This is a genomic window from Stenotrophomonas sp. YJH_SMC_29 (genome assembly GCF_059371235.1).
The window spans coordinates 56,281-111,862 of the sequence record NZ_JCAFUK010000007.1; the positions used below are offsets into that span (position 1 = coordinate 56,281).

A 55,582-nucleotide genomic window follows, 5' to 3' on the forward strand; every position below is an offset into this window, starting at 1 on the left:
CACTTCTTCACCATGGGCTCGGGTGCCAACGTCAATGCCTTCTTCGGCATCACGACGATGATCATCTCGATCCCGACCGGCGTGAAGATTTTCAACTGGCTGTTCACCATGTTCCGCGGTCGCGTGCACTTCACCACCCCGGTGCTGTGGACGATCGGCTTCATGGTCACCTTCGTCATCGGCGGCATGACCGGCGTGATGCTGGCGATCCCGGCCATCGACTTCGTGCTGCACAACAGCCTGTTCCTGATCGCCCACTTCCACAACGTCATCATCGGCGGCGTGGTGTTCGGCATGTTCGCCGGCATCACCTACTGGTGGCCGAAGATGTTCGGCTTCCGCCTTAACGAGTTCTGGGGCAAGTGCGCGTTCTGGTGCTGGTTCATCGGCTTCTACGTGACCTTCATGCCGATGTACGTGCTGGGCTTCATGGGCATGACCCGTCGCCTGCAGAGCACCGTCAACCCGGCCTACGAGCCGCTGCTGCTGGTTGCCGCCTGCGGTGCGTTCATCGTCGGCGCCGGCATCCTGTGCCAGATCATCCAGGTGGCCGTGTCGATCCGCGACCGCAAGAAGACCGTCGACCTGACCGGCGACCCGTGGGATGCCCGTACGCTGGAGTGGGAAACCTCTTCGCCGCCGGCCTTCTACAACTTCGCGACCCTGCCGGACGTCACCGAGCTGGACGATTTCTGGGAGCGCAAGCAGCGTGGTGAAGCCTGGCCGAAGCCGGCCAAGTACACCGACATCCACATGCCGCGCAACACCGGCACGGGCGTTGTCATCGGTGCCTTCAGCCTGGTGTTCGGCTTCGCGATGATCTGGCACATCTGGTGGCTGGCCATCGTCGGCTTCGTCGGCATGATCGCCACGTTCATCTACCGCACCTTCGACCAGGACGTGGACTACTGGGTCCCGGCCGCCGAGGTGGAACGCATCGAGAACGCACACCGCAAGCACCTGGAAGCCCAGGGCCTGGTGAAGTCGGAGCTGAAGGCATGAGCACCAATACCTCGACCCTGAGCCACGGGCACGCCGCGCAAGCGGCGGCCCATGGCCATGACGACCACGAGCACCACGACACCGGCGGCAACACCGTCTTCGGTTTCTGGGTGTACCTGATGAGCGACTGCCTCATCTTCGCCTCGCTGTTCGCCACCTACGTGGTGCTGTCCGGCGGTACCGACGGTGGCCCCGGCGCGAAGGACCTGTTCGAGCTGCCGTTCGTGGCGTGGGAAACCGCGCTGCTGCTGACCTCGTCGCTGACCTTCGGCCTGGGCATGATCGCCATGCACCGCAAGCAGGTCGGCCAGATGTTCCTGTGGCTGGCGGTTACCTGGCTGCTGGGCTTCGGCTTCATGTGCATGGAAGTCTATGAGTTCCAGCACCTGATCCATCAGGGCTACGGTCCGGACCGAAGTGCCTTCCTGTCGGCGTTCTTCGCCCTGGTCGGTACCCACGGCCTGCACGTCAGCGCCGGCCTGCTGTGGCTGCTGGTGATGTTCGTGCAGCTGAAGAAGTACGGCCTGACCCCGACCAACAAGACCCGCATGGCGTGCCTGAGCCTGTTCTGGCACTTCCTGGACCTGATCTGGATCGGCGTGTTCTCCGTCGTCTACCTCAATGGAGCGCTGTAATGGCACATGACAACCACGCACACGACCACGGCACCGGCGGCGAAAGCCACGGCAGCGTGAAGTCGTACCTGATCGGCTTCGTGCTGGCGGTGGTGCTGACCGTCATCCCGTTCTGGATGGTGATGTCGGGCGACTTCTCCCGCACCGTCAACGGTGTGGTGATCGCGGTTACCGCGGTGCTGCAGATGCTGGTCCACCTGGTGTTCTTCCTGCACCTGGACCGCTCGTCGGAAAGCCGCTGGAACGTCAACGCTGCGGCCTTCACCATCGTGGTGATCGGCATCATCGTGGTCGGCACCCTGTGGGTCATGCACAACATGAACGTGCACATGATGCACTGACGTCCTGGCGACGTTGCCACGCAGAAAGGCCGCCCTCGGGCGGCCTTTTTGTTGGCGGGTGGAGGGCAGCACGTGCAACGCATGCCAGGGGGTAATGCCGGCCAGGAGATCCACACCACACGTGCATGGGGTCAGAGCCCTTGCCCGCGGCAAGGGATTCGACCCGGCAGTGCCGGCACACGGGGGTAGTGCCGGCCGCTGGCCGGCAATTGCAGGACGCCGGCCAGCGGCCGGCGCTACCAGAAGATCCACAGCACACGTGCATGGGGTCTCACCCCACCCGGCGCAGGAACTCGTCGGCGTCCATCGGCCGGCCCAGGTGGTAGCCCTGCAGCTGGTCGCAACCCAGCTCGCTCAGGTACTCGCGCTGCGCCTGCGTCTCCACGCCCTCGGCCACCACCTGCAGCTGCAGGGTGCGACCGAGCGCGATGATCGACGAGACGATGGCGGCATCTTCGGCGTTGCATTCCAGGTCGTGCACAAAGGCGCGGTCGATCTTCAGTTCGGTGGCGGGCATGCGCTTGAGGTACAGCAGGCTGGAATAGCCGGTGCCGAAGTCGTCGATGGCGATATGCACGCCCATCGCGGTCAGGTCGTTGAGGATCGCCAGGCTGGCATCAACGTCCTTCATCGCCGTGGTCTCGGTGATCTCCAGGGTCAGCCGCGCCGGTTCGATCCGGTGCCGCTGCAGCACCTCGCGCACGCTGTCCAGCAGTGCCGGCGAGGCGAACTGCAACGGCGAGAGATTCACTGCCATGGTCCATTCCGCATGCCCCGACTCGTGCCATGCCCGCAGCTGCGCGCAGGCGCGGTCCAGCACCCAGTCACCGATCGGCAGGATCAGGCCGCTGCGCTCGGCAATGGGAATGAACACATCCGGTGCCAGCAGGCCCAGCTCCGGATGCTGCCAGCGCAGCAGCGCCTCGGCGCCGGTGGCCGGTGCGCCGGCGGCAGGGAACTTGGGCTGGTAATGCAGGATCAGTTCGTCGCGTGCGATGGCTTTGCGCAGGTCCTGCAGCAGGCGCAGCTGGCGGTTGGCGCTGAGCTGCATCGACGGGGTGAAGAAGGTGTAGCCGTTCCGCCCGGTTTCCTTGGTGTGGTACATCGCCGCATCGGCGTGGGCCATCAGCTCGCGTTCGTTGCTGGCGTCATCCGGATACAGGGCGATGCCCAGGCTGGCACTGACCTGCAGTTCAGCCGCATCCAGCGTGAACGGTTCGCCGGCGGCGGCGATGATGCGCTCGGCCACCACCACCGCATCGTCGGGAGTATCGATGGCCAGCACGATCACGAACTCGTCGCCGCCGAGGCGGGCGAAGGTATCCTGCGGCCGCAGCTGTCCCCCGATGCGCTGTGCCACCGCCACCAGCAGGCGGTCGCCGAGCTGGTGGCCGTAGGCATCGTTGACCGCCTTGAAGCCGTCCAGGTCGCAGAACATCACCGCCACTGCATGGTTGCGCCGCCGCGCCTTCTCGATGGCCTGCTCGATGCGGTCCTGCAGCAGCATGCGGTTGGGCAGCTGGGTCAAGGGATCGTGCAGCGCGGCCTGGATCAGCTTGTCGTTGGCGTGCGCGAGCGAATCGGCCAGCAGCCCGGTGCGCACGCGCATCTGCCGGTCGAACAGCGAGGCGACCAGGGCGATGCCCAGCGTTGCCACCGTGGTGACGATCACCAGCACGGCCAGCCAGCGTGTATCGATGCCACCGCTGCCGACCGCGCCACAGACGCTGCCTTCGGGGAAGCGCGCCGCCGCCATGCCGGTGTAATGCATGCCGACGATGGCCAGCCCCATCACCAGCGAAGCGAGCGCGCGCAGCAACAGGGTGTTGCGCTGCTCGGCGCGCAGGCGGAAGGCGATCCACAGTGCGGCGCCGGCGGCACCGATGGCCACCGCGATGGAGGCAGCGAACCAGCCCGGGTGGTAGTCGATGCCGGGCTGCATGCGCATCGCCGCCATGCCCAGGTAGTGCATGGCCGCGATGCCCAGGCCCATCAGCACGGCACCCGCCAGCAGGCGGCGCCACGGCAGGCTGGGGCGCGACACCAGCCACAGGGCATAGGCCGAAGCGCCGATCGAGACGGCCAGCGAGTACAGGGTGATGCCGAGGTCATAGCCCACCGGGATCGGCAGGTCGAAGGCCAGCATGCCGATGAAGTGCATCGACCAGATGCCCAGCCCCATGGCCGCCGCGCCGCCGGCCAGCCACCAGCGCGCCACGCGCCCCTCGGCCGTGGCCAGGCGCCCGGCCATGTCCAGCGCCGTGTACGAAGCAAGAATGGCCACCAGCAGGGAGATGGTGACCAGGCTCTGACTGTAACTGCCAGTCATGTTGAATCCAGTGGGGGAGGGAGGGGGCGCCCGCAAGGCGCACGCCCGCGACCCCTATCGGCGCGGGTGGGCAGGACTTGAGCGGTCGCAGCAGCTGCGACCCGGCTCGGCTATCCTGCCACGCCCGTTCCCGTTGCAGGAAATCACCCCGATGGCAAAAGCCCGTACCGCCTACGTCTGCAATGAGTGCGGCGCCGAATTCAGCAAGTGGCAGGGCCAGTGCACCGAGTGCAATGCCTGGAACTCGCTGTCGGAAATCGTGCTGGAAAGTGCGGCGGCGACCAAGGCGCCGGCGTCGCGCCGGGCGGGCTGGGCCGGCAAGGTCGATCCACCGAAGATCACCGCCCTGAAGGACGTGGAGCAGACCGAGCATCGCCGGGTCACGACCGGCATCGGCGAGTTCGACCGCGTGCTGGGCGGCGGCCTGGTCGAAGGCGCGGTGGTGCTGGTGGGCGGTGACCCGGGCATCGGCAAGTCGACTTTGCTGCTGCAGGCGGTGGCGAAGATGGCGGCCGAACTGCCGGTGCTGTACGTGACCGGCGAGGAATCGCTGGCCCAGGTGGCCGGCCGTGCGCATCGGCTGGAGCTGCCGCTGGATGGGGTCAACGCGCTGGCCGAGACCGGGGTCGAATCGATCCTGCAGCATGCCTCCCGGGCCGGCCCGCGACTGATCGTGGCCGACTCCGTGCAGACCCTGTGGACCGAGAGCCTGACCGCCGCGCCCGGTTCGGTCAGCCAGGTGCGCGAGAGCGCGGCGCGGCTGGTCCGGTTTGCCAAGGAAACCGGCACGGCCGTGTTCCTGGTCGGCCATGTGACCAAGGAAGGCGGCATCGCCGGCCCGCGCGTGCTCGAGCACATGGTCGATGCAGTGCTGTATTTCGAGGGCGAGAGCGGCAGCCGCTTCCGCCTGTTGCGCGCGTTCAAGAACCGCTTCGGTGCAGTCAACGAACTGGGCGTGTTCGCGATGGGCGACAAGGGCCTGAAGGAGGTCTCCAACCCATCGGCGATCTTCCTGTCCGGCGGCAGCACCCATCAGCCGGGCAGCTGCGTGATGGTCACCCGCGAGGGCACCCGGCCACTGCTGGTGGAGGTGCAGGCGCTGGTCGATGCGTCGCCGCTGTCGAATCCGCGCCGTGTCGCGGTCGGCCTGGAGCAGAACCGCCTGGCCATGCTGCTGGCGGTACTGCATCGCCACGGCGGCGTGCTGGTCGGCGACCAGGACGTGTTCGTCAACGTGGTCGGTGGCATCCGCGTGCAGGAGACCGCCGCCGACCTGCCGGTGCTGCTGGCCGTGCTGTCCTCGCTGCAGGACCGGCCGCTGGCGGAAAAGACGATTGCGTTCGGCGAGGTGGGGCTGTCCGGCGAGATCCGCCCGGTGCCCAATGGTGAAGACCGGCTGCGCGAGGCCGCCACCCATGGCTTCAAGCGCGCCATCGTGCCCAAGGCCAATGCGCCCAAGGGCGGTTCGGTGAAGGGGATGGAAGTGATCGCGGTGGAGCGCCTGTCCGAGGCCATCGACGCGGCGTGATGCACGCGGGCCTGCCTGCGGGGCCTGCCTCTACAAACGTCATATACGGCAACGGTCAGGCTGGCTGTGCTAGTTTTTCCCGCTCGACGAAGGCGCCCTCTGGCGCCTTTCCGTGCCCAGGAGTAAACGATTACATGCAGGACACCGCGCTCACCGCCCCCAACGCCGAGATCCGTCGTGCCGGGGTCGATCTCAATGGACTGATGACGGTGCTGGGCAAGCACCTGTATTCCACCCCGGTGGTGGCGCTGCGCGAACTGGTGCAGAACGCGCACGACTCGATCATCCGCCGCCGCATCGAACAGCCTGGCATCGAAGTGCCGTCGCGCATCTCGGTGCAGGTCGATGCCGGTGCCGGCGTGCTGCGCATCATCGATACCGGTGCCGGCCTGACCCGCCAGGAGATCCACGATTACCTGGCCACCGTCGGCGTCGGCTATACCCGTGGCCTGCGCCAGGGCGGCGCGGATGACGAAGGCCTGATCGGCATGTTCGGCCTGGGTTTCCTGTCGGCCTTCGTGCTGGCGCGCCGGGTCAGCGTGCGTACCACCTCGTACCAGACGCCGGATCTGGGGCACCTGTACGTGTCCAGCAATGCCGAGCAGTACACCGTCAGCGAAGTGCCGGCACGCGCGGTCGGCACCGAAGTGGAACTGGAACTGCATCCGGATTTCCTGCCGCTGGCCAACGAGGCGCGCCTGCACGAGGTGCTGGGCCGCTACTGCGCGCTGCTGTCCGAACCGATCTTCATCGGTGCTGCGACCGAAGCGCTCAACCCCGAGCCGCCGCCGTGGCGGGGGCAGGGCGACGTGGCCGTGCACCCGGTGCAGGCACGCCGCCAGGCACTGCAGTTCGCTGCGCGCTTCGAGCACGATTTCGAGCCGATCGTCACCGTGCCGCTGCGTGCCGACGGCAGCAGCGATGCCACCGGCCTGCTGTGGGTGCAGGACGGCGCGACCTATGGCACCAGTGACAACCGCAACCTGTCGGTGTTCGTGCGCGGCATGCTGCTGGATGACGATGCCCGCGACCTGCTGCCGCCGTGGGCCGGCTTCATCGGCGGGGTGATCGAATCCTCGCGGCTGACGCCGACTGCCAGCCGCGAAGACCTGCAGCGCGATGACCACTACCGTGCCGTGCAGCATGCCTTGCTGGAGGCGCTGGTCGACGGCCTGGCCGACGTCGCGCGGCAGCAACCGGAAGCCTGGCGGCGGGTCCTGGCCCGCCACAACGAGGCGCTGCTGGGCGCAGCGCTGTGCGATGACCGCCTGTTCGAACTGCTGATGGAGCATGTGCGCGTGCCGACCTCGCAGGGCGACCTGCCGGCCAGTGCCCTGCCGGCGCGCGGTGCCGTGCATGTCATCCTCGACAACGGCGGTGGCTTCGAAGAGATGCTGTTCCGCGCGATGGGGGTGCCGGTCGCGCATGGCCACCGCTACGCAGTGGTGCCGTTCCTGCGGCGCTGGGCCCAGGCCAAGGGCCTGCGCCTGGTTGAACTCGGCACCGAGCAGGGCAACCGCGCACTGTTCCGCAGCGATGACAGCCTCGACGAGGCGCAGCTGGCCTGGCTGCGCGAACAGCTGGGCGATGGCGAGCAGCTGCTGCCGGCGCGCTTCAGCCCGGAGGCACTGCCGGTGGTGGTGGTGCCCGACCGCGAGGCCGAACTGAAGCAGCGCCTGGAGGACGACGAGAACGATAAGCGCGTCTCGATGGCCGCGCTGCGCCTGGCGCGCCAGTTCACCGCGCGCATCGAATCACGCGCGCCGTCGCGGTTGTACCTCAATCTCGACAACCCGGCCGTGCAGGCGCTGTTGCGTGCCCAGCGCGAGGGCCATCCCCAGGCCGACGCCGCCGCACGCCTGCTGCGCTCGCTGAAGATCATCGTCGCCGCGCAGGGGCGCCCACTGGCGCGCGCGGCGACCACCGCAGGCCCTGACCTCAATGGCGCCTTTACCGATATCGCCGGTGCCCTGCAGCAGATGCTGCGCTGAGCACCGTACCTTCTCATCCAGCCTTCGCTAGACAGGAGCATTCATCCCCATGGACATCTGGAACTGGGTCGAAAAACTGCAGGGTGACCTGCGCCAGGCCGGCCAGGCGCAGAACGCGCACCTGCTGAACCGTCTCGCCGACGAGGTCAGTGAACTGCAGATCGACCGCGTCGATGCGCTGCTGCCCGAGGCGCGTGCGCTGGGCAAGGCGCTGGACAACCCGTGGGTCGACGTCTATGTCGGCCACTGGGCCCTGCGCAACCGCGTCGGCAACCGCGTGGAAGGCGAGAGCGCACTCGGCGAAGCCGTAGCGCTGTTTGAACGGGCACATCGCGAGGACACGCTGGAGTGCCCGCAGTCGATCTGCGTGACCCAGGACCTGGCGGCCTGCTACGGCAACATCGATGGCCCGGGCTGGGTGCCTGAGCGCATCGAGGTGTGCGACGAAACGCTGGGCCGCATCGATCCGAGCTGGGCCTGTTTCCAGTGCCTGAGCTGCGAGAAGGCCGATGCACTGCTCGATGATGGCCGTGGCCAGGAGGCGCTGGATTACCTGCAGGTGCAGGCCGATGCCGTGGAAGCCTGTGGCAAGGAAGTGTTCGACAGCTTCCCGGAGATGCAGATCAAGATCCTGCTCGCTGTTGGCCGCGCCGACGAGGCACTGGCGCTGATCGAGAAGCGCGAGGCCGAAGTGGCAGCCTCCGGGGAGTACGAGCCGGCCAACTGCACGGTGCCGCGTCGCCTGTCCAAGGCCTGGGCGCTGGCCCAGCTGGGCCGCGACGAAGAGGCGCTGCAGCAGCTGGTGCCGTGGAGCGAGCTGACCCCGAACTACTGGCGGTTGTGGGCGAACACCGCCGCCGCGCTGTGCCAGCGTGACCCGGCACGCAATACCTGGGATCTGGGTACGCGCTTCAATACGATCATCGAACACTTCGCGCGCGTCGGATCGCATCGCCTGCTGATCGAAGTGGCAGCGTTGAGCCTGGAGCTGGCGCTGCAGCGCGGTGCGCGCTGGGTCGCGCTGCGCCAGCTGGAACTGGCCCGCACCCATCTGGCGCAGCTGCGCCAGGACCGTGGTGCCGCGGCCCTGGTGGCCGGCCTGGCCGCGCGCATCGAGGCATTGCCGGACGTCGCGCCGCTGCCGGTGCCGGCCGGCGAGCTGCTGGCATGGCTGGACGCGCAGGGCGAACAGAACCAGGCGCGCGACCCCGAGCGCGAGGCGCAGTGGTTGCTGCAGGCGCATGCCGAGCTGCCCGATGACGAGGCGCTGGCCGAGATGGCGGCCTCGGCGCTGAACGCCTGCGGCGCGCAGGCCGAGGCGCGAGCGCTGCTGTGGCGGTTCGTACGCAGCCATGCGCAGAACGATGGCCCCGCGGCCTACACGCTGATGCGCTGGCTGGCCGAGCAGGGGGACGACGACGGCCTGCGCCAGCTGGCCGAGGTCTACCGCAGCAGCGTGCCGGTGTTCGCGCACTGGTGCGAGGTGCAGCGCGCACGCCGCGTGTCCGACTGGCCGGCGCTGGAGCAGGCGGCCCGATCGCTGCTGGAACTGTCTCCGGGCTCGCACGGCGCGCGCGGCACGCTGGCGCGCATGTACATGGAAACCGGTCGCTTCAGCGAAGCGCAGGCGTGCTATGCACAGCTGGTCGAGCTGCTGGACGAGCCCAATGCCGCGCACTGGGACCACATGAGTGCGGCAAGCGCGGCACGCGACTGGGATGCGGTGCGCCGCTCGGCTGCGGCGCTTGGCATGGAGCTGTCCAGCCACGAGGGCGTGGTCGAGGAACCGTGGGGCTGGGTGATCATCCGCAGCGAAGAGAACGACGAACCGATGGAGTACTACGCCCGCCGCAGCGGACCGGTGACCGCGCGCATCGTCGAGAATGCGCCGTCCAATCGCGCCCAGCAGGTGGGCGACTGGGTGGTGTTCGATGCCGCGCTGGTGCATCCGGCACCCGAGGAGGAGGAAGCGCGCGAGCAGTTCATCCCGACCTATGCGCAGGTGCATGTGCTGGAGCGCGGCGGCTTCGCCCGCAGCTGGATGATCGATGGCGCGCACCCGGGCGAAGAGGCCTGGAATGCCTTCGTCGAGGCGACCGAAGCACAGGGTTGGAAGGTGTGGTCGCACAGCCGCCCGGACTACACCGTCACCGACCCCGATGTGGAAGAGGGCACGTTGCCCGGCCTGCTGTTCACCGTCGCCCAGCCGCAGGACCATGCGCCGCTGGCGCTGCACCGCTTCCTGCAGCAGCACACCGCGACGTGGCCGCATCCGCATTGCTGGCTGCGCCTGGCTGAAGCCTGTGACCAGGATCGCCAGCCGCATCTGGACGTGATCGAGCGTTACGGCCTGTAAGCCGGGTATCGGGTAGTGCCGGCCGCTGGCCGGCAGCACCGGGATATCCTGTGTGCCGGTCAGCGGCCGGCACTACCTCAAGGAGGAATACATGCGGAAGACAGGGATGTTCGTGCTTGCCGGGCTGTTGCTGGCCCCCACCGCGCAGGCCGCACCGGCCTGCCAGGAACCCGTGGCCGTTGCCCGTGCCTTCTTCGAGGCGACGACCGGCGATGGCGACCTGCTGGAACCGCCACCGGCGCTGGTCAGCCCGGCGTTCGGCAAGGCACTGCGCGGCGAGCGCGCCTGCCAGCAGCGCGAAGAAGGCATCTGCACGATCGATTCCGATCCGTGGCTGGATGCGCAGGACGGCGACATTGAAACCCCGGTGCGTTACCGCTGGAAAGAGGCGTCGGCCACCGCGGGCCAGGTCGAGATGCGCTATGCGGTATGGAAGAAGGCCTACCTGACCCGCCTGCCGATGGTGCGCCAGGGCCAGGGCTGCTGGCAGGTCGATGACATTCTCACCAACAGTGGACGCTCGGTACGGAAGATCCTGGCGCAGCCGCTGCCTTGATCGTCTGCGGCATCCACGCAGGGCGTGGTTCAGTTGCCGGCCCGGCCCGCGGCCGGTATTACCGGGCCATTACGCCTTAACGCGTATGCCCGAACACCAGTTCGATCACGAACTGGCTGCCGAAGAACGCCAGCAGCAGCAACAGCATCGCCGCCAGCGTCCAGTGCACGGCCTTCATGCCGCGCCAGCCGTAACGACGGCGTCCGACCAGCAGCACGCCGAACACGATCCACGACAGCACGCTCAGCACGGTCTTGTGCACCAGCTTCTGCGCCAGCAGGTCATCGACGAACAGCACGCCGGTGACCAGGGTCAGGGTCAGCAGCGCGAAGCCGACCGTGATCACCCGGAACAGCAGCGATTCCAGGTCGGCCAGCGGTGGCAGCGCGCGCAGCCACGGCCGGAACTCACGGCGGCGCAGCGCGCGTTCCTGCAGCCACAGCATGATCGCCAGCAGCGCGGCGATGCTCAGCGTGGCGTAGGCCAGCAGCGCCAGCCATGCGTGGCTGGCCAGGCGCCAGCCCAGCACCTTGCTCGGCTCGTGGCCGTAGCCGTGATAGGCCAGCAGCAGTACCGCGGCCAGTGGGAACACCACCACGCCCAGCGCCGACATGCGGCCGCGCGCGCCCACCAGCGAGGTCAGCCAGGCCATGCCCAGGCCGACCAGAGACAGCGCGGCGAAGAAGTGCATGTCCGGCCCGCCCGTGGTACGCATCGCCACCATCACGTGGTAACCGCCATGCAGCAGCATCGCCGGCAGGGCCGGCCACAGCCAGGTGGGCGAGCCGGAGGTTTCATCGCGGCAGAGCGCGCGCACCAGCAGGGCACTGGCAGCCAGGTAGAGCAGGACGGCGATGAGAACGATTGTCATCGTTGCAGTTTCGCATACCCCTGCGGTGGTGGCGACGGCCCCGTCGTCGCAGCCCGGGCAGACAGCCGGACCCGTTATACTGTCGGCCTTATTGTCCCCCGCTTTCAGACAGGTTGCGCCGCATGTTCGAGTCCCTGACCCAGCGCCTTTCCGGCACCATCGAGCGCCTGCGTGGCCGCGGCCGCCTGACCGAGGAGAACATCCGCGAGGCGACCCGCGAAGTGCGCATCGCGCTGCTCGAGGCCGACGTTGCGTTGCCGGTGGTGCAGGCCCTGATCGAGCGCATCAAGGTGCGTGCGGTCGGCCAGGAAGTGCTGAAGTCGCTGACCCCGGGCCAGGCCCTGATCAAGGTGGTGCGCGACGAACTGACCGCGGTCATGGGCGCCGAAGCCAGCGACCTGAACCTCAACGTGCCCGCCCCGGCCATCATCCTGATGGCGGGCCTGCAGGGCGCCGGCAAGACCACCACGGTCGGCAAGCTGGCCAAGCACCTGAAGGAAAAGCGCAAGAAGAAGGTGATGGTGGTCTCGGCCGACGTCTACCGTCCGGCCGCGATCGAGCAGCTGAAGACCCTGGCCGAGCAGGTGGGCGTGCTGTTCTTCCCGTCCAGCGCCGACCAGAAGCCGGAAGCCATCGTCCGCGCCGCCATCGACGATGCCCGCAAGTCGTTCGTCGACGTACTGCTGGTCGATACCGCCGGCCGCCTGGCCATCGACGAAGCGATGATGGCCGAGATCAAGGCCCTGCACGCGGCGGTGAATCCGGCCGAAACCCTGTTCGTGGTCGACGCCATGACCGGCCAGGACGCGGCCAACACCGCCAAGGCCTTCGGCGACGCGCTGCCGCTGACCGGCGTGGTGCTGACCAAGACCGACGGTGACGCCCGTGGCGGCGCCGCACTGAGCGTCCGCTACATCACCGGCAAGCCGATCAAGTTCGTCGGTGTCAGCGAAAAGCCGGAAGGCCTGGACGTGTTCCATCCGGACCGTATCGCCAGCCGCATCCTCGACATGGGCGACGTGCTGTCGCTGGTCGAGCAGGTGGAGCAGCAGGTCGACAAGGACAAGGCGGCCAAGCTGGCCGAGAAGGTCGCCAAGGGCAAGAAGTTCGACCTGAACGACATGCGCGACCAGCTTGAGCAGATGCAGAACATGGGCGGCATCGGCGGCCTGATGGACAAGCTGCCAGGCCTGGGCAACATCCCCGACCATCTGAAGCAGCAGGTCAGCCAGGGCAAGGAAGTGCCGCGCATGATCGCCATCATCAGCTCGATGACCAAGAAGGAACGGCGCAACCCGAACCTGCTCAATGGCTCGCGCCGCGCGCGCATCGCCAAGGGCTCGGGCGTGACCCCGGCCGACGTCAACAAGCTGATGAAGCAGTACATGCAGATGGAAAAGATGATGAGCAAGATGGCCGGCGGCGGCATGAAGGGCATGCTGCGCAGCATGAAGGGCATGATGGGTGCCATGGGCGGCCGTGGCATGCCGTTCCGTTGATGACGGCCCCGGTCGCAGTGTGATGTAGCGCCCGAGCCCTCGCTCGGGCGGCGGCGCAAGCGCCGCAGCAGGCGGTCGGGCAACGGGCTCGACGCCACCCCTGTCCCGCGCGCACCATGGTGGCCTGTCCGAAACGATGGGCCGTCATGCAGAGTTCCGCTGTAACTTCCCGCGTCGAGGCGTTCTGCCGGCGCTTTGGCGTATCCGTTCCGATCCTGCTGGCACCGATGGCCGGTGCCTGTCCGGTGCCGTTGTCGGCCGCGCTGGCCAACGCCGGCAGCATGGGCGCGATGGGCGCGGTGTTGTCCTCTTCGGCCGATATCGGTCGCTGGATGGACGAATTCCGCGCCGCTTCGACCGGCCCGGCCCAGGTGAACCTGTGGGTGCCCGATCCCGCACCGACCCGTGATGTGGCCGCCGAGGCCGCCAGCCGCGCTTTCCTCGCGCAGTGGGGCCCGGACGTGCCAGCCAGCGCCGCCGACGCCACGCCTGCCGATTTCGAAGAACAGTTCGCCGCGCTGCTGGCGGCGCGTCCAGCGGTGGCCTCGACCATCATGGGCGTGCTGCTGCCGCGCCACGTGCAGCAGCTGAAGGATGCCGGCATTGCCTGGATCGCCTGCGCGACCACGTTGTCCGAAGCGCGTGCGGCACAGGACGCCGGTGCCGATGCGGTGGTGGCACAGGGCGCCGAGGCCGGTGGCCACCGCGGCGCGTTCGATCCGGCGCTGGCCGAGCGCCAGCTGGTCGGGTTGTTCGCACTGCTGCCGCGCCTGGCCGATCACCTGCAGATCCCGGTCATTGCCGCGGGCGGTATTGCCGACGGCCGTGGCATCGCTGCCGCACTCACTCTGGGCGCCAGCGCCGTGCAGATCGGCACCGCCTTCCTGCGCACGCCGGAAGCAGCGATTGCGTCGGCGTGGGCCGATGGGCTGGCCGCCAGCGAACCGGAAGATACCTGGCCGACGCGTGCGTTCAGTGGCCGCCTCGGCCGCGGCCTGGCGACCCCGTATGTGCGCGCCGCTGCTGCCGAAGGCGCCCCCGCGCCGCGCCCGTACCCGGTGCAGCGTGGCCTGACCGCGCCGATGCGCAGGCAGGCCGTGCAGGAAAATCGCCTGGCGGCGATGCAGGCCTGGGCCGGGCAGTCAGCATGGATGGCGCCGGCACAGCCGGCCGCCGGCGTGCTGCGCGGCATGTGGGAACAGGCGCAGGCACTGCTGCGATGAGGGTCACCTGCAATGGCCAGCCGGCGCAGGTGGAGGACCTGCTGCCGGCGCTGGTGAACTACGGCCACTTCACCTCGCTGCAGGTGCGCGGCCATGCGGTGCAGGGACTGGACCTGCATCTGGCGCGGCTGTCACAGGCCACGCGTGCACTGTTCGGCAGCGAGCTGGATACGGGGCAGGTACGGGGCTGGATGGCACAGGCGCTGCAGCAGGCCGGCCTGGCCGATGCCTCGCTGCGGGTGACGGTGTACTCGCGCCGGTTCGATTTCCGCAGCCCGCTGGCGGCGGTGCCGGTGGACGTGCTGGTGGCGGTGTCCGCACCGGTGGCCCTGGCCGCGCCCAAGCGCCTGCGCAGCGTGGCCTGGCAGCGCGAAATGCCGCAGATCAAGCATGTGGGCACGTTTGGCCTGTTCGCTGAGCGGCGCGCGGCGATGGCGGACGGATTCGACGACGTGCTGTTCGTGACCGCCGATGGCGAAGTGAGTGAAGGCAGTACCTGGAACCTGGCCGTGCACGATGGTGAACGGCTGCTCTGGCCGCAGGCGCCGGCCCTGCGCGGGACCGCCGAGGCGCTGTTGAAGCAGCATTGGCCGGGGACACAGGCGACGCAGCCGTTGCGGCTGGCGGACCTGGGCAGTGTGAAGGCCGCTTTCGCCTGCAACGCCAGCGGCCTGTGGGCGCTGGACGCCATCGACGGGCACGTGTTTTCTGGCTCGCAGGCCTTGGCTGAACGGGGCAGGGCGGTGCTGGCGGCGGTGCCTTGGGACAGATTGGGGTCAGCTCCCTTTTGCGGCGCAAAAAGGATCTGACCCCGGGCGAGCTCCCCGGGGTTGGCTCGGCCGGGCTCTGCCGCTATAATCGCCCGCTTACCTCGCCATCCTGGCGACTGGGCAATAGGAAAAACACCATGGTCAAGATTCGACTGACCCGCGGCGGCGCCAAGAAGCGTCCGTTCTACCACATCATCGTCACCGACGTGCGCAGCGCGCGCGACGGCCGCAACATCGAGCGCGTTGGCTTCTACAACCCGGTCGCCCAGGGCGCCGAGAAGCGCATCGAGCTGGACCTGGCCCGCGTTGACCATTGGGTCAAGAACGGCGCCCAGCCGACCGACAAGGTCCGCAACCTGATCAAGGAAGCGACCAAGTCCCAGGCCGCTGCGGCCTGATCCTGACGGGCCACGCTTCGGCGTGGCCCTCTTGGTTGAAGCAGATGAAAGATATCGAGCGCCGCATCCTGCTGGGCAGGGTAGTCGGCGCTTTTGGTGTGCGCGGCGAGATCAAGCTCGAGTCCTGGACCGAGCCACGTTCCGCCATTTTCCGTTACCAGCCGTGGATCGTGCGCAGCCCGTCCGGCGTGGAAACCACGCTGGAAGGCGTGCGTGGCCGTGACAGCGGCAAGCACCTGGTCGCCCGTTTCCCCGGCGTCGAGGACCGCGATACCGTCGAAGCGATGCGCGGCACCGAGATCTGCGTGGCCCGCAGCGCGTTGCCGCCGCCGAAGCCCGATGAGTACTACTGGGTCGACCTGGAAGGCCTGGACGTGAAGACCACCGAGGGCGTTGCCCTGGGCCAGGTCTCGCACTTGTTCAGCACCGGTGCCAACGACGTGGTGGTGGTCCGTGGCGACCGCGAGCGGATGATTCCGTTCGTGCAGCCGGATTTCGTCAAATCGGTCGATTTCGAGGCCAACCTGGTCGTGGTCGACTGGGATCCCGAGTTCTGAGCCTGAGCATGCGTTTCGACGTCATCACCCTGTTCCCCGAATTCCTCGCCCAGTCCGCTGGGTTGGGCGTGGTCGGGCGTGCGCAGGAGAAGGGGCTGTTCAGCCTGCATGGCTGGAATCCCCGTGATTACGCCGAAGGCAATTACCGCCGCGTGGACGACCGTCCGTTCGGCGGCGGTCCGGGCATGGTGATGCTGATCGAGCCGTTGCAGGCCTGCCTGCAGGCGATCCGTGAGGCTGATCCGACCCCGGCTCCGGTGATCTACCTCAGCCCGCAGGGTGCGCCGTTGACCCAGGCCAAGGTGCGGGAACTGGCGGCGCTGCCGCGCATGGTCCTGCTCTGCGGCCGTTACGAGGGCATCGACGAGCGTTTCCTGGAGGCCAATGTCGACCAGGAGATCTCCCTCGGCGACTACGTGCTGTCCGGCGGCGAGCTGGGCGCGGCGGTGATCATCGACGCCGTGGCCCGCCTGCAGGACGGTGCCCTGAACGATGCGGAATCGGCGGCGCAGGACAGCTTCGAGGGCGACCTCGGCCTGCTCGACTGCCCGCATTACAGCCAGCCGGCCCAGCACCCGCTGGGGGACGTGCCGGAGGTGCTGCGCTCGGGCAACCACGCGGCCATCGCCGCCTGGCGCCGCCAGCAGTCGCTGCTCCGGACCGCCCAGCGGCGCCCGGACCTGCTGGATGAACAGGCACTGGGCAAGGCCGACCGCAAACTGCTGGAGCAGGGCCGCCAGGCCCGGAACCAGAAGGCCAGCCCCTAGCGCAGGGCTGGCTTTATCGGCTATCATGACCAATTCCCGCCAGCCCCGGTTGGCGCGCGCAGTACCCAAAACAAACGTGCAGCACAGTCCGGTGACTGCATGAGCCTACGTTGTCGATACGACACGCCCACCCGAACAAGAATCGGTGTAACCCATGAGCAAGCTGAACAAGTCCATCGTCGCGGAATTCGAATCCGCCCAGATCACCCGTGAACTGCCGAAGTTCAGCCAGGGCGACACCGTTGTCGTCAACGTGAAGGTGAAGGAAGGCAGCCGCGAGCGCGTGCAGGCCTACGAAGGCGTTGTCATCGCCACCAAGAACGCCGGCCTGAACTCCTCGTTCACCGTCCGCAAGATCTCGCACGGCTACGGCGTCGAGCGCGTTTTCCAGACCCACAGCGCCATCATCGACTCGGTCGAAGTGAAGCGTCGTGGTAAGGTCCGCGCCGGCAAGCTGTACTACCTGCGTGGCCTGGAAGGCAAGGCTGCCCGCATCAAGGAAGACCTGGCTGCCGCTGCTGCCGCCAAGGCTGCCCGTCTGGCCGACAAGGCCTGATAAACAACTTCGGTTGTTGCCGCGACGGCCACCTTCGGGTGGCCGTTTGCGTTTCCGGCATCGCATCGGCCACGATGAATTGATGAATGACATCAACCGGCATTACCCCGCCGTGATCCAGTCGGCGCTGCGCTTCCTGGACGGCAAGGGGCTGGCACGCGGGCAATCGGCGCCGCTGTTGCATCGGCTGCTGTGGCGCGCCGGCATCGCACTGCCGCCGCCGATCCTGGCTGGCTTCGGTACCAACGCGCTGGTGCAGGGCCTGCTGTTCGGGCTGTTCTGGACCGCGCTGATGTGGCTGATGCTGTGGCAGGGCAGCGAACGTCCGCTGGTGCTGTTGCTGGTGGCCGGCCTGTTGGGCGGAGCGCTGTTCGGCATGGTGATGGCGGCGCTGATGCGCTCGCTGCGCCGCCACCGCAAGCTGCCGGACTGGCGCCAGTTCCGGGCGCGGCAGGCCGATTGAGTCGATGGCGCACTGCGCCGTGACCGACGGCTACGGGCCGCGTTAGGCTGCCGCATCATCCCGATGCCCGTACGTGCGATGCCTGCCAAGCGAACCGCACCCGCCGCTGCGCCCACCCTGCTGTCCGGTGGCAACCCGCAGATCGCCAAGGGCGAGGGCGATGCCCCGGTGCAGGCGTACATCGCCGCCATGCCGGACTGGAAACGCCCGATTGGCGCGCGACTGGATGCCCTGATCGAACGGGCCGTACCCGGCGTGCACAAGGCGGTGAAGTGGAACTCGCCGATGTATGCGGTGGCCGCCGGCGCGGGCTGGTTTCTCAGCTTCCATTGCTTCACCCGCTACATCAAGGTGGCCTTTTTCCGCGGCGCTGCACTGACGCCGCCGCCACCGGAGCCGTCCAGGAGCGCCGACACGCGCTACCTGCACATCCACGAATCCGGCCTGTTGGATGAAGCGCAGTTCCTGGACTGGGTGCGCCAGGCCGCCGCGTTGCCCGGCGAGCGCATGTAAGCCCGGCATTCCGATTCCCTTCCCGACGAGAGCCCCTGATGGCCACGCATGCTCCGAACCCTGCCGATGCTGGAACCCCGGCGACCGAACTGATCGATGCACGCATCGCCGAGCTGGGTGACTGGCGCGGCGAAACGCTGGCACGCGTGCGTGCATTGATCCATGAAGCACTGCCGGACGTGCAGGAAACCTGGAAATGGCGCGGTACGCCGGTGTGGGAGCACAACGGCATCCTGTGCACCGGTGAGACCTACAAGCAGGCGGTAAAACTGACCTTCGCCCACGGGGCGGCGCTGGCGGACCCGAAAGGTCTATTCAACGCCAGCCTGGAAGGCAACACGCGGCGTGCGATCGACATCCATGAAGGCGTGATGCCCGATGCCGCGGCGTTCAAGGCGCTGCTGCGCGCGGCGGCGGCGTTCAACGCGGCGAAGAAGAAGCGGTAGAGCCGGCCGCTGGCCGGCTGTTACGCGATGCTTCCGGAGAGGTTTGAAGTTGCCGGCCAGCGGCCGGCACTACCGTGTCATGGGTTGGTCCGTGAGGTTGCCGGCCAGCGGCCGGCACTACCGTGGCGGCGCGGCATCCGGGTCGGCCACCGGCGATGGCGGGCAGGCCGGAATTTCCGACGGCGTGGCCAGCGCTTCGGCGTGTGACGGCTTGCCCAGCATCCTTGCCTTGCGCCAGCCGCCCCAGCGGTAATACGCCAGCGACAGCAGCATCGAGACCAGCGAGCTGACCGGGAAGCTCCACCAGATCGCATCGGCGCCCCAGTACGGCTGCAGCAGCTCGGCGAACGGCACGCGCACGCCCCACAGCGAGCCGGCCAGGATCAGCAGCGGCGGAATCACCGCGCCGGTGGAGCGCACCACGCCGGAGATCACGAAGCTGACGCCGAAGAACAGGAACGAGCCGATCACCACATGGTTGAGGTGACGGGCGATGTCCAGCGCCTGGCTGGCCGGCGGCAGGAACAGGGCCAGCAGCTGGCGATCGAACAGCACCAGCGGCAGGATCAGCGCACCGGTCAACAGGAAATTGAACAGCACGCCCTGGCGTGCAGTGCCGCGCACGCGGTCCCAGCGCTGTGCACCGACGTTCTGTGCGGCCATCGAAGAGCACGCCGCACCGATCGCCATCGCCGGCATCTGCAGGTAGTTCCACAGTTGCAGGGAAGCGCCGTAGCCGGCGGCGGTGTCGGTGCCGTACTGGTTGACCATGGTCATCAGCAGGATCACCGACAGCGAGATCAGCACCATCTGCAGGCCCATCGGCACGCCCTTGACCACCAGCGCCTTGAGGATGGCCATGTCGAGCTTGAACAGGCGCATGTCGGCGCGGCCGAGCCACAGGGTGTGGCGCTTGTGCCGCATGTACAGCAGCAGGCCGGCCAGCGACAGCGTCTGCGCGACCAGCGTGGCCCAGGCCGAGCCGGCGATGCCCAGCGCGGGGAGCGGCCCCATGCCGAAGATCAGCACCGGGTTCAGCACGATGTCCAGCGCCACCGACACCAGCAGGAAACGGAAAGGCGTGCGCGAATCACCGGCGCCGCGCAGCGCAGCGGTGAGGAAGGCGAACGCGTACAGCGTCGGCATCGCCAGGAAGATGATCTGCAGGTAGGCCTCGGCCAGCGGCAGCGAGGCGGCCGGCGTGCCCATCGCCGCCAGCAGCGGGTGGGCCATGAACCAGCCAGCGATGGCGATGATCACCGACAGGCCGATGAAGAACGTGGCGCTGGTGCCGACCACGCGGCGTGCCTGCGCGATGTCGCGCGCGCCGATCGCCTGGCCGATCAGGATGGTCGAGGCCATGCCGAAGCCGAACACCGAGCCGATCAGGAAGAACATGATGTTGTTGGCGTTCGCGGTGGCGGTCAGTGCCGCCTCACCGAGGAAGCGCCCGACCCAGACCGCGTTCACCGAACCGTTCAGCGACTGCGCGATGTTGCCCGCCAGGATCGGCAGGGAAAACAACAGGAGATTGCGGCCGATCGGGCCGGAGGTCAGGTCAAGCGGCGCTTTGGCCATGGAGTGGTGATCGAATCCCGGGAGGCGCACACTAGCACCAAGCCGGTTTGCGGGATGTGGCAATGCATCAACGACTGCAGGTGAAGCGGAGGCTGGCGCTGGCCTTGATCGGCGCCACGCTGGCCGCATGTTCGACAGGTGACCGGCTGGGCGATGCCCAGGTGCGGCCGACCGACCGTCCCGAGTGCCTGGTCGGCAGCCAGCGCCAGGATCTGTCTGCTGGCGTACCCACGTTGATCGGGGGCAGCGGCTGCCGCACCGACCCCGACAACCCGCGTCCCCTGAACAAGCGAACGGAGTAGTCCCTGCCGATGACCGAGCTTTCCCCGTTTTCGCCCAGCGTCCGCCTGGACATCTGGCTGTGGGCGGCCCGTTTCTTCAAGACCCGCAGCCTGGCCAAGCGGGCGATCGAGACCGGCAAGGTCAGCGTCGCCGGGCAGCGCCCGAAATCCTCACGCGCGGTGCGCGTGGGCGAGCAGCTGCAGGTCGACCGCGGTGAGGAGCATTTCGAGATCCAGGTGCTCGGCCTGAGCGACCAGCGCGGTCCCGCACCCGCGGCGCAGCAGCTGTATGCCGAGAGTGAGGCCTCCAAGGCACGCCGTGCCGAACAGCGCGCGCTGCGCATCGCGGCGCGCGATGGTTTCCAGCCGCCGGAGCACAAGCCGGACAAGCGCGCGCGGCGGTTGATCCGCGCACTCGGCGATATCGACGCTTTGTAAGCTGCAGGGCGCCAGACCGCGTCCGGCGCCCCCTTGGCTCAGCGCTTGCCGCCCAGCAGGCTGCCGCCGATCTTCAGCAGATCGCCCACCCCGAACTGGCCGTCACCGTCCTGGTCCAGCACGCTGCCAAGCAGGCCGCCGGCGATGCCGCCCTGCTGCTGCACCTGCTGCTTTTCCTGGCCGAGCGCCTGGCTGAGCGAGCCGGCATCGGCCTGGCCGCCACCGAGGCGCTGGGCAAGGAAGGCCATCACGATCGGGGCGAGGATCTGCAGCAGCTGGCTGGTGCGGCCGCTGTCGAGCTGGGTGGCCTGGGCCAGGCCGGTTTCCACCTTCTGCTGGCTGCCACCGAAGATGTGGCCGAGGATGCCGGCGCCGTCGCTGGCGGCACCACCGCCACCGCCGCCCAGCACCGAACCGAGCACGCTGCCCAGGTCCAGCCCACTGTGGTTGTTCTGCAGGGCGCCGAGCAGCGCCTGCGCGCCCTGCGGCTGCGAGGCGTTGTTGCCCAGCGCGCCCATCAGCACCGGCAGTGCGGCACTGATCGCGCCGGAGGCCTGGGTATCGCTGATGCCAAGCTGCTGCGACACCTGCTGCAGCGGGGCGCCCTGCAGTTTGGCGAGAAGTTCATCGGTCAGGCTCATCTGCGGAATCCTTGGTTGGGGTGGGGCGTGCCGAAGGTACGATGCGGACCGTTAAAACGGCGACGCCGCCCCACGGGGAGGCGGCGTGCCGTACGCGGGGTGGGCGATCAGAGCTCGATGTCTTCCGCGCCCGGGGTGGCGGCGGGGAACTCCGCTTCCGGCTGCGCCGGCTTGAACGGATCCGACGGCTGGCTGGCCAGTGCCTTCAGGGCCGCAGCGACGCCGGCACCGTAGGCCGGGTCGGCCTTGCTGCAGTTGTCGATGTGGCGCTGCTTGATGAAGTCCGGCGCATCGCCCAGAGCGCGGGCGGTGTTGGCGAACAGGCGGTCCTTCTGTGCCTGGTTGTAGCTGCGGAACAGGGCGCCGGGCTGGCTGAAGTAGTCGGCGTCGTCCTCACGGAAGTTCCAGAAGTCGGCGTCGCCGCGGATCTTCATCGGCGGTTCGCGGTACTGCGGCTGTTCCTGCCACTGGCCGTAGCTGTTCGGTTCGTAATGCGGCAGGCCGCCGTAGTTGCCATCCACGCGCATCGCACCGTCGCGGTGGTTGCTGTGCACCGGGCAGCGCGCGGCGTTCACCGGAATCTGGTGGTGGTTGACGCCCAGCCGGTAGCGCTGCGCATCGGAATAGGCGAACAGGCGTGCCTGCAGCATCTTGTCCGGCGACGGGCCGATGCCCGGCACCAGGTTGCTCGGGGCGAACGCCGACTGCTCCACGTCCTGGTACCAGTTGACCGGGTTGCGGTTCAGTTCGAACTGGCCGACTTCGATCAGCGGGTAGTCGCTCTTCGGCCACACCTTGGTCAGGTCGAACGGATGGATGCGGTAGGTTTCCGCCTCCAGTTCCGGCATGACCTGGATGAACAGCTTCCACTTCGGGAAGTCGCCCTTCTCGATCGCGGCGAACAGGTCGCGGCCATGGCTTTCGCGGTCATGGCCGACCAGGATCTGCGCCTGCGCGTCGGTCAGCGATTCGATGCCCTGCTGGCTGACGAAGTGGAACTTCACCCAGAAGCGTTCGCTGTCGGCGTTGGTGAAGCTGTAGGTGTGCGAGCCGAAACCGTGCATGTGGCGGAAGCTGCGCGGAATGCCGCGGTCGCTCATCACCACGGTCACCTGCAGCAGGGCTTCGGGCAGCAGCGTCCAGAAATCCCAGTTGTTGCGCGCGCTGCGCAGGTTGGTGTGCGGGTCGCGCTTGACCGCCTTGTTGAGGTCGGCGAACTTGCGCGGGTCGCGCAGGAAGAACACCGGCGTGTTGTTGCCGACCAGGTCCCAGTTGCCTTCTTCGGTGTAGAACTTCAGTGCGAAGCCACGGATGTCACGCTCGGCGTCGGCGGCGCCACGCTCGCCGGCCACCGTGGTGAAGCGGGCGAACATCTCGGTCTGCTTGCCGACCTTCTCGAACAGCTTGGCGCGCGTGTACCGGGTGATGTCGTGGGTGACGGTGAAGGTGCCGAACGCGCCCGAGCCCTTGGCGTGCATGCGGCGCTCGGGAATGATCTCGCGGTTGAGGTTGGCCAGCTTTTCCAGCAGCCAGACGTCTTCCATCAGCAGCGGCCCGCGCGGGCCGGCGGTCCTGCTGTTCTGGTTGTCCACCACCGGCGCGCCGAAGGCCGTGGTCATCGGCGTGACCGGATCGTCGCCCTGCTTCTGTTTCGGCGTGGTGCTGAGCTCACGCTGCTGCTGGGCGGCGTCTGCAGGCGACGGCGCGGTGTGATACGGGCACTTGGGACTGTTGTTATCGGACTGGCTCATGGCTGGCTCCTGCGGGTGAAGACGTAGGGAAAACATCTTCACTCGACTTTAGCTAGCGCCAGATGAAATGAATAATCGAATGATCCGTTCAGTCTGATAGTTTCTGTCAATTGAAACGAAGAATCAGATTTGTAGAGCCTTTCGGACGGCCGCCCGCGCCGTGGCGGGAGGCCGAGGCCATGCGCGGCAGGGCTAGAGCAGTGCCTTCAGCCGGTACAGCGCTTCCAGTGCCTGCTTCGGGGTCAGCTCGTCCGGGTCGATGGCGGCCAGCGCTTCCTGGGCCTTGTTCGACGGCGCGGCGAACAGGCCGAACTGCTGCGGCGCATCCAGTGCCTGTGGCGCCAGTTCGGCGGCATGGCTTTCACCACCGCGCTGCTCCAGCTCGGCCAGGCGACGCCGTGCCTGTGCCACGGTGGCGCGCGGCAGGCCGGCCAGTGCCGCCACCTGCAGGCCGAAGCTGCGGTTGGCCGGGCCATCTTTCACCGCGTGCATGAACACCAGCGCCTCGCCGTGCTCGACGGCATCCAGGTGCACGTTGGCGATGCCGCTGCGGCCGCCTTCGTGCTGCTCGTCGGCCAGCGCGGTCAGTTCGAAGTAGTGGGTGGCGAACAGCGTGTAGCAGCGGTTCTGGTAGGCGAGGTGGCGAGCCACCGCGTCGGCCAGCGCCAGGCCATCGTAGGTGGAGGTGCCGCGGCCGATCTCGTCCATCAGCACCAGCGAATGGGCGGTGGCGTGGTGCAGGATGTAGCTGGTCTCGGCCATCTCGACCATGAAGGTCGACTGCCCGCGGGCCAGGTCATCACCCGCGCCGATGCGGGTCAGGATGCGGTCGATCGGACCAATCACCGCACGGCTGGCCGGCACGAAGCTGCCGATGTGGGCCAGCAGCACGATCAGCGCGTTCTGCCGCATGTAGGTCGATTTACCGCCCATGTTCGGGCCGGTGATGACCAGCATGCGACGGTCGGGATGCAGGTCCAGGTCGTTCGGTTCGAACGGCTGCTCACGCACCGCTTCGACCACCGGATGGCGGCCACGCTCGATCTTCAGGCACGGTGCGGTTTCCAGTTCCGGCCGCGACCAGTCCAGTGCCTGCGCGCGCTCGGCGAAGGCGGCCAGCACGTCCAGTTCGCTCAGCGCAGCGGCGCACTGCTTCAACGGTTCCAGCTGTTCGCCGAGGGTATCCAGCAGCTGCTCGTACAGGTACTTCTCGCGCGACAGCGAACGGTCGCGCGCCGACAGCACCTTGTCTTCGAACGCCTTCAGTTCTTCGGTGATGTAGCGCTCGGCATTGGTCAGCGTCTGTCGGCGGGTGTAGTGCACCGGCGCACGATCGGACTGGCCCTTGCTGATTTCGATGTAGTAGCCATGCACGCGGTTGTAGCCCACCTTCAGGGTGGGAATGCCGCTGCTCTCGCGCTCACGCAGTTCCAGATCGACCAGGAACTGGTCGGCATGGGTGGACAGGCGGCGCAGCTCGTCCAGCTCTTCATCGAAGCCGTCGGCCAGCACGCCGCCGTCGCTCAGCTTCAGCGGTGGCATCTCGGCGATGGCACTGGCCAGCAGCTGCGCGCATCCGTCATGTTCACCCAGCGCGGCATGCAGGGCCTGCAGGCGCGGTGAATCCAGCGGCGCCAGCACGTCGCGCACCGCCGGCAACAGGCCCAGGCCGTCGCGCAGGGTGGAGAAATCGCGCGGGCGCGCCGAGCGCAGTGCGACGCGGGTGAGGATGCGTTCCAGGTCGCCGAGGCGACGGAACTGTTCGCGGATGTCGGCGTCGCTGCCGCGATCGATCAGGGTCTCCACCGCATGGTGGCGCTGCACCAGCACCTCGCGCAGGCGCAGCGGGCGGTGCAGCCACCGGCGCAGCAGGCGCCCGCCCATCGGTGTCACCGTGCTGTCGAGCACGCCCAGCAGGGTATTGCGGGTATCGCCGTCGACGCGCGTATCCAGTTCCAGGTGGCGGCGGGTGGCGGCGTTCATCGCAATCGCCTCGCCGGCGGTTTCCATCGCGATCGAGGTCAGGTGCGGCAGGCGCTGCTTCTGGGTTTCCTCGACATAGCCGAGCAGGGCGCCTGCGGCGGCGGTCGCGCGCGGCTTGTCGTCGATGCCGAAGCCGCTCAGGTCATGCAGCTTGAAGAAGGCCAGCAGCTGGCGGCGGCCACTGTCGGCGTCGAACAGCCAGGGCGCACGGCGACGCACGCCGGTGCGCTGGCGCAGGAACTCCGGCCAGTTCTCCTCGTCCGGCACCAGCAGCTCGGCCGGCTCCAGACGGGCCAGTTCGGCTTCCAGGGCGTCGTCGGTCTCCACCTCGTTGACCAGGAAGCGGCCACCAGCGAGGTCGGCCCAGGCCAGGCCGTAGCCCTGCTTCGTGCGCGACAGCGCCATCAGCAGGGTGTCACGGCGCTCGTCCAGCAGCGCCTCGTCGGTCACGGTGCCGGGGGTGACGATGCGCACCACCTTGCGTTCGACCAGGCCCTTGGCCAGCGCCGGATCGCCGATCTGCTCGCAGATCGCCACCGACTCGCCCAGCGCCACCAGCCGTGCCAGGTAGCCTTCGTAGGCATGCACCGGCACGCCGGCCATCGGGATCGGCGCGCCGCCGGAGCTGCCACGCTGGGTCAGGGTGATATCAAGCAGCCGCGCGGCCTTGCGCGCGTCGTCGTAGAACAGCTCGTAGAAGTCGCCCATGCGGAAGAACAGCAGCAGGTCCGGATACTCGGACTTGGCTGCGAAGAACTGCTTCATTAAAGGCGTGTGTTCTGCGCCACCCTTGCTGGGCTTGCTTGTTTGATTGGAATCAGTGGCTTGCAAAATAATCTGCCTCGGTTTGTAGCGGTCGTTACCGGTCAGAAACGGCAAGTAACGGGGTTTTCTGTTGCGATCATGTTGCGACAGGTTCCGGTTGAGGCCAGAATCCTGTTGCGACGACAAGGATCGGGGTTTCGGCGATGGCCAACGGTGTTGCGACGAAGGCAGGTGCCCGCCGAGCGGGCTTCAAGTTTAGTCTGACCCACGCGCAGGTGATGCAGCTTTCCACCAGCGTCGTGCCGGAGGTCGTTGGGGGCGGGCGGATCAAGTTGGTTCCCCGTCCCAAGGCCGACCAGGGCAAGCCCTACCGGATCGTGGACGCCAGCCAGGGTGCCCCCGTGGGTTTCGGCTTCTACGTGGGCAAGACGAAGGTGACCTACGAGATGGTCCGGCGCGGCCCCAACGGGGTGCGCCGCTTCGCCTTGGGCAACGTGACGGACATGGGCCTGGCTGAGGCCCACGAGAAAGCGCGGCAGCACGTGGCGATCCTGCTGAGCACCGGGGAAAACCCAAAGGTCCACCAGGCCAAGGCCAAGGAAGCAGCCCAGAGCATCAAACGGCTGGCGAACATCACCGTTCGCGAGTGCATGGCTGCCTACCTGGCGGACATGGAAGAGCGCCTGGCCTTGGGGCAGGTCAAGGCGAACAGCGTGGAGGCTTATCGGGACAGCATGGCGCGGTTGGAGCGTCCGGAAGTGAACATGGCCGACCGGGTCGTCAAGGATCTGCGCGAGAATGACATCACGGCCGCCTACAGTAAGATGCGGAAGAGCGCCATGGAGCGCTCCAACCGCGTCCCCACTCACATGAAAGCCGTCCTCAAGGGCTATGAGGACTGGGCGGAGCTCGACACCGCCAAGCTCGAATCACTGGGCATCACGGGCAAATACATCCAGCGGGTGAAAGCCGCCGGAGTGGCCGCGGCCGAGCACACCTTCACCGATGCATACCGCGGCGTGAAGCACATACTGCGCAAGGAGCTGGAGTTGGCCAGCATAGAGGGGCGTCCCCTCGTGCTGTCCTTCAACCCGTTCTCAGTCGTCTTCAGCAAGAAGCTGGTGCGAGGCGCAAGGGCACTGCGGAAACATTACGAACGGGCCGAGGTTCGAAACCCTCTCAACGACGACACTCTCCCCAAGGTGCTCAAGGCGATCGTGGCCCGCCGAGACGAGCAGGGTGGTCACAATGCCGCCGCTTCGGACTATCTGCTGCTGACGCTGCTCTGGGGCTCGCGCCGCAGTGAAGCGGTGCAGCTGCGTTGGTTTGATCGCTGTTCCAAGGGCGAGCTGTCCCAGCGGGAAGTGTCCTGGGTTTGGCTGGGTGCAGCGGATGCGGTGAATCCCTACACCGGCCGCACCGGCCCGCAGGTGTTCATGAGCGACACCAAATCGGGCGAGAGCCGATTCTTGCCCGTGACCTACTTTGCGGAACGGATCCTGCGCCGTCGTTTCGAAGGCCGTTTGGACAACGCCACAGCAAAGAAGGAATTAGCCGCCGCTCGTCAACTGCTGGAGTCAGCGCGCGAGAGTGGTGCGAGCAAGGCCGTGATCGTGGGCCTCCAGGAGGCCGTGGAAAAGGCGGAGCACGAGGTTCAGCGAACGAAATATGTGTTTCCCGCCCGCTCCAGCCGAAGCAAGTCCGGGCACTACTCCGATAGCAAGTCGATCCTGGCCAATGTGCGCCGGGATGCCGGGCTCATTGACCTTCGGGACGAGGTCGACCAAGGCCTGACCACCCACGATCTGCGCCGGACCTTGGGACGCTACGCCGGCCTGCTCCTTGGAGACAGCCGGGTGGTCTCCCAGATGCTCCACCACCACGTGTCGCAGCCGGACGACAAGGGCATGTCGGAGGTGAGCTTGCGCTACACCGACCAGGAGTGGAAGCGATTGCGTGAGGCGTTCTCCGAGGTGGAGGAAATGATGATCGCCACCAGCCCCAGGGTATGGAACCGGCTCAAAGGCGTGGACAAGCCCCGGCTGGACGAATCCAAGGACGAACCGGTTACCATCTTTGCTCCCCGCAACCAGATCACCGCGCTGGATGACGATTGAGCTTCAACGCGCCGAAGAGCAATACCTGGCATTGCAGGCCACGGCGGTAGACCGGGAGTTGGAACGGGCCGCGGCTGGCCTGCCGCCTCCTACCGTGAGCACCAAGGCCGCGGCCAAGTTCCTGGGCGTCCACTTCGACACCCTGGGTGAATGGCGGCGGCGCTCGCCCCCACTGGGTCCTCCCTTCCAGAAAGGGGCGGGGCAGGTTGGGGGTGGGCTGAACCAGCACGTGCGCTACCTCTACAGCGACCTGGTGGAGTGGCAGAACGCCCGGTTGGGCAAGTCACCGAAAGAACGCCGCCTGCAGAATGAGCTGGATATGGCGCAACAGCGCGTGCGCGAGCTGGAACTGGAGCTTTCCCTCCGCCAGGCAAAGGAAGAACTTGCCAAGCTCCAGAAGAAGCTGGGCCGCATCTCGAACCTGGCCACCCTTTCGGACGTGGCGGTGGTGTCGCACGACTGGGCGCTGGATGGGGATCGCATTGCGGGCCATGTCTTGGCTGTGGACGACGCCACGCTTGCTCAGGCCTTGGCCGATGGCAACATTTGGGAAGGCACCGTGGAAGTTGCCTTGGCCCAACCCTGGATCAACACCGAGAGCCGACAACCCTACCAGGACGCATTCCTAGGCGTCCTCGCCGCAACCCAGCATGCCATCGATGCGTCACGGTCGCGCCAGCGTGCCAGTGATCTGGAAGAGCGGTTGAGCGTCGATGTGGTGGAGAGCACTGGGGTTCGGCCCTTTGGGAAGGGGAGCAGTCGGCTTTGAGCGCTGACGAATCCGGCTGGATGGGTGGGCGGCGTCCAGGACGCCCTCCGAAAGATCCTGGTCCTTTCGTCTTGACCTACTCAGAGGACGTTGAGCTTACCCAAGCGATCGATGGAAAGCGGGAGTGGGTCGGTCCTGGTGTGGCGGCCTACATGCTGGGTATTTCCAAGGACGCGCTGAAAAAGCGACGCCAGAGAAACGAAGGGTTGATCCCCGTGCACCGACCGGCGAGAAGCAACCGTCAAGGAGTGCAATACCGTTGGTCTTCGGTGTGTGAATGCCGCGATGCCGAAGGGTATCAACGGTCCATGATGGATGAGCGGCTACGGAGAACAGAAGACCGCTTGGAATCGGCTGAGAAGCTTCTGGCAGAAGCTCTTGCAGCTCTTCGACAAGCGGGCATCCCCGGCTTGGAACAGAAATTGCCCATGGCGTTGAACGAGTCCGATCGACTGATGGGGCTCGCCGTATTTCATCCCCATCGACCCGCGCGTGCGCTCACGGTGCTTGAAGCCCTCGAAATCCCTTGGGTGAGCAGCGAGGCGCGTCAGCCGTTCCACAACTGGGCCATGGACGTGCTCCAGTCCGCCGCCGAGAGCGTTGCGAAAGCCACCGATTGCTCCTTGTTCCCGTCTTTTTATCGGGAAACGCTCGGATGAGGCATATCAATGCATGCTGGCCGTTATCGGGACAAATGTCCCGATAAAGCGGCCTTTTCGCGCGGAAATCCTACAGCGCCGCGCCCGCAAGCTCGCGTCCGTTCCGATCGGGAACGACAGGCGAGATCGACATGCAGTCCAACGTTCTTCAGTTCAAACCGGCTACCCGCACCAAGCGCCTCTTGGCGCCGAAGGCCACCCGGCTCACCACCGCTTGCTACAAGGCGTGCGACAAAGACTACTCGGCCGTCGATTGGTATACCCCGCCGGCAATCGTCAAAGCGCTGGGTGGCCAGGAGGGGTTTGACCTCGATCCTTGCACGCCGGAAGACCATTCCGATCTGCCGGCGCCGACGGCCTGCCGGATGATCCCGCCCAGCCAGGATGGCCTGGCGACGGTGTGGTGGCCGCAGGCCTTCGTGTGGATGAACCCGCCCTACGGGAAGGGCATGGACAAGTGGTTGGCCATGCTGGCCAACCACCCCGGAGGTGGTATCGCGCTGGTGCCGGCCCACATGGACCCGGCTTGGATGCACGACTTCGTGCTCAACCATCCCAACACCACCGCCATCCTCCTCACCCGCGGACGACTGAAGTTCGTGCGTCCGGACGGAACCACTGGAACTGCCGCGCCGACCGGGTCGGTGTTCGTGGCTTACGGCCAGCGGGCTGCCCGCAACCTCAAGAGGGCGCAGGAAGACGGTGTGCTGCGTGGGAAGTTCTTTGCGATCCAGCGGGTGACGAAGGTGGCCAACGCCAACCAGGGGAGTGCCAACGATGAGTAATCAGACCGAAGGCGCTCTGCGCGTCTTGCAGTGGCTTGGAAGCATGGAGGCTCGCGTCAACAACTCGCATACCAAGGGCTGGCGTCAGGTGCCCGGAAATCTTCCGATGCACACGTGTCCGAGGGATTACGCCAAGGAGTGGGAACAGAAGGTCGCCCACCGCAAGGGAGCTGCGAACAAGCGCTTGGTGAAGGCCATCCGAGCCATTCCCGCCAGCAACAACCGCGAGCGAATGACTTTGTTTGTGAATTACGCGCTGAAAGTGGCTGTCCATCGGCAGCTTGAGAAGTTCCAGGCCAACTTGGGATTGCCCGTGATGCCGTGGGTGGACATGGATCTGTTGGGGCCCGTGAAGGAAGGGCAGGCCGATTGGCACGGACAGGTGACCGATGCCTACGTGACTGCCATGCAGCATGCAGCGCCCTTTGAGTGCCTGCTGGGAGAGGTGTTCAACGTCGTAGTGGGGGCGGGCCAAAAATCGGATTGTCAGCACTTCACGCCCTGGGACATGGCCAGTGCAATTCCGCGACTTCTCCCCGAGGGCAGGACGTTGACGGGCGACGCCATGGTGGCGCCGGTCACGGTGATGGATCCCGCGTGTGGTTCTGGAACGCTGCTGTTGGCTCAGATCCAAGGCCATCTTCGGAATGGCCATAACCGTCCTGACGCACTGAAGAACCTTGTGGTCATGGCCAATGATCGGGACCCGCTTTGCGCCGCAACGACGGCCCTCCAGTTGCTGATGAATCAGCTGGTGTGGGAACAGCCGATTGGCCTGGTCAACGTGGAGTGCAAGGACACGATCACGGAATACCTGAAACCGAAACCGGTGTTTGGCACGGTGATCGCCCATTGGACGACTGAGTCGACCACTTTCAAGGAGAACCCCCATGACGCATAAGGAAATGTCCCCTGGTCTGGCCAGTGGTCTGGTCAAAGCAATCCGTGGAATTCCCACGCGACCGAACCGTCCGTGGAATGCCCGCGAGGCCATGGAGCTGTTCGTTCAGCACACCTTGGTGAGTCTCATCCACGCGGGCAACATGATGGCGATCGACAAGCTGGGCGCATGCTTTAGCGGCCGGGCGCTCGGCTTCGCCACGTTGCAGGAACACAGCCCTCCGGTCGAGCCGTTGGCTCATGCCATCAAGGCCTATACGGACCTGGTGGGCGAGTGCCGCCCGTTCGAAGACTTGCTGGTTTGGGTGCATGCCGAGTTGTTGGCCACCAAAGGCGGGGAAGGCATTGGTCAGTTCTTTACGCCAACGGATTTGGTGGAACTGACCGCTGGTATCGCTCAGGATCATTTCATCCGTCACCCGGCCAACCCTCGCTGCTTCAGGATTCACGAGCCGGCATGCGGTGCCGGTGGGTTGCTGTTGGGCGCTGTTCGCTCGCGAATGGAAGGCTTTCCCAGCGACACGATCGAGGTGAGCGCCGTGGACCTGGATCCGTTCTGCGTGGCGATGACGGCCTTGCAGCTGCAGGCAGCCCAAGTGCTGCATGGCGTCCCGCTCAAGCACGTCGAGCTCTGGGTAGGAAACACCTTGGCTGGCCCACTGAAGCTGGGTTACATCACCAACCGGTGGAAGGGAACGGTAGAGGAGTTGTTGGAGCAAAAGGCGGTGATGGTTGTTTAGTCAAGTGTGGCCTCCCGCCCCGCCGTAACAAGCACCCGTTACACCCGTCCCAGGTGCTTGTTACGGAGGAATCTCCCGTTGATTCAATGGCTTTGCAGTCGTGTCAGTGCTTGTAACGGGTGTAACGGGTAGGTGGGTATTACTTTCCAGTGCATAGGAAGTGTGGGCTTGAATGACTCATGAGTTTTTCAAACTGATGGATCCACTTGTTACACCTGTTACACCCGTGACAAGCCTTATCTGACAAGGGTTCCAGCGGTAACAAGGGGTGTAACAAGCACCTGTTACACCTTGGTCCAAAAGTGCGAACTACCTCACGCATTTGCAGAAAATGCTGTTGAGGAAGCAGAAATTGGTTTTAGTCAAATGATCGGTATGGACAAGTTCGTGAGCTCTGTTTGGATGGAGTTGTGGCCACAACAAGGCCACATCATCCAGGAAACGAGCAATGACGAACATCCCGAGATCGAAGAAGGCGACTCAACCGCGAGACGAATTGTTGAAGGCTCGGGTAAGCCGAGCGTTCAAGCAGCGGCTACAAGCGGCGGCTGATGCCCAGGGCAAGACTCCATCGGAAGCCATGCGCCAAGCGCTGGTGGAATGGATGAGTCGCGTCCAGCAAGCCGCGTAATCAATAAAAAACCCCGGCGCCAACCGGGGTTCTAAAACGGACAACACACACATGAACGATACAACGACAACCTCGGGTGTCAATGGGCGCCCCAACAATGTCCTCTCCTTTCGAGGAAATGCGGCTCCCAAGGCCGCGTTTGGCGCACCAGCGCCCAAAGCAACCTTGAGCGATCAAGCGTTTGAGGCTGATTTCGCCGACCATCTGAAAGCGACGGAGGAGTATGCGATCGGCGGCAAGCTGCCAGATGGCGATGACGATTGCAGCTTCTTTCGATGGCTGCCTGAGCAGGGCTATTGGGACCGGTGTTCTGAGAAGGACATGGCCGCCAAGGCGCTTTCCTGGCTCCGATTGGAGCGCAAGGACAAGGCGAACGCCGGTCACGCCACCAGCTGCATCAACACCGCCGTGCTGGAGTTGATGGGTGATCGGCAATGCTGGCTGCCCAAGAAGTCCGATCGCCGGGCCATCGTTCCCCTCAAAGGGGGCTACCTTGAGATCGTCAAGCCGGACGAACCGAGCCGTGCTCCAGCTGCGGCTGATGGTGAAGAAGTCATCGATCAAGACGTCTTCTCACCCACCTACGGACAGAGCTTGGGGCTGCGGCAGGCCATCCTGTTTCCGGAAGACGTGGCGCCCTCTAGGACGCGTATCCGGGTGCTGGCGCCGAGCAAGGAACATGGCATCACTTACCAAGTGCCGGCCAAGCTGCGGCTGGACCAGGTGGATGGAGAGGGGTATTACATCCCCAAGCCGTTGGACCCCCATTCGAAGTTCGGTCAATACCTGGATCTCTTCCAGCCCGATCTGGAGGTGCGCGCGCTCTTACAGGAAGCGGTGGCCAGCTCGTTGATGTCGATCTGCTTTGAAAAGGCCTTCTTCCTGGTCGGGTCGGGCAGCAATGGAAAGTCCACGTTCCTCCACATCCTGCGCGCCCTTCACCCTCGCAACGTGTCGCTGCGCCTGGAGAAGCTGGACGGAACTTTTGCCATGGCCCCTTTGGTGGGCAAGAGCGCCTACATCGTCACGGAGACGCCCAAGGTCCTTGCCGCATCCATCCAGGAAGTGCTGAAGGCGCTCATTTCGCGTGACCCCATCCAAGTGGAGGCCAAGCGCAAGGATGCTTACACCACGCTGCCGATCGGCACCCTGTTTGCCAGCGTCAACTCCTGGTTCACGGTGTCAGGGCACGAGCACGGGTTCTGGAGAAAGGTCCTGGCCATCCCCTTCAACGTTCGAATGGGGGAGAAGACCCACGAGAGTGCGAACGGTGGAAGTGGAAAGAAGCGCGAGCCTGATTTCCACCTGCAGATCACCGAAAGCGAGGAGGAGATGGCCCAGGTGTTGGACTGGGTGCTGGAAGGAGCGCTGCGCCTCATGGAGCGAGGCGGGTTCTCCGAGAAGCTGCCCGATGCCGTGGTCGCACTGGCCGAGCAGAACCGAATGGAGTCGGACACGACCATGGCCTACATGGCGGACCGCGAGGCAACCTACGACAGCGGTGTTTGCACCGACAAGACCGCCATCTATGCCGATTACCGCCAATACGTGTTGGAGGAACTGGGTAAGAAGCCCGTCAACGCGGAAGACTTCTGGAAGCGCGTTCGCGAGAAGTTTCCCGAGGCCGGCATCTACCAAATCTCCCATGGGGGCAAGAAGCCACGTGTGGCAGAGATTCGGATTGCTGGGATCAAGCCGTTGAGGGACTTGGCCGATCTGGAAATGCCTGTATGAGCACCTCATCCGACGATCTCCAATCTCGCTTTGCCGAAGCCGCCCTGGCCGGCAACCTCGCCGAGTGCCAGCGGCTCCATGCCCTTGGTGCCGACGTGAACCATGCCGACAAGGACCGGTTCACCCCGCTGCACGAAGCCGCCCAAGGCGGACATCCCGAGGTGTGCGAATGGTTGATCGGGCAGGGGGCGCAGGTAGACGCGGTCGACAAGACGAACAACACCCCCCTCCACGAAGCCGCTCGGTTCAACGAACCCCAAGCAGTGACGTCCCTGGTCAACGCAGGTGCATGTCTTGAACGCCCGGGTTACGAAGGACGAACTCCGCTGTATCAAGCCGCGCTCTACGGGTCCAAGGATGCGTTGGAAGCGCTCATTGCCGAGGGGGCGGACGTCCACGCCCGCATCTGCCACACGAAGTGGGACACTGTGACCCGGAAGCTCATCTACGACGCCCAGGTCGTGCGGGAAACGACGTTCACCAACGGCACGGCTCTGCACGCAGCCGCTCAAGCCGGCGCCAACTGTTCATCGCCCAACCGGCCCGACCACTTGGGTTGCGCAGAATCATTGCTGGCCGCTGGGGCGGGCATCGGCGCGAAAGAGCGGGTGAGGGCGACGTTGAAGAACGTGCTGCCCACTGGGGATGAGATTGAATCCTCGTTCGCGCTGCTGCCGCTCAACGCGGCCACCACCCTGGACATGGCCAAGCTCCTCGTGGCTCACGGGTCACCCCTGGAAGGCAACCCATCCCCGTTTGCCAGTGCCGTGGGCGTTGTGAAGGGGCAGCAAGGCATGGACATCGCGGCCTTCCTGTTGAACCAGGGCTACCGGCCCAACGATCACGATCGAAAGGTCATGGCGAGAGTGGGGATGGAGCCAGGTGCGCTCGACCACCGGGCTCATGAGATGCGCTCGGAGGAACGGCACAGGCGCCTGGAAGAAACGTTGAATCAGGCCTCGCCCGCCGTAGCCCATGGCAGCAGCCCAAGTGCTCCATGCATGGTCATCGGCGGGGCGTTATGGAGCGCCCGCAATGACGTCAAGGCGCAGCCAGTCGCCGTCCAAGAAGCACCCCGCCAACGGATGCGCCTATGAGATCGCGTGACAGGTTTGAGATGTCTCTTCACGAGGCCGCACGTTTGAACCGCCCGGACCTGGTGCTTGCCCTGTTGGAGGCTGGCGCCGACATTGAAAGGCCGGATGAGGAAGGTCGAACCCCGTTATGCCTCGCCGCGCTCTATGGGTCCAAAGAGACTTTGAAGGCCTTGATCGGCGCGGGTGCCGATGTGAATGCTCGCATCGAACATTCCACATTTGTAGGTGCGCAGAGGCAGCAGACAGGGTTTCTGAGGCAAGTCATCGGAACGACAGCGTTACACCTTGCTGCAGCGGCGGGAGGGCGATATTCAACGCCAATGTGCCCCGACCACCTTGGATGCGCACAACTGCTGCTGGCAGCAGGGAGCAATGTTGGTGCGGAAGAAGTGACGACGGAGACTCGGGTGGCGGCAGGCGTCATATGCGACGAGCCTCAACTGGTCAGAACCTTTGTGCCCCTCAATTATGCGGGCACTTTGGAGATGGCCAAGTTGCTTGTTGCCCATGGATCCCCCAGGAACAGGAGCGATTCACCCATCGTCAGTGTGGTGCGCATGCTCCAAGGCAGGAGCGGGTTAGACATCGCTGCCTTTCTGCTCAAAGAGGGGTATGAACTGACAGAAGGCGCGTGCGCCGTCATGGAATGGGTAGGCATTCAACCTGGCATGCTGATTCATCGAGCCTATGAAATGCGCGCGGGTGAGCGACACAAGCGCTTGGAAAGGCAGCTGCGCCAAGCATCTCCTGGCTCAAGGATGCGTTTGTGACCGGGGCTTGCCAAATCCCGACGCCGTCGCATGCTGAAGCGATGGACCATTCCGACGCCCTCCACGAATCCGCTCTCGATCGCCAGGACGCCCTGGCGGCATCCCCCCGTTTCGTGGTCCTCAAGACCCCCGGCGGCGTCCGCCTCCAGCTCCAGGACGACGATGGGGACCCCGACACGCGGCTGACCATCGACCGCGTGTTGACCTTGCTGGAGAGCGCGTTGGAGCAAGGCCGCGCGGTCACCCTCCACGATTAGCCCACCCACCACCATCCGCACCGCCGACAGGGTGCGTCTTCTTCCCAGGAGATCCCTGTCGTGTCCGATTCAACCAACGAAAGCTTCCTTCAGCGCCACTCGCGCGACGTCGTCGAGCGCCTGATCCGCCAGATGGAGGAGGGCACCGGCCCCTTCGTCCAACCTTGGGACGCCCGCATGGACCTGGGGCGCCCGATGAACCCCACGACCGGCAAGACCTACAAGGGCGGCAACCTGCTCCACCTCTGGACCTTGCAGAACGCCTGGGACGTGAAGGACAACCGTTGGATGACCTACAAGCAAGCCGCGGCCGTGGGCGCCCAGGTGCGCAAGGGGGAGAGGGCCAGTGTCATCGAGTATTGGGACTGGTCACCGGTCGAAGAAGCGAAGAAGAGCGGCGACCCCGAGCTCATCGCCAAGGCCCACCCCAAGGTGTTCTTCCCCCGGGTGTTCAACGCCTCCCAGATCGATGGCTTGCCCGCACTGGTCCTACCGGAGCAGCGGCCAGAGCCGGAGATCCACCAGGCCTGCGAGAAGGTCATCCAAGACAGTGGGGCCAAGATCAGCCACGACGGGGGCAACCAAGCGTTCTACCGCCCGATGACCGATAGCATCCACCTCCCAGAGCGGAACACCTTCCACTCGGCCAGCGGCTACTACGCCACCGCCCTCCACGAACTGGGCCACTGGACCGGCTTCCCCTCCCGCTTGAATCGCCCAATGAAGGGCGGCTTCGGCTCCGTGGATTACGCGAAGGAAGAGCTGGTGGCCGAAGTGTCGTCCATGCTGATGGGCGAGCGCCTGGGCATCGGCCACGACCCCACCCAGCACGCGGCCTACATCCAGCACTGGATCCAGATCCTCCGCAACGACCCCCGCGAACTCTTCCGAGCCGCTGCATCGGCCGATCGGGTGGTGGAGTTTCTGAAGGTGCCCGAGCTCGTCCACGAGCCACTGCCGAAGGTGGAGCAGGAACGGCAGCCGGTGGCGGCCAACCAGCAGGAGCTTGAAAAACCTAACGTCGAAAAGGCTCGCACCAAGGGGCGTTCGAAGACCAAGCAGCGGGAACACGTGATGGTGGCCTGATCCCCTTGCGGGTTCACCAATTCGAGTTATGCATAGGGATACCTACTCACGAAATGGAGGTGTCCCTTGAAACCCATCGTTCTCGCCATTGCTCTCGTTGCCGCCATCCCCTCGGCATTCGCCGCCGACAACACCTCCTCACGCCGCTACGGCACCTCTGAAGCCCTGTCCGTTCAGGACGCCCGATTGGGCGAGGTGCTGATGGTGCGCCCCGTCCAGCTCAAGAGCGACAAGAAGGTCAACGCCGGTTCGGCCATCGGAGCCGCGGTGGGATACGGCGCGGCCCGCAACGTGGACGGTGACCACCGCAACGCCGCCCGTGTGGCCGGTGGGGTCATCGGTGGGGTGGCCGGCACGGCCATCCAGAACGGCTTCTCCGGCCGACGCGCCATCGAGATCTACGTGCGCGACTTGAGCGACAGCCGCGGCCGGGTCATCGCCATCGTCCAGGAGGGGGACGTGATGGTGCGCCAAGGGGATCGCGTGTTCCTGGTGGGCAAGGGCAAGAAGACGCGGGTGGTGCCCGTGATTCCCCAAGCGCTTCTGGACCCCACCCGCATGGCTCCATGCGACGCCAGCGTAGGGACCTGGGACCCCGATGCTTGCCCTGCCCCTCGACTTACCCGTGTGGGAACAGGGCTCGAAACGCTGATTGCTGATGGAATGACCGTCCAAGAGGCGATTGAGGCGTCCGGGGCACTCGCCGCGCTCGAACGTCGCATCCACGCGATGGATGCAGCACCGCCCATGAGCAACCCGCAGTTCACGCCCGTGGGTTCAACGGGCATTGGCGGCCCCACGCAAGCAGCTGGCGCGTGCGGAGAAGAGACGCAGACGCGCATTGGTTGCGTGGCTCGCTGACATGTGGGCCTTTCTGAAGGGTCTGCTCACTCCGCGCCGCATCCCAGCGGACCGTCGTCCTCTCGACGAGTTTGGTGATGCGGGCTTGTCAGACGATGCAAAGGCGGAAATCGACCGGCTGCGTCAGGCTCGAGGCTGGGGGGTCAGCCGCACCGGTATGACCAACTGCCATTTGCGTCCCGTCGCGCGGCAATGGTGCGCCCGCACCGGCGGCAAGTGATGGGCCCGGACTGGACCGCCGTGTGGTTCGCCCTTTGGACCACGGTCGCGTTCGCGGGCTGGCTGGCAGTGCTGGCATGCACCGCCTTCCTCCTGCCCACGTGGACGGGCCGCAGGTTTCGCGCGGCCGCTCGGACCGGTGGCCCCGATGACCATGCAAAGGAAAAGCCCCAGATCCCACGTCCATCTTCGCCCCGACCCGGTCGACCTGCGCGATCCCATCGATTTCCTGTTCGAGACCGACGGGCAGCGCGACCCACTGCTCCAGGCCCTCTACACCACCTCGCTGGTCCACCGACGCGATGTGGACGCCATCGACCGGCTGCTGGACCAGCATCGGGAGGCTTACGGCGAACCGGAGCAGGTGGCCTACGCCCAGCAGCGGGATGGCCTACATGACCGGCCATTGCCCCTGATGAGCAGCGATGGGTGCGTTGGCGACGCTGGCCTCCAGCACTACCTGGAGGAACACCGCGCCTGGAATCCGGTCACCCAGAGGGAGCGCGCCTTGTCCTCGCAGACCCTGGGGATGAGCGCATGAGCCTGTCTGCTTACCACGTGGCGCGGGAGGACATGCGAGCACTGCGACGCCAAACGTTGGCCAAGGTATTCCGTCACGGGATGACGGCCATTGAGGCATCGCACGCGCTCGCCATGGAACTGGGCTACAGCTTCACGGACACCACCATTCATTCCGATCTGAAGGCGCTCGGGCTCAAGCCCGAATCGGGCACCGAAAGGGTGAGGGCGATGACCAAGGCTCGCCGAATGGAGGTCAAGAAGGGCGTGCTCGCGGGGGAGTCGGTCCAGTCCCTGGCCGAGAGATTGAGGGTCCCTGTTCACACCATCAAAGCCGATTGCCACGTCCTGGTCGAGGCCGGGGATCTCCCCGCCGACATGCTTGCGCGGGGTCGAGTTCAACGTCGCCTGGCCGCGATGACGGCGGACATGGCTCGCTTGGGGCCGGAAGCCCGAGCTGCCTATGAGGCCTTGTGGGAAGCGGTGGCGGACGATCCCTATGGGTTGCCTGGGAGCTCCCCATGAACCTCATTCGTAGCGCCGCGTCCTGGTGGAACGCACGCCGAAGCCCTTCGCTTCAAAGGACATTCGACGAGCAGCAGCGCAACCTTGATAAGGAGCGTTGGCGGAAGAATCGTCTGGCTCGGGGCGCTGAAAATGCACCGGGCTGGTTCAATCGCGGTGGCATTGTGCAGGAGGTGCTTTATTTTCTGCTTATTCTCACCGTCATTGGGCTGCGCTATTTCGTCTTCTTCATGGCGGCCCTACTGGTCCTCACTCTATTTTTCGGTCGCTGAAGCCAGCCGTTCACTTCAAGTATGCACCGGGCAGTGGCCTCTTCACTGGGAATCTTGGCTCCGCTTCCCCCTCCCGCAAGGGCAGGCCTCCTCCACGGTGTTCCGGCCCTTCGCTGTGCGCCTGGCGGTGCTCGCTCCCGGGTGCGGGAGGTGCTGATCGCTTCGCCCATCGGTTCCCAGAGGCGCATCCCGCGCCGGTGGAGAAAGCAGATGAAGCGAGCGAACGACATCCGGGCCCAGTATCAACTGACGATGGACGAGGAAGGCATCCTCCTGGCCGCCTCGCAAATCCTGGAGCGCCGCCTGCAGCGCCAAGGCGCCATCACCGACCCCAGCGACGCCGCCGACTTCCTCAAGGCCCGCTGCGCCGGACTGCCGCACGAGGTGTTCGGCGTGGTCTTCCTCGATACCCGCCACCGCATCATTGCCACCGAGCACCTGTTCCAGGGCACCATCGATGGCTGCGAAGTTCACCCCCGCATCGTGGCCAAGCAGGCCTTGGACCACAACGCCGCGGCGGTCATCTTCTTTCACAACCATCCCAGCGGAAACCCGGAGCCCAGCGCGGCCGACCGTGCCCTGACGGCCCGCCTGAAGCAGTCGCTGGCACTGCTGGACGTTCGAGTGCTGGACCATCTGGTGGTTGCGGGAACCTCGCACGTGTCGATGGCTGCTCGGGGGTGGGTGTGACCACCCCCTTTATCACTCAGGAAAGGCCTGTCGCCGCCACCGGCCGCTGCGCGACCGGTGATCTGAAAAGCACTCGATGGAAGAAAGGCGACAACGCCTTCGACGCGGATTCGATGTTAGGAATCACGTTCCTGGGTCCAGCCCGAATCCTTCCTGGTGGTGGACGTCCCGGGCCAACCTGGGGTGCCGGTGAGGGTGGGCGGCCGCTTGGCGGGGAAAACCAACGCCCAGGGCCGCCTGGTGGTGGGCGAGGTGACCCCGATGGTGCCCACCGAGGTTCGCGTGGACGACAGGGCGCTGCCGCTGGGCACCCAGCTGGCCGAAATCGAACAAACCGCCACCGCGGGCCGCCTATCCGGCATGCACTTGACCTTCCCCGTCCTGACCGAGACCGCGCGAACTTTCCGCCTCACGGGCCCGGCCATCGAAGCGGGCACGGTGGCCAAGACGGCGACCGAGACCACCCAGGTGGGCTACGACGGCGTGCTCTACCTGGAGCAGCCGCGCTCCGGCCTGACGGTGGAGGTGGAAGGGGTCTGCAAGGCCCAGCTGCCTGCGGACCTTGGGGCTGCGCAAACGGTGGCTGAGGTGGCTTGCCGGTGAGTGGGAAAAGCGCTGTCTGCGCAGTGCGAGTTGGATGGCACAGATGGTCCCCTAGCGCCTTCGTTGCAGCTCAACGGTTTGCGGGTCCTACATCCATGCGCGGAGGGGCTAACTTGCTGATTGTATTGGTCGAGGCGAAAATGGCGAAGGGGATGAGTTGCGACCTTTCGGAGTCGCAACGGCTGTGCGGCGGCGCAGCCCATGAGACGGAGTTCGGGTATGTTCCGAAGCGTCGTCCTAGGGCTTTTTCAGCGCACAGGCTTCCCATGGCCCTAAGGGGCCATTTTTGCGGCTGGTCCGCGATCGAAGAACACAAGGTAATCAGATGAAATACGAAGAGCTGTCCAGGGCAGCGCTCATCAAGCTGCTGCAAGAGCACGATGCCGAACGCGCTGAAGCAGGGAGAGATGGCATCGTCTTGACCTACAGTGGGCGCACAGCTCCTTGGCAGATCGTTCGTCAGGTCAAGCCTCGGATGTTTGACTTCAACAAGCGCGCTTCCGTGGGCAGCGCTGACGAGGAGTGCGTTAACGAACTCTGGGATGGCGAGAATCTCGCCACCATGGTCACGCTTTACAAATATCGTGGCCAAGTGGATCTGGTGCTGACGGACCCGCCATACAACACCGGCGAGGACTTCCGTTACAACGACAAGTGGGACAAAGATCCCAACGACCCGGATATGGGCGATTTGGTGGCCAAAGACGATGGTTCGCGCCACAGCAAGTGGCTGCGATTCATGACGCCTCGTCTTTGGATGATGCGAGAAATGCTCAAGCCTGGTGGCGTCATCGCCATCTGCATCGATCATCGAGAACTCTACAGGCTGGGGATGTTGATGGATGAGATTTTCCACGAGGAGAATCGCATTGGCATCATCAATTGGCAGAAGTCATACTCTCCCAAGAGCGACGTAGGTGGAAAGAAGGGGGGCCTCTCCACCGCGACGGAATACGTTCTTGTCTATGCGAAGGATATTGAGCGGGCGAAGACTGGGCTTCTCGACCGAACTGAGAAGATGAATTCGCGCTATCGAAATGACGATGGTGATCCGGAAGGGGATTGGACTGCTGCTGACGCCACTGCCCCCGAGTATCGAACGACCGGAACCTACGCCATTCAATCGCCTTTCACAGGAAAGCTTTACTACCCCACAAGAGGACACTGGGTCTTCGAACGAGCCGAAATGAAGCGCCTGCTCCAAGGCTGGGGTAGTCAATACGTGTCCCACAAACTGGATGACGAGTGCGAGGCGAGCGCTCTTGTAATTAAAGGTTGTGCCTTTGCAAATGGCGAGCCGGTCTCTGATCAGGTATGCCTTGAGCGTGCAAGAGAGAAGGCGTTTGCTATTCGGAATGGAAGTGTCTGGCCGGGTCTCGTTTTCACGGATGGCGGTGAAGGTGGGCCTCGAGCAAAAAAATACCTTGCCAAAGTGAAGAAGGGTAAAGTGCCGCTCACATACTGGGCGAATGAGGACTATGAAGGTCTTCTAGACTTGGGCGTCCAATCATGGGATCACGCCGAATCCGGCCATAGCCAGGCTGGTATCAATGAGCTGGATTCTATTGTGGGCAAAGGTCATGGGTTCCGAACCGTGAAACCCTTGCGTCTGATGAAGAAGATTATTCAGATTTGGTGCAAGCCGGACGGAATCGTGTTGGATCCCTTTGCTGGCTCTGGCACCACGGCAAATGCGGTGTTGGAGCTCAACAAGGAATCCGACGCCAACCGCCGCTTTATTCTTGTAGAGCAGGGCAATGACGAGAAGGGCGATCACTACGCCAAGACCCTTACGGCTGACCGCATCCGGCGCGTGATCACTGGGAAGTGGAAGTCTGGGGATCGTGAGCCGTTGGGTGGAGGCTTCCGCTACTTCACGCTTAAGCGTGAAAAAGTGGACGCCAACGGCGTGAATGCCCTGGCGCGCGAAGAAATGATGGATCTCCTTTTGGTCAGCTATTGGGATCGCAATGACAAGGCCAAATCCTATCTTCGTAGGTTGCCTGTCGGCGGGCACAAGCACCTCTTTGCTGTGAATAGCCGCAACGAAGGCTTCTTCTTGGTGTGGAGCGCTCCAGATCAGCCCTCCATCCTGACGCGGACTGTGTTCAAAGAGATTGTGCAAGAAGCAAAGGCGGTCGGTTTGGCGGGGCGTTATCACGTCTACGCCGCCTTGGCGCCCTACACGGGCAGCGACATCGAGTTCTATCAGATCCCGGACAAAGTTCTGGAGCACATTGGCTTTAACGCCCGCGCGGACGCTTACAACAACGATGGTGGCATGGATGCAGATTGAGCTGAAACCGTTCCAGGTGCGTGCAGCCCAGCAAATCGCTGGCCGATACGCCTTCTTTGCGGGCCACCCTTACCGACCGGTCTACAAGGGCAAGCTTCCTCGTCCGTTCTATCAGGCGCTGTCGGCTATCACGGGCGCAGGTAAAACGCCGGTGCTGGCCGAGGCCGTCACGTTGATGCGCATGCACATGGCCGTTGAGCCCATCGTGTTTTGGATGAGCAAAGCCAAGTCGGTTGTCCAGCAGACGTATACAAATTTTTCTGGCGGCGGAAAGTATGCCGAGCTCGTTGACGATTTCCGTGTCATCCGGGCGGCGCAACTGGAACCCAACCTGATCTCGGATGGGAGTTCTCCCCTCATCGTGATGGCCACGACTGGGCTCTTTAACAATAAAGAGCAAGCCGACGGGGCGTTGAACATTTACAAGAAGGATCAGGATCTTTTCGGTGACCAATCGCCTTGGGAGCGCTTGATCGCCCGTGACGCCGGTGGGGTTCGGCGGCCGTTGGTCGTCGTCTACGATGAAGGCCACAACCTGTCCGAACAGCAGACCCAGATCTTGGCCGAGCTGGAGCCGGAGGCCTACCTCTTGGCCAGCGCGACGCTCAAGCTTCCCGCGAATTTTGCCAAAACGGTGCTTGCGCCCCAGGAAAGCTGGGTCGATGAGGCGGGCGAGGATGAAGCCAGTCTTGAGCGTTTTGCGCTGTTGGCAGCGGTTGACGGGAAGGGCGCTGCCGACGCCACTGCATTTGCCATCACCGAGGTGGACAGCAACGCGGTCATCAAGGCTGAGCTGATCAAGACTTCCATTCAGTTCGACGGCACCACTGCGCCGATGGAACGTTGCTTGGACGATCTCCACGATCGGCTTCAGTTGATTGAGCAAGAAATTCAGGGCCGGGCGCTGGGGTTCACACCGAAGGCCATCTATGTGTGCAAGACCAACATCACCGACGACGGTGATAAGGACGATCACACCAAGCCCTTTGAACACCGTAATGCGCCGCCGATCCGCATCTGGCGCTATCTGGTTGAACAGAAGAAAGTGGATCCGGCCAAGGTGGCCATTTACGCCGACCTGAAGTTCTCCGATGGCAACAAGCCAGATGAGTTGAATTTGTTCTCAAAGGGCGAGAGCGACTTCGACGAGTTCCAGGCCGGCGACTTTCAGCACATAATTTTCAACCAAGGCTTGCAGGAAGGTTGGGACGATCCTGCTTGCTACCTTGGCTACATCGATAAGTCGATGGGTTCTCAGATCAAGGTTGAGCAGATCATTGGCCGCGTTCTGCGCCAATACGACGCCAAGCATTACGATTCACCGTTGCTCAACAGCGCCCATTTTTTCTTGCGTGTGGACAAGAAGAACGTGTTCACCGAATCGATCGAGGCCGTGCGGGCCAAGCTCCAGGAATCTGGAGCAGCCATTGAGATCGTTCATACCTATGGCGGTGGGGATGGCGGCTCAGAAGATCTCGCCCCCAAAGAGGGGGTTTCCGTGCTCCTTCACCAGGTCCATGCGGATGCCGACGACGCAGTGGGTGCCATTGCCCAGTTGGTAGCGCAGTTCCCCACCTTTAAGGAAGGAGAGATCGATACTCAGGGCGACGCGCACAGCAAGACCGAGACGGTGGACATCTCTGACTTGGCTAAGGAGATCGGCCACGACTGGACGGCCAGTGGGCACGCGAACCGGGTGCGGCTGCGTTGGCTGGTGAGCAACGCCATCCGTGGGCGCTCTAGGTCCGCATTGGCCGTGGTAGACCTAAAGGCTTCCAAGTTTGACGTGAGGGTGGAAGCCGGTAGCAACGCCGCAGCTGCAGCTGACACCCTGGCTAGGGAGATCGTGTCCACCTACTACCAGCTGACCTCGCTGGTGTATGAATCCGAGCTGGAGTTCACGTTCTCGACCATGCGCGTGCCGAAGAAGGCGCAGGCCTTCGAAAACGGCCTCTATCCGCGATACGCAGGCCTCAACAAGTTTGAAGCACCGTTCGCCGCCGCCTTGGACAAGGCCGGACACACATGGCACCGGAACCCAAGCAATGGCGGTTTCCGTATTCCGCTGTTGTCGGAGGGGGACAGTGCTTCCTTCTCGCCGGACTTCCTGGTCTGGAAGGGCAAGTATGTGTTCTGCCTGGACACCAAGGGCTCGCACCTGCTCACCGATGCCGTGGCTCGCAAGCTGTTCGATATCCAAGACGAGGGGGCGACCAAGCTGTTGACCCGCTTCATTTCCGAGGGCAAGCAAACCGCGATCGGTGGCAAGGCAACAAAGGATGGCTACACCGTCTGGAAGATGAAGAACGGGTCGCCCACTCCGATCCATGTGTCTAATCTCGACCAAGCTGTGAAGGAATGTTTGAAGCCTTAGTAATCTGGCCTAGACATGTCCCAGGACTAGGGAATGCTGTCTCACATTGGAGAATGCTGGATGAGTGAAGCGGATCTTGTATGCGAAAGCGTCGAGTGGGTGAGGCGCGAACTGCGTGACCTTATGGGTAAGCAAAAGAAGGAACGTCCGTGGCTCAACTGCCCTACCGAGCGTGAGTGGGCCTTGCCAAGCTTTGGGATCCGGAAATGTCTGAGACGGAGTGGGCCCACGTTTTGAAGGTCCTGCGCCCGATCCTCGAGGAGCCAGAGCGGCAGCGCAAGCGCATTTTGGAGGTGCTCGGCGGTGCTGCAGCGAATCCAAATGAGAAGCCTCGTCGAAAAATGTAGAACCTGCATGCGGCCGTTGTTTCCTGCTCTGGCGATCTGAAAGGTGAAGATGGCAGCCAATTTCAACCAAATTCTGATCGTGGATTCCCTCCCGGAAGGCCAACTCAACACCGCAGCCCGCCTGTTCGCGGATGCCCAAGACTGGGCGCGGGTGATCGGCGACGTTCCTCACATCGCCAGCGTTCGCATCCCTTCCAGTGGAGCGTTCCTGGATCTGTTGGCCCAGCTGGCTCAGCAAGCGGCCAGGGATGCCTACGTTCCTTTGCTGCACATCGAGTGCCACGGCCGGGAAGAAGGGCTGGAGTTCGCAGACGGATCCGGGTTGACGTGGGACGAGGTGAAGCCGGCTTTCGTCACCCTCAATGTGGCCACCCGCTTGAACCTCATTGTAGTGGTCGCCGCATGCCATGGCGGCGCGATTGCTGGTTTTGTTCGCGCCGAGCACCGCGCGCCCTTCTGGGCATTCCTGGCTCCGAAGCGACAGATATCTGCAGGTGATCTGGAGGCGGCTCTGTCTGCGTTCTATCAAGCACTGCTCATGACACGATCGTCAGAGCGTGCGATGGACGCCCTCCGCGCAACCCCTTCTGGGCAGGAATTCTGGCAGCTGAGCGCGCAAACCATTTATCGATTGATAGTGGAGGGCTACGCAGAACGCCACCTCACGCAAGAGGCGGTTCAGCAGCAGGCGGAACGTCTGCGAGCCCGCGCTGCCGCGCATGGCGCGGTTTGGGCACAAGCTCAGATTGAGGCCATGATCCGCGACCCGGGAATCTTTGAAGGATTTCGCCGAGAGTTCTTCATGGTAGATCTGTATCCCGACGACGCGGAGCGCTTCCCCGCCGTGGCGGCTTAGCTCCGAGTCCGCGCGCCAACAGGTCATCTGACCCGCACCAACTGATCCCACCGGGTCGTGTAAGCCGGCGACAAGTTTTTCTGGTTCATCGCCCACACCGGCTTGGCCAGCGCTGGCCCCTTCGATCGCCAGGCCGAGGACGCCATGCCCATGGTGCCCCGGCCGAACTTCGCATTCGCCTGATCCATGACCTTCATGAGCGCTTGCGAGCGGGGGTCGATGCCGGCGAAGAGGTCGCCCTGGTGGACGTCTCCGTGCGTGAGGTCGAGCAACCCCACGCCGGCTTTCTTGTAACGGTAGCCGGTCTTCCACATGGCCTTGGCCAACCCTTGGGCGACCAGCAGCACTTCGCGCGTGTCACTCGTGGGACCGATGAAGTTGAACGCCTTGCAGGGGTGATACTGCGCCGCGCTGGGCTTGAAAGGGTTGGTGTTGAGCCACACCCACACCCCACTGGCCTGCAGCGAGCGCGACCGCAACTTCTCGCATGCCCGCTGGGCGAACGTGGACACCGCTTGCTGGAGGTCTTCCAGCGAGGTGACTTCCTGGCCGAACGAACGGCTCACCACGATCTGCTGCCGCTCCGGCTCCACTTCCTCCAGGTCGCTGCAGACAACCCCCTGCAGCTCCCGTTGGGTGCGCGCCAGGGTCACGCCGTATCGTGCCCGCAGGGTGTCAGGATCAGCGCGGGCCAGGTCGGCCGCGGTGAGGATGCCTTCCGCGCCCAGCTTGGCCGTCAACTTGCGCCCCACGCCCCACACGTCTTCCACCGGATAGGTTTCCAGTTCTGGCGAACCGGGCAGAGCCGTGACCACCCCATTCGGGGTTTTCTTGGCCAACTTGTTGGCCAGCTTGGCCAAGGTCTTCGTGGGACCGATGCCAACGCAACACGGGATGCCCACCCACTGGAGGATTTGGGCACGCGCCTGGCGGGCCATCGCCTCGCGTTGCTGCGCCGGCACACCGTCGAACGTCACGAACGATTCGTCAATGGAGTAGACCTCCACGCGCGGGAACCACTCCCGCAGCACGGACACCACGCGACCCGATAGATCGCCGTAGAGGCCGAAGTTCGCGGAGAAGATTCGCAGCTGCCGGCGGATGTGGGGCGGCACCTCGTGGATGGGCTGGCCCATCTTCACCCCCAGATCCTTGCACTCCTGACTGCGGGCGATCGCGCATCCATCGTTGTTAGACAAGATACACACCGGCTGGCCGCGCAACGACGGGTTGAAAACCCGCTCGCAACTGGCGTAGAAATTGTTGCCGTCCACCAAACCGAACATCACGCGTTCTCAAGAGACTCGATGCGCAAGCGCGTGGCCAGGGCATACGTTGGGGCGTTGTGCGGGGCAAAGAGCTTGATTCGAACGGCCATCCCTTTGCTGCCATCCTCACCTTCCAGTGGGATGTCCTGGAGCAGGTGCATTGAAGGGCGGTCGGAGGGTAGGGGATCTTGTTCTGTGCATCCGATCCAGTTCTTGGCGTCGGAGCGCGTGCCTAGGATGATGGGCACCAAGGGACTTTCCTCCAGAGGGAACATGCCGTGAATGGCTACGTGGTGGCCATGGGCGATCTTGGCGAGCATTCGCACGAACGCCCATATATCCATGCGGTCATGGAACCGAACCCCCAGGGCGGAGTGCTCGCGCAGCACGTCGCACTGTCCGACTCCAAAGGTGAGGGTATCGATGGCGAACACCTCAACGTCGTTTACAGTGGGTGATGGTGGCCTCTGGGGATTGAGGAATGCCGGCAACACGAAAACCGGCAAGTGCATCACGTGCATGGCCTCATGAAGCGGAACATCCGTTTCCGCGAGCGTCTCGTCGGGGTGAATGAGTGTCATGGGAACCGTGGCAGGGCGCTCGCGTTTGTGCGCCTTTCTCCCCTTGATGCCCAATGCGTGTCGGCCACGGTCCATGAAGCCGCGCAACACCCGCATTTCGACCTGCGATGTGAGCTTGGCGCAGGCTTGGCAGCTGGCCTCGGGCAGCACTAGGGTGCCGCCTAGGCCTTTCGGAATGATGTGCTCTTCAGTCAGGTTGACACCGGTGGTCCCGCAGTAGATGCAGGTGCCGACCGGGGCGAGCCGCAACGTGTGCGGTGCCTTGGGGCGTGCGCCATCCATCACCGGCGCCATTGTTTGCGGAAGGACCAGGTCACAACGCCCCACACGTCGAGCTCCACGTCCTCCGGGACGACGATGGGGGCGTTGGCAGGGTTGCCCGAATGGAGCTCGTAGCGCCCGGCGCGCAGGCGCAGCTGCTTCACCGTGAAGCCGCCTTCCCAGCACACCATGACGATGTCCCCTTGGCGGGCGGTGAGGGAGCGATCGACCACCAGGGTGTCGCCCGGGAAGATGCCGAACTCGACCATCGAGGTGCCCGTGTCCGCTTCGACGTAGAACGTGGCCACTGGGTTTCGCACCACGCGCTGGTTGAGGTCCAGCACGTCCTGCGAGCCGTAGAAGTCTTCAGCAGGCGAGGGAAAACCGCACGTGACCCGCACCGGCAGCAGGAGCAGCGGCAGGGGAGTCGCGTGGAGGTTGGCGGCGCCCAGGTAACCGGGCGGAAGCGTGGTGTCGAGCATGGCGGTAGTCTCTACAAGTCAGAATCACCCGGTGAGACGCACCGGGGAGACAGGCTAGCCCCGCTTCCAGACCCTCGTCATTTAGTATTTCGCTGAACGGGCCCAACCCCTTGTCACTGCGAGGGTGGGCGGGGCCGTGAAACCGATGGGGCGGTGCGCGGGGCCGGTTCCACGCGCGGGAAAGGGAGAGGGGATGCCAACTTGGAAGCCATCGCGGCTGCGGAGCTGGTTGTTCAGCGGGAGCGGCTGGATCTTCAACTCAGACGGGGACGCGTTCGAGCTGTCCCTCGATCGTGGCCGGCGCGTCGTGAAAGGCCCCTTGATCCTCATACACTCGCTGGAGTGCAAGCCGCGGCACAACTTCTCCACGACGCTCGAGTGCCACTTCCACATCATCGGAACCGGTTGGGTGGTCGGGGAAGGTCTGGGGGAGGACAAGGCCGAGGAGCTCCAGCAGTTCGTGCGGGAGGAAGTGACTGGCAGCCTGGCTCACTACGGATCCCGCGCCATCAAGATCCTGGACCCTTGGCAGCGGCAGGTGGATCAGCGGTTGGAAGCGGTGAATGAGGTGGATCCGGCCTTGCTGGAGCAACTTAAGGCGACCATCCCTTCGCCAGCGGCGATTGGCTTGCCCACTTGGGGAGCGCTGCTCGATCACCCGGCATTGGCTAAGGAGCGCAAGAAGAAAAACAGCTTCTACCCGACGCTCGACCAAACCCCCGAGGCTTACTTAGAGGGCGTGGACGAGCGCCGCCGCCGTGCCGTGTTCACCAAGGCCTTGGCAGCTTGGGCGCAGCGGCAGAACGCGTGGGTAGGCGAGCAGGGCTGGATTGGCCGTCGCCGCCGGCGAGCGCGCCTGGCCGACGATGCTCCTCCGGTGCTCCAAGGCGTGCAGTGGATCGATGCCACGCCACCGTCCTACCACCCTACGGCAGAGGCCTGGCTGGTCCGGTTGGTGGACGCGCACAACGCCGCTTTTGAGGCACACCAGATGGAGGCCAAGCGCTCGTTCTTCGAGCGGGTGGAGTCCAACCCCCTGACCGAGGAGCAGGCCAAGGCAGTGGTCTGCATGGACGACGAGCTGCTGGTCGTGGCCGCCGCCGGCTCGGGCAAGTCCTCCACCATCGTGGCCAAGGCCGGCTACGCGCTGGAGGAGGGGCTCTGCGCACCGGAAGAAATTCTTCTGTTAGCTTTCAACGCCGACGCGGCCGACGAGCTGCGCCAACGGATTGCCAAGCGGCTGGGTCACCTGAACGGGGCCGAACGCATCACTGCCAAGACCTTCCATGCGTTCGGTCTGGAAGTCATCGGCGCGGCGACGGGAAAAATGCCTACCCCGGCGCCCTGGTTGAGCAGTGGCAAGGACGAGGCCTTCATCGGTCACCTGGCCGATGAGCTCTGCGCTGAAAATCCGACGTTCGCGGCGCAGTGGGATCTCTTCCGATTGCTCTATTTCAAGGACGTGGGGCGATGGGACGCGCGCGAGGAACCGGAGGACTACGACCCGGAGAGCCAGCGAAAGCGCGGCTTTCGCACGCTGCGCGGGGAGATCGTCAAGAGCAAGTCCGAGCGCCTCATCGCGGATTGGCTGTTCCTCCACGGTGTGAACTACCGTTACGAAGAGCCGTATCCCCACGACACCCGCACCTCCACCAAGCGGCAATACCGCCCGGACTTCTACTACCCCGACATCGACGTCTTCCACGAACACTTCGCGCTCAATGCCAAGGGCGAGGCGCCTCCGGCCTTCAAGGATTACCTGGAGGGCGTGCATTGGAAGCGGCAACTCCACCGTGACCAAGGAACGCGACTGTTCGAAACAACCGCGCACGGCCTGCGCACCGGCGCCGCCCTGGCCGCGCTCAAGGACTTGTTCCAGTCCAAGGGCATCGACCTGGTGTTCGATCCTGACCGCGTCCCTCCGGACACGAACCCAGTGTCTCCTCAGGCTATCGCGAAAGTCTTGCGCGTGTTCCAGCAGCACATGAAGGGCTCGCGGCAATCGGCCGAGCAGGCCCGTGAACGCATCGACACCCTACCGGGTGCTTTCGTGCCGCGCATGGAACTGTTCCTCGACCTCTACGAAGAAGTCGCCCAGCGCTGGGAAGACCGGTTGGCCGCGGACGGTCTGGTGGACTTCGACGACATGCTCAACCAGTCCGCCGACCACATCATCGCTGGCCGCTTCCCCTGCAGCGTCAAGATGGTCTTGGCGGACGAGTTCCAGGACACCTCCCGCGCGCGGATGCGTTTGCTCCAGGCAATCGTTGACGCCAGCGGTGCGCAGTTCACGGCGGTGGGCGATGACTGGCAGAGCATCTATCGGTTTGCCGGCGCCGACCTGGCGATCATGTCGGGATTTCAGCAGGCCCATCCCCACGCGGCCGTTCGGCACCTCTCCCAGACGTTCCGGTGCCCTCAGGCGTTGTGTGATCTCACATCGGAGTTCGTTTCAAAGAACCCGATGCAGTTGGCCAAGAAGGTGTCCACCAGCAACCCATTGAAGGGACCCCGGGTGAGTGTGATCGCGCTGCCCACGGTGGAGAACATCCCCGGACGGTTGAAGGCCAGCCTCCAGGCGCTTTACGACAAGCTGCCCGAGCCTGGCGACACGAGGCCTCTGTGGTCCGCGCTTATCCTGGGCCGCTATCGCAGCGACAAGCCCAGGGAGCTGGAGGTATGGCGACGGAGGTTCGGCGACAAATTGGATCTCCGATTCCTGACGGTCCACCGGGCAAAGGGCCTGGAAGCAGATTTCGTGATGCTGCTCAACGTGGTTCAAGGCACTCTAGGATTTCCGAGCCAGGTCCAGGACGATCCCATTCTCCAGCTGGCCATGCCCGAGCCGGAGACTTTCGAGTTCGGCGAAGAGCGCCGCCTGTTCTACGTGGCCCTCACCCGTGCGAAGCGTTCGGTCGTGGTCTACACCACTCAGCACCAACCTTCCCAGTTCCTGGTGGAGCTCCAGAAAAATCACGGCGTGGAAATCGTAAGGGCGGAAGGGGAGCCTGCGGAAGCCTGCCCGGTGTGTGGTCAGGGCGTGCTGGTGGAACGCGTCAATCGCACCACGAAGGAAATCTTCTACTCCTGCAGTCGTTTTCCCCGGTGCCCGCCGACCAAGGAAGATTGACGTGTATCAGGGCGCGTGAACGGGTCGCAGCGCATGGTGGTCGAGAAGATCCAGTAGCACTTCAGCAACAGCGGATGCAGCTTCGGCCCAGTCGTCGTCTTCGCCGAGATAAGTTTCCTCCAGCGGGTCTTCCTTGCCGCCATGGAAAAGGTTGTTTCTAACGCGTCGCATCGCAACGGCCAAGGCTTCGGCGTCGTTGTGGGGTAGGTTGACGGGCTGGTAGGCCGCTCGTGGTCGGCCCGCCTGGTCGAATTCGATTCGCTCCCTTTTCGGCCGATTGCGTGGTGGTGCAAGCAGCATTCTCTGCGCGGGAACGGGAACGAGTGCGACGAATGCTTGCCCCATCCGCGCCACCGCTCGATCCACCTTGTTCCAGTCCACGTCTACCACCGGAACGGCGGCAGGTGATGGCGAGGCGCTGAGACGCACATCGATCTCCAGTGAGCCGATCTTGAATGTTTTCCAGATGGGCGGCTTGGGAGTCCTCGCCTGAAAGAATTCGCTGGTCTGCTTGAGCTGGAACTCAAGCATTCCGAAGGCTTTCAACAGCCGATAGGCATTGTCGGGTGATACGGGCATGGCCACATCGTAGCCCAGCCTACTGCTACCCCGCAGCTTTCCACGGGCGCCCCTGCCGGGCAGCAATGATGGAGCGGCAACGAAGGGAGAGCTGTCATTCTCCCTTCGTTCTCCATTGCGGTGTCTGACTGCTTATCGGCGTCGCACCTTGGCCACCCCCGGAGGGTGCCATTTCCCCTTGGCTAGGCGCTTCTGAACGAAGGCGCGGTAGGCCTCGGGGGAGGGCGGGGACTTCCGTTTGTGTCTACGCGTGTTGCAGAGCCAGCAAGCAGCGGCGATGTTGCCGGCCACGTCCTTGCCGCCGTCCTGTTGGGCCACCAGGTGTTCGGCGGTGCAGCGCAACGGATTGGCCGTGCGTGCGGGCAGGCCGAAGGGTTTCAGTTCATCGGGTGAGGCGTTCCACATGGGCAGGCTGCAGTAGCAGCAGCGGCCCTTCTGGGCGTGGAATGCATCGGTTCTTAGGCGTTGGAGTTTGGGCATGCTTAGTCTCGGGAAAAACAGGAAATAGCTTCCCGACGTCTCTAGGCGAGAACGCTTCGGGCACCTGTTGCCTTGAGCTAAGCAGGCAATACACCGGGGGTAAGTTCCCACGCGGCAGGGGAGTTATCGCGCCGGGCCGGGGGTGGTGTCAAGGGTGCCCCCAGGAACGACGAACAAGGCGAAAATCCAGGCTCGCGTGGTGAGACGGAACCGGGGCACCATGCGGCACGTTAAGCTGGCTGCTGGAGCCGGCCGCAACCGATCAGGGGGGAACTTGGACGCGAATACCCGTCAGCTGGAAGCTATCTTCGACCCGAACGTTTTTTTTCAGGTGCCACTTTTTCAGCGGCCCTATGTCTGGAACGAGGCGGAGAACTGGGACTACCTCTGGGAAGACATCCATGCGCTGCTCGACAAGCAGCTGCGCACCGGAAAAACCCGGGCGCACTTCCTTGGCGCCATCGTGCTTGAACAGTTGCCTCATTCTGCCGGGTCCATCGAGACGCGCCAGGTCATCGACGGTCAGCAGCGCTTCACCACGTTGCAGCTGTTTCTCATCGCGGCACGCAATCTGGCGGCGGGAAGGGGTGCTGATAAGTATGCAGAACGGTTCTCGGCACTGGTGGAGAACAACCCATCGCGGGTGGAGGATCCCATCGAGAAGTTCAAACTCTGGCCCACCAACAGCGATCGTGTTCCTTTCAAGACCATCCACGGCTGTGCCTCACTGAAAGAGCTAGACCAGGCCGTCAAGGGCAAGCCCGCGCTGGCGGGCAGCAACCTGGTGGGTGCCTATCGCTACTTCCACGGCAAGCTCGATGCTTGGATAGCGGGCAAAGAAGACGACGTCGACGACCAAGCCGAATTGGCGGGAAAGACCGTTGAAGATCGCATTGAAGCGTTGTGGCAGGTGGTCAAGGGAGGTCTCCAGTTGGTGGTGATCAACCTCGATCGCGATGACGAAACCCAGGTCATTTTTGAAACGCTCAACGCCCGTGGCACGGAATTGTTGCCGGCAGACCTCATCAAGAACTACCTGTTCCGCAAGGCGCTTGTTCAGAACGCGGACGTTGAAGCGCTCTACGAGGACAACTGGAGCCGGTTTGAAACGGAGTTCTGGCGGCAGGAGGTCCAGCAGGGTCGGATCAAGCGGCCCCGCATCGATCTGTTCATCAACCACTACCTGACGCTCATGACGCGGGATGAGGTGAGGACTACCCACCTCTTCAATGCCTTCAAGGCGTTCGTGGAAAGTGGTGAGCCGACTCCAGAATCCAGAATCCCAGTGCCCACTGACGCGGCGGGGCACATCCGGCAATTGGCCCACTACGCTGACGTGTTCGAGGCATTCCACCGCGCCGAAGGGCATCCAGCGTTGGCCCGGTTCCTGCGCAACCTGGAGGCGGTGGATACCAGCACGGTGTATCCCTTCCTTTTGCATGCTCACGCAGAGCTG

General features: G+C 64.5%; 54 protein-coding genes (2 of these 54 running past the window's edge). 43 read left to right on the forward strand and 11 right to left on the reverse strand.

Annotated elements, in window-relative coordinates; translation table 11 throughout:
- The 3 genes in view from cyoB to cyoD are tightly spaced (each overlapping or abutting the next) and all read left to right on the forward strand, a layout consistent with a single transcriptional unit that may run on beyond the window.
- A protein-coding gene (gene cyoB / locus AC5P9I_RS09520; RefSeq protein ID WP_053462474.1) for a cytochrome o ubiquinol oxidase subunit I crosses the window boundary here: on the forward strand, window positions 1-1,002 show its 3' portion. 996 nt of this gene lie to the left of the window's left edge; the window shows 1,002 of its 1,998 coding nt (coding positions 997-1,998); the start codon falls outside the window, past its left edge; it ends in the stop codon at window positions 1,000-1,002.
- Window positions 999-1,637, forward strand: coding sequence for a cytochrome o ubiquinol oxidase subunit III (gene cyoC, locus AC5P9I_RS09525; RefSeq protein ID WP_049465799.1), 639 nt, complete (start codon window positions 999-1,001; stop codon window positions 1,635-1,637). The genes cyoB and cyoC overlap by 4 nt, the downstream gene beginning before the upstream one ends.
- Entirely contained in the window at window positions 1,637-1,978 is a 342-nt protein-coding gene (gene cyoD / locus AC5P9I_RS09530) for a cytochrome o ubiquinol oxidase subunit IV (protein WP_049465797.1), read from the forward strand. The genes cyoC and cyoD overlap by 1 nt, the downstream gene beginning before the upstream one ends.
- A 271-nt stretch (window positions 1,979-2,249) precedes the next feature.
- On the opposite strand, the gene AC5P9I_RS09535 is transcribed toward cyoD, so the two are convergent.
- On the reverse strand, window positions 2,250-4,307 hold the full coding sequence (locus AC5P9I_RS09535; protein ID WP_064237915.1) for a putative bifunctional diguanylate cyclase/phosphodiesterase: 2,058 nt from the start codon (window positions 4,305-4,307) through the stop codon (window positions 2,250-2,252).
- A 151-nt stretch (window positions 4,308-4,458) separates the two neighbouring features.
- On the opposite strand from AC5P9I_RS09535, the gene radA reads away from it, so the two are divergent.
- From radA to AC5P9I_RS09555, 4 genes are all read left to right on the forward strand, one after another.
- Window positions 4,459-5,835 carry a DNA repair protein RadA gene (gene radA, locus AC5P9I_RS09540; protein WP_049465464.1) on the forward strand — a complete coding sequence of 459 codons (1,377 nt, stop codon included), beginning with the start codon at window positions 4,459-4,461 and terminating at the stop codon, window positions 5,833-5,835.
- A gap of 134 nt (window positions 5,836-5,969) precedes the next feature.
- The gene (locus AC5P9I_RS09545) at window positions 5,970-7,826 is read left to right on the forward strand and encodes an ATP-binding protein (RefSeq protein ID WP_049465467.1); all 1,857 of its coding nucleotides are present in this window, start codon (window positions 5,970-5,972) and stop codon (window positions 7,824-7,826) included.
- A gap of 49 nt (window positions 7,827-7,875) precedes the next feature.
- A complete protein-coding gene (locus AC5P9I_RS09550; protein WP_130768604.1) occupies window positions 7,876-10,182 on the forward strand; it encodes a tetratricopeptide repeat protein in 2,307 nt (768 codons plus the stop codon).
- A gap of 91 nt (window positions 10,183-10,273) precedes the next feature.
- Window positions 10,274-10,738 (forward strand): YqhG/Tai3 family protein, encoded by a 465-nt coding sequence (locus AC5P9I_RS09555; RefSeq protein WP_049465472.1) that lies wholly within the window; start codon window positions 10,274-10,276, stop codon window positions 10,736-10,738.
- A gap of 76 nt (window positions 10,739-10,814) precedes the next feature.
- Here AC5P9I_RS09555 and AC5P9I_RS09560 read toward each other — a convergent pair whose 3' ends face one another.
- Entirely contained in the window at window positions 10,815-11,609 is a 795-nt protein-coding gene (locus AC5P9I_RS09560) for a cytochrome C assembly family protein (RefSeq protein WP_130768603.1), read from the reverse strand.
- A 122-nt stretch (window positions 11,610-11,731) separates the two neighbouring features.
- Between AC5P9I_RS09560 and ffh the strand changes: the two genes are divergently transcribed.
- The 10 genes from ffh (at window position 11,732) to AC5P9I_RS09610 (ending at window position 18,801) form a co-directional block, all read left to right on the forward strand.
- Window positions 11,732-13,108: a signal recognition particle protein gene (ffh, locus tag AC5P9I_RS09565; protein WP_005408591.1), complete on the forward strand. Its 1,377-nt coding sequence runs from the start codon at window positions 11,732-11,734 to the stop codon at window positions 13,106-13,108.
- Between the two features lie 146 nt (window positions 13,109-13,254).
- Entirely contained in the window at window positions 13,255-14,331 is a 1,077-nt protein-coding gene (locus AC5P9I_RS09570; protein ID WP_064237920.1) for an NAD(P)H-dependent flavin oxidoreductase, read from the forward strand.
- Window positions 14,328-15,140 (forward strand): aminotransferase class IV family protein, encoded by an 813-nt coding sequence (locus tag AC5P9I_RS09575; RefSeq protein WP_049465477.1) that lies wholly within the window; start codon window positions 14,328-14,330, stop codon window positions 15,138-15,140. Before AC5P9I_RS09570 ends, AC5P9I_RS09575 begins: the two co-directional genes overlap by 4 nt.
- Window positions 15,141-15,238: 98 nt before the next feature.
- Window positions 15,239-15,499 carry a 30S ribosomal protein S16 gene (gene rpsP, locus AC5P9I_RS09580; protein WP_005415733.1) on the forward strand — a complete coding sequence of 87 codons (261 nt, stop codon included), beginning with the start codon at window positions 15,239-15,241 and terminating at the stop codon, window positions 15,497-15,499.
- Window positions 15,500-15,543: 44 nt separating this feature from the next.
- A complete protein-coding gene (gene rimM / locus AC5P9I_RS09585; protein ID WP_049465479.1) occupies window positions 15,544-16,056 on the forward strand; it encodes a ribosome maturation factor RimM in 513 nt (170 codons plus the stop codon).
- Window positions 16,057-16,064: 8 nt separating this feature from the next.
- Entirely contained in the window at window positions 16,065-16,823 is a 759-nt protein-coding gene (gene trmD, locus AC5P9I_RS09590; protein ID WP_049465481.1) for a tRNA (guanosine(37)-N1)-methyltransferase TrmD, read from the forward strand.
- 154 nt (window positions 16,824-16,977) lie between these two features.
- Window positions 16,978-17,379 (forward strand): 50S ribosomal protein L19, encoded by a 402-nt coding sequence (rplS, locus tag AC5P9I_RS09595; RefSeq protein ID WP_005415736.1) that lies wholly within the window; start codon window positions 16,978-16,980, stop codon window positions 17,377-17,379.
- Between the two features lie 82 nt (window positions 17,380-17,461).
- Window positions 17,462-17,842, forward strand: coding sequence for a DUF6404 family protein (locus tag AC5P9I_RS09600; RefSeq protein WP_049465483.1), 381 nt, complete (start codon window positions 17,462-17,464; stop codon window positions 17,840-17,842).
- A gap of 78 nt (window positions 17,843-17,920) precedes the next feature.
- Window positions 17,921-18,355, forward strand: coding sequence for a DUF1801 domain-containing protein (locus AC5P9I_RS09605; protein WP_049465488.1), 435 nt, complete (start codon window positions 17,921-17,923; stop codon window positions 18,353-18,355).
- Between the two features lie 38 nt (window positions 18,356-18,393).
- Window positions 18,394-18,801 carry a DUF1801 domain-containing protein gene (locus tag AC5P9I_RS09610; protein WP_049465485.1) on the forward strand — a complete coding sequence of 136 codons (408 nt, stop codon included), beginning with the start codon at window positions 18,394-18,396 and terminating at the stop codon, window positions 18,799-18,801.
- A 117-nt stretch (window positions 18,802-18,918) separates the two neighbouring features.
- On the opposite strand, the gene AC5P9I_RS09615 is transcribed toward AC5P9I_RS09610, so the two are convergent.
- Window positions 18,919-20,379 carry an MATE family efflux transporter gene (locus AC5P9I_RS09615; protein WP_049464911.1) on the reverse strand — a complete coding sequence of 487 codons (1,461 nt, stop codon included), beginning with the start codon at window positions 20,377-20,379 and terminating at the stop codon, window positions 18,919-18,921.
- Window positions 20,380-20,441: 62 nt separating this feature from the next.
- Between AC5P9I_RS09615 and AC5P9I_RS09620 the strand changes: the two genes are divergently transcribed.
- Window positions 20,442-20,681 (forward strand): hypothetical protein, encoded by a 240-nt coding sequence (locus AC5P9I_RS09620; protein WP_049464910.1) that lies wholly within the window; start codon window positions 20,442-20,444, stop codon window positions 20,679-20,681.
- A 9-nt stretch (window positions 20,682-20,690) separates the two neighbouring features.
- Complete coding sequence (locus AC5P9I_RS09625; protein ID WP_130768602.1) at window positions 20,691-21,098, forward strand: RNA-binding S4 domain-containing protein; 408 nt, start codon at window positions 20,691-20,693, stop codon at window positions 21,096-21,098.
- A 38-nt stretch (window positions 21,099-21,136) separates the two neighbouring features.
- On the opposite strand, the gene AC5P9I_RS09630 is transcribed toward AC5P9I_RS09625, so the two are convergent.
- From AC5P9I_RS09630 to mutS, 3 genes are all read right to left on the reverse strand, one after another.
- The gene (locus tag AC5P9I_RS09630; protein ID WP_049464905.1) at window positions 21,137-21,739 is read right to left on the reverse strand and encodes a DUF937 domain-containing protein; all 603 of its coding nucleotides are present in this window, start codon (window positions 21,737-21,739) and stop codon (window positions 21,137-21,139) included.
- A 107-nt stretch (window positions 21,740-21,846) separates the two neighbouring features.
- Complete coding sequence (locus tag AC5P9I_RS09635) at window positions 21,847-23,490, reverse strand: catalase (protein WP_049464902.1); 1,644 nt, start codon at window positions 23,488-23,490, stop codon at window positions 21,847-21,849.
- Between the two features lie 192 nt (window positions 23,491-23,682).
- Window positions 23,683-26,238 (reverse strand): DNA mismatch repair protein MutS, encoded by a 2,556-nt coding sequence (gene mutS, locus AC5P9I_RS09640; protein ID WP_231353169.1) that lies wholly within the window; start codon window positions 26,236-26,238, stop codon window positions 23,683-23,685.
- A gap of 203 nt (window positions 26,239-26,441) precedes the next feature.
- On the opposite strand from mutS, the gene AC5P9I_RS09645 reads away from it, so the two are divergent.
- The 22 genes from AC5P9I_RS09645 (at window position 26,442) to AC5P9I_RS09750 (ending at window position 47,345) form a co-directional block, all read left to right on the forward strand.
- The gene (locus AC5P9I_RS09645) at window positions 26,442-28,355 is read left to right on the forward strand and encodes a site-specific integrase (RefSeq protein WP_180849844.1); all 1,914 of its coding nucleotides are present in this window, start codon (window positions 26,442-26,444) and stop codon (window positions 28,353-28,355) included.
- Window positions 28,345-29,124 carry a nucleotide-binding protein gene (locus tag AC5P9I_RS09650; protein WP_180849843.1) on the forward strand — a complete coding sequence of 260 codons (780 nt, stop codon included), beginning with the start codon at window positions 28,345-28,347 and terminating at the stop codon, window positions 29,122-29,124. Before AC5P9I_RS09645 ends, AC5P9I_RS09650 begins: the two co-directional genes overlap by 11 nt.
- Before the next feature lie 71 nt (window positions 29,125-29,195).
- The gene (locus tag AC5P9I_RS09655; RefSeq protein ID WP_313229515.1) at window positions 29,196-29,783 is read left to right on the forward strand and encodes a hypothetical protein; all 588 of its coding nucleotides are present in this window, start codon (window positions 29,196-29,198) and stop codon (window positions 29,781-29,783) included.
- A 131-nt stretch (window positions 29,784-29,914) separates the two neighbouring features.
- Window positions 29,915-30,568, forward strand: coding sequence for a DNA N-6-adenine-methyltransferase (locus AC5P9I_RS09660; RefSeq protein WP_219630449.1), 654 nt, complete (start codon window positions 29,915-29,917; stop codon window positions 30,566-30,568).
- The gene (locus AC5P9I_RS09665; RefSeq protein ID WP_481507524.1) at window positions 30,561-31,469 is read left to right on the forward strand and encodes a DNA methyltransferase family protein; all 909 of its coding nucleotides are present in this window, start codon (window positions 30,561-30,563) and stop codon (window positions 31,467-31,469) included. Before AC5P9I_RS09660 ends, AC5P9I_RS09665 begins: the two co-directional genes overlap by 8 nt.
- On the forward strand, window positions 31,459-32,208 hold the full coding sequence (locus tag AC5P9I_RS09670) for an N-6 DNA methylase (RefSeq protein WP_180849840.1): 750 nt from the start codon (window positions 31,459-31,461) through the stop codon (window positions 32,206-32,208). Before AC5P9I_RS09665 ends, AC5P9I_RS09670 begins: the two co-directional genes overlap by 11 nt.
- A gap of 375 nt (window positions 32,209-32,583) precedes the next feature.
- Window positions 32,584-32,760 carry a hypothetical protein gene (locus tag AC5P9I_RS09675; RefSeq protein ID WP_180849839.1) on the forward strand — a complete coding sequence of 59 codons (177 nt, stop codon included), beginning with the start codon at window positions 32,584-32,586 and terminating at the stop codon, window positions 32,758-32,760.
- Between the two features lie 130 nt (window positions 32,761-32,890).
- Window positions 32,891-34,573 (forward strand): DNA primase family protein, encoded by a 1,683-nt coding sequence (locus AC5P9I_RS09680; RefSeq protein ID WP_180849838.1) that lies wholly within the window; start codon window positions 32,891-32,893, stop codon window positions 34,571-34,573.
- Entirely contained in the window at window positions 34,570-35,670 is a 1,101-nt protein-coding gene (locus AC5P9I_RS09685) for an ankyrin repeat domain-containing protein (RefSeq protein ID WP_481527143.1), read from the forward strand. Before AC5P9I_RS09680 ends, AC5P9I_RS09685 begins: the two co-directional genes overlap by 4 nt.
- A complete protein-coding gene (locus tag AC5P9I_RS09690) occupies window positions 35,667-36,440 on the forward strand; it encodes an ankyrin repeat domain-containing protein (protein ID WP_481527142.1) in 774 nt (257 codons plus the stop codon). The genes AC5P9I_RS09685 and AC5P9I_RS09690 overlap by 4 nt, the downstream gene beginning before the upstream one ends.
- 41 nt (window positions 36,441-36,481) lie before the next feature.
- Window positions 36,482-36,697 carry a hypothetical protein gene (locus AC5P9I_RS09695; RefSeq protein WP_481527141.1) on the forward strand — a complete coding sequence of 72 codons (216 nt, stop codon included), beginning with the start codon at window positions 36,482-36,484 and terminating at the stop codon, window positions 36,695-36,697.
- A 60-nt stretch (window positions 36,698-36,757) separates the two neighbouring features.
- A complete protein-coding gene (locus AC5P9I_RS09700; protein WP_481527140.1) occupies window positions 36,758-37,783 on the forward strand; it encodes an ArdC family protein in 1,026 nt (341 codons plus the stop codon).
- Between the two features lie 66 nt (window positions 37,784-37,849).
- Entirely contained in the window at window positions 37,850-38,644 is a 795-nt protein-coding gene (locus AC5P9I_RS09705) for an outer membrane lipoprotein (protein WP_254573924.1), read from the forward strand.
- Between the two features lies 1 nt (window position 38,645).
- A complete protein-coding gene (locus AC5P9I_RS09710; protein WP_254573925.1) occupies window positions 38,646-38,864 on the forward strand; it encodes a hypothetical protein in 219 nt (72 codons plus the stop codon).
- 147 nt (window positions 38,865-39,011) lie between these two features.
- Entirely contained in the window at window positions 39,012-39,404 is a 393-nt protein-coding gene (locus tag AC5P9I_RS09715) for a hypothetical protein (protein ID WP_481527139.1), read from the forward strand.
- A complete protein-coding gene (locus tag AC5P9I_RS09720) occupies window positions 39,401-39,907 on the forward strand; it encodes a hypothetical protein (protein WP_478060882.1) in 507 nt (168 codons plus the stop codon). Before AC5P9I_RS09715 ends, AC5P9I_RS09720 begins: the two co-directional genes overlap by 4 nt.
- On the forward strand, window positions 39,904-40,179 hold the full coding sequence (locus AC5P9I_RS09725) for a hypothetical protein (protein ID WP_481527138.1): 276 nt from the start codon (window positions 39,904-39,906) through the stop codon (window positions 40,177-40,179). Before AC5P9I_RS09720 ends, AC5P9I_RS09725 begins: the two co-directional genes overlap by 4 nt.
- A 210-nt stretch (window positions 40,180-40,389) precedes the next feature.
- Window positions 40,390-40,869: a JAB domain-containing protein gene (locus AC5P9I_RS09730; RefSeq protein WP_478060886.1), complete on the forward strand. Its 480-nt coding sequence runs from the start codon at window positions 40,390-40,392 to the stop codon at window positions 40,867-40,869.
- Between the two features lie 207 nt (window positions 40,870-41,076).
- Entirely contained in the window at window positions 41,077-41,472 is a 396-nt protein-coding gene (locus AC5P9I_RS09735; RefSeq protein ID WP_481527137.1) for a hypothetical protein, read from the forward strand.
- Between the two features lie 325 nt (window positions 41,473-41,797).
- Complete coding sequence (locus AC5P9I_RS09740) at window positions 41,798-43,768, forward strand: site-specific DNA-methyltransferase (protein WP_481527136.1); 1,971 nt, start codon at window positions 41,798-41,800, stop codon at window positions 43,766-43,768.
- Complete coding sequence (locus AC5P9I_RS09745; RefSeq protein WP_481527135.1) at window positions 43,758-46,142, forward strand: DEAD/DEAH box helicase family protein; 2,385 nt, start codon at window positions 43,758-43,760, stop codon at window positions 46,140-46,142. Before AC5P9I_RS09740 ends, AC5P9I_RS09745 begins: the two co-directional genes overlap by 11 nt.
- A 396-nt stretch (window positions 46,143-46,538) precedes the next feature.
- On the forward strand, window positions 46,539-47,345 hold the full coding sequence (locus AC5P9I_RS09750) for a hypothetical protein (protein WP_481527134.1): 807 nt from the start codon (window positions 46,539-46,541) through the stop codon (window positions 47,343-47,345).
- A gap of 23 nt (window positions 47,346-47,368) precedes the next feature.
- On the opposite strand, the gene AC5P9I_RS09755 is transcribed toward AC5P9I_RS09750, so the two are convergent.
- Genes AC5P9I_RS09755 through AC5P9I_RS09765 form a run of 3 tightly spaced genes read right to left on the reverse strand, consistent with a single transcriptional unit; the run spans window position 47,369 to window position 49,937 of the window.
- Window positions 47,369-48,631, reverse strand: coding sequence for a Y-family DNA polymerase (locus AC5P9I_RS09755; protein ID WP_481527133.1), 1,263 nt, complete (start codon window positions 48,629-48,631; stop codon window positions 47,369-47,371).
- The gene (locus tag AC5P9I_RS09760; RefSeq protein ID WP_481527132.1) at window positions 48,631-49,476 is read right to left on the reverse strand and encodes an HNH endonuclease; all 846 of its coding nucleotides are present in this window, start codon (window positions 49,474-49,476) and stop codon (window positions 48,631-48,633) included. Before AC5P9I_RS09760 ends, AC5P9I_RS09755 begins: the two co-directional genes overlap by 1 nt.
- Window positions 49,476-49,937 carry a LexA family protein gene (locus AC5P9I_RS09765; protein WP_481527131.1) on the reverse strand — a complete coding sequence of 154 codons (462 nt, stop codon included), beginning with the start codon at window positions 49,935-49,937 and terminating at the stop codon, window positions 49,476-49,478. The genes AC5P9I_RS09760 and AC5P9I_RS09765 overlap by 1 nt, the downstream gene beginning before the upstream one ends.
- 193 nt (window positions 49,938-50,130) lie before the next feature.
- On the opposite strand from AC5P9I_RS09765, the gene AC5P9I_RS09770 reads away from it, so the two are divergent.
- Window positions 50,131-53,067, forward strand: a complete 2,937-nt coding sequence (locus tag AC5P9I_RS09770; RefSeq protein ID WP_481527130.1) for a UvrD-helicase domain-containing protein — start codon at window positions 50,131-50,133, stop codon at window positions 53,065-53,067.
- Between the two features lie 6 nt (window positions 53,068-53,073).
- Here AC5P9I_RS09770 and AC5P9I_RS09775 read toward each other — a convergent pair whose 3' ends face one another.
- Window positions 53,074-53,646 carry a hypothetical protein gene (locus tag AC5P9I_RS09775; RefSeq protein ID WP_481527129.1) on the reverse strand — a complete coding sequence of 191 codons (573 nt, stop codon included), beginning with the start codon at window positions 53,644-53,646 and terminating at the stop codon, window positions 53,074-53,076.
- 132 nt (window positions 53,647-53,778) lie between these two features.
- The gene (locus tag AC5P9I_RS09780; RefSeq protein WP_481527128.1) at window positions 53,779-54,126 is read right to left on the reverse strand and encodes an HNH endonuclease; all 348 of its coding nucleotides are present in this window, start codon (window positions 54,124-54,126) and stop codon (window positions 53,779-53,781) included.
- A gap of 274 nt (window positions 54,127-54,400) precedes the next feature.
- Between AC5P9I_RS09780 and AC5P9I_RS09785 the strand changes: the two genes are divergently transcribed.
- Window positions 54,401-55,582: the 5' portion of a DUF262 domain-containing protein gene (locus AC5P9I_RS09785; protein ID WP_481527127.1), read on the forward strand. 696 nt of this gene lie beyond the right edge of the window; the window shows 1,182 of its 1,878 coding nt (coding positions 1-1,182); it begins with the start codon at window positions 54,401-54,403; its stop codon lies off the right edge, out of view.

What these genes read in the sequence shown, in the direction of transcription:
- AC5P9I_RS09635 (WP_049464902.1), bottom strand. Translation starts at nt 23,490, where the DNA reads ATGAGCCAGTCCGATAACAACAGTCCCAAGTGCCCGTATCACACCGCG.
- AC5P9I_RS09775 (WP_481527129.1), bottom strand. Translation starts at nt 53,646, where the DNA reads ATGCCCGTATCACCCGACAATGCCTATCGGCTGTTGAAAGCCTTCGGA.
- cyoC (WP_049465799.1), top strand. Translation starts at nt 999, where the DNA reads ATGAGCACCAATACCTCGACCCTGAGCCACGGGCACGCCGCGCAAGCG.
- AC5P9I_RS09690 (WP_481527142.1), top strand. Translation starts at nt 35,667, where the DNA reads ATGAGATCGCGTGACAGGTTTGAGATGTCTCTTCACGAGGCCGCACGT.
- AC5P9I_RS09685 (WP_481527143.1), top strand. Translation starts at nt 34,570, where the DNA reads ATGAGCACCTCATCCGACGATCTCCAATCTCGCTTTGCCGAAGCCGCC.
- radA (WP_049465464.1), top strand. Translation starts at nt 4,459, where the DNA reads ATGGCAAAAGCCCGTACCGCCTACGTCTGCAATGAGTGCGGCGCCGAA.
- AC5P9I_RS09720 (WP_478060882.1), top strand. Translation starts at nt 39,401, where the DNA reads ATGAGCCTGTCTGCTTACCACGTGGCGCGGGAGGACATGCGAGCACTG.
- AC5P9I_RS09755 (WP_481527133.1), bottom strand. Translation starts at nt 48,631, where the DNA reads ATGTTCGGTTTGGTGGACGGCAACAATTTCTACGCCAGTTGCGAGCGG.
- AC5P9I_RS09620 (WP_049464910.1), top strand. Translation starts at nt 20,442, where the DNA reads ATGCATCAACGACTGCAGGTGAAGCGGAGGCTGGCGCTGGCCTTGATC.
- AC5P9I_RS09710 (WP_254573925.1), top strand. Translation starts at nt 38,646, where the DNA reads ATGTGGGCCTTTCTGAAGGGTCTGCTCACTCCGCGCCGCATCCCAGCG.
- AC5P9I_RS09535 (WP_064237915.1), bottom strand. Translation starts at nt 4,307, where the DNA reads ATGACTGGCAGTTACAGTCAGAGCCTGGTCACCATCTCCCTGCTGGTG.
- mutS (WP_231353169.1), bottom strand. Translation starts at nt 26,238, where the DNA reads ATGAAGCAGTTCTTCGCAGCCAAGTCCGAGTATCCGGACCTGCTGCTG.
- AC5P9I_RS09570 (WP_064237920.1), top strand. Translation starts at nt 13,255, where the DNA reads ATGCAGAGTTCCGCTGTAACTTCCCGCGTCGAGGCGTTCTGCCGGCGC.
- AC5P9I_RS09750 (WP_481527134.1), top strand. Translation starts at nt 46,539, where the DNA reads ATGGCAGCCAATTTCAACCAAATTCTGATCGTGGATTCCCTCCCGGAA.
- AC5P9I_RS09600 (WP_049465483.1), top strand. Translation starts at nt 17,462, where the DNA reads ATGAATGACATCAACCGGCATTACCCCGCCGTGATCCAGTCGGCGCTG.
- AC5P9I_RS09780 (WP_481527128.1), bottom strand. Translation starts at nt 54,126, where the DNA reads ATGCCCAAACTCCAACGCCTAAGAACCGATGCATTCCACGCCCAGAAG.
- rpsP (WP_005415733.1), top strand. Translation starts at nt 15,239, where the DNA reads ATGGTCAAGATTCGACTGACCCGCGGCGGCGCCAAGAAGCGTCCGTTC.
- AC5P9I_RS09560 (WP_130768603.1), bottom strand. Translation starts at nt 11,609, where the DNA reads ATGACAATCGTTCTCATCGCCGTCCTGCTCTACCTGGCTGCCAGTGCC.
- AC5P9I_RS09715 (WP_481527139.1), top strand. Translation starts at nt 39,012, where the DNA reads ATGACCATGCAAAGGAAAAGCCCCAGATCCCACGTCCATCTTCGCCCC.
- AC5P9I_RS09675 (WP_180849839.1), top strand. Translation starts at nt 32,584, where the DNA reads ATGGACAAGTTCGTGAGCTCTGTTTGGATGGAGTTGTGGCCACAACAA.
- AC5P9I_RS09745 (WP_481527135.1), top strand. Translation starts at nt 43,758, where the DNA reads ATGCAGATTGAGCTGAAACCGTTCCAGGTGCGTGCAGCCCAGCAAATC.
- AC5P9I_RS09680 (WP_180849838.1), top strand. Translation starts at nt 32,891, where the DNA reads ATGAACGATACAACGACAACCTCGGGTGTCAATGGGCGCCCCAACAAT.
- AC5P9I_RS09575 (WP_049465477.1), top strand. Translation starts at nt 14,328, where the DNA reads ATGAGGGTCACCTGCAATGGCCAGCCGGCGCAGGTGGAGGACCTGCTG.
- AC5P9I_RS09610 (WP_049465485.1), top strand. Translation starts at nt 18,394, where the DNA reads ATGGCCACGCATGCTCCGAACCCTGCCGATGCTGGAACCCCGGCGACC.
- AC5P9I_RS09760 (WP_481527132.1), bottom strand. Translation starts at nt 49,476, where the DNA reads ATGGATGGCGCACGCCCCAAGGCACCGCACACGTTGCGGCTCGCCCCG.
- AC5P9I_RS09615 (WP_049464911.1), bottom strand. Translation starts at nt 20,379, where the DNA reads ATGGCCAAAGCGCCGCTTGACCTGACCTCCGGCCCGATCGGCCGCAAT.
- AC5P9I_RS09740 (WP_481527136.1), top strand. Translation starts at nt 41,798, where the DNA reads ATGAAATACGAAGAGCTGTCCAGGGCAGCGCTCATCAAGCTGCTGCAA.
- AC5P9I_RS09605 (WP_049465488.1), top strand. Translation starts at nt 17,921, where the DNA reads ATGCCTGCCAAGCGAACCGCACCCGCCGCTGCGCCCACCCTGCTGTCC.
- AC5P9I_RS09730 (WP_478060886.1), top strand. Translation starts at nt 40,390, where the DNA reads ATGAAGCGAGCGAACGACATCCGGGCCCAGTATCAACTGACGATGGAC.
- AC5P9I_RS09665 (WP_481507524.1), top strand. Translation starts at nt 30,561, where the DNA reads ATGAGTAATCAGACCGAAGGCGCTCTGCGCGTCTTGCAGTGGCTTGGA.
- AC5P9I_RS09630 (WP_049464905.1), bottom strand. Translation starts at nt 21,739, where the DNA reads ATGAGCCTGACCGATGAACTTCTCGCCAAACTGCAGGGCGCCCCGCTG.
- AC5P9I_RS09725 (WP_481527138.1), top strand. Translation starts at nt 39,904, where the DNA reads ATGAACCTCATTCGTAGCGCCGCGTCCTGGTGGAACGCACGCCGAAGC.
- AC5P9I_RS09625 (WP_130768602.1), top strand. Translation starts at nt 20,691, where the DNA reads ATGACCGAGCTTTCCCCGTTTTCGCCCAGCGTCCGCCTGGACATCTGG.
- rplS (WP_005415736.1), top strand. Translation starts at nt 16,978, where the DNA reads ATGAGCAAGCTGAACAAGTCCATCGTCGCGGAATTCGAATCCGCCCAG.
- AC5P9I_RS09645 (WP_180849844.1), top strand. Translation starts at nt 26,442, where the DNA reads ATGGCCAACGGTGTTGCGACGAAGGCAGGTGCCCGCCGAGCGGGCTTC.
- AC5P9I_RS09765 (WP_481527131.1), bottom strand. Translation starts at nt 49,937, where the DNA reads ATGCTCGACACCACGCTTCCGCCCGGTTACCTGGGCGCCGCCAACCTC.
- trmD (WP_049465481.1), top strand. Translation starts at nt 16,065, where the DNA reads ATGCGTTTCGACGTCATCACCCTGTTCCCCGAATTCCTCGCCCAGTCC.
- AC5P9I_RS09660 (WP_219630449.1), top strand. Translation starts at nt 29,915, where the DNA reads ATGCAGTCCAACGTTCTTCAGTTCAAACCGGCTACCCGCACCAAGCGC.
- AC5P9I_RS09770 (WP_481527130.1), top strand. Translation starts at nt 50,131, where the DNA reads ATGCCAACTTGGAAGCCATCGCGGCTGCGGAGCTGGTTGTTCAGCGGG.
- cyoD (WP_049465797.1), top strand. Translation starts at nt 1,637, where the DNA reads ATGGCACATGACAACCACGCACACGACCACGGCACCGGCGGCGAAAGC.
- AC5P9I_RS09670 (WP_180849840.1), top strand. Translation starts at nt 31,459, where the DNA reads ATGACGCATAAGGAAATGTCCCCTGGTCTGGCCAGTGGTCTGGTCAAA.
- AC5P9I_RS09545 (WP_049465467.1), top strand. Translation starts at nt 5,970, where the DNA reads ATGCAGGACACCGCGCTCACCGCCCCCAACGCCGAGATCCGTCGTGCC.
- AC5P9I_RS09555 (WP_049465472.1), top strand. Translation starts at nt 10,274, where the DNA reads ATGCGGAAGACAGGGATGTTCGTGCTTGCCGGGCTGTTGCTGGCCCCC.
- AC5P9I_RS09695 (WP_481527141.1), top strand. Translation starts at nt 36,482, where the DNA reads ATGGACCATTCCGACGCCCTCCACGAATCCGCTCTCGATCGCCAGGAC.
- AC5P9I_RS09650 (WP_180849843.1), top strand. Translation starts at nt 28,345, where the DNA reads ATGACGATTGAGCTTCAACGCGCCGAAGAGCAATACCTGGCATTGCAG.
- AC5P9I_RS09550 (WP_130768604.1), top strand. Translation starts at nt 7,876, where the DNA reads ATGGACATCTGGAACTGGGTCGAAAAACTGCAGGGTGACCTGCGCCAG.
- rimM (WP_049465479.1), top strand. Translation starts at nt 15,544, where the DNA reads ATGAAAGATATCGAGCGCCGCATCCTGCTGGGCAGGGTAGTCGGCGCT.
- ffh (WP_005408591.1), top strand. Translation starts at nt 11,732, where the DNA reads ATGTTCGAGTCCCTGACCCAGCGCCTTTCCGGCACCATCGAGCGCCTG.